49 protein-coding genes (1 of these 49 only partly in view) are annotated in these 53131 nt (G+C 69.2%); 23 read left to right on the plus strand and 26 right to left on the minus strand.

Going from position 1 to position 53131, the window contains the following annotated elements; translation table 11 throughout:
- The 6 genes from CQ042_RS02210 to CQ042_RS02235 form a co-directional block, all read left to right on the plus strand.
- On the plus strand, positions 1-263 hold the final stretch of the coding sequence (locus tag CQ042_RS02210; RefSeq protein WP_105668574.1) for an alpha/beta fold hydrolase. The gene continues 664 nt to the left of window position 1, outside the view; 263 of the gene's 927 nt are visible here — the last part of the coding sequence; the start codon falls outside the window, past its left edge; the stop codon is at positions 261-263.
- 92 nt (positions 264-355) lie between these two features.
- On the plus strand, positions 356-1876 hold the full coding sequence (locus CQ042_RS02215) for an ABC transporter substrate-binding protein (RefSeq protein WP_105668575.1): 1521 nt from the start codon (positions 356-358) through the stop codon (positions 1874-1876).
- Positions 1877-1893: 17 nt separating this feature from the next.
- On the plus strand, positions 1894-2844 hold the full coding sequence (locus CQ042_RS02220; RefSeq protein WP_105668576.1) for an ABC transporter permease: 951 nt from the start codon (positions 1894-1896) through the stop codon (positions 2842-2844).
- Entirely contained in the window at positions 2841-3710 is an 870-nt protein-coding gene (locus CQ042_RS02225) for an ABC transporter permease (protein WP_105668577.1), read from the plus strand. The genes CQ042_RS02220 and CQ042_RS02225 overlap by 4 nt, the downstream gene beginning before the upstream one ends.
- Positions 3707-4498: an ABC transporter ATP-binding protein gene (locus CQ042_RS02230; RefSeq protein WP_105668578.1), complete on the plus strand. Its 792-nt coding sequence runs from the start codon at positions 3707-3709 to the stop codon at positions 4496-4498. Before CQ042_RS02225 ends, CQ042_RS02230 begins: the two co-directional genes overlap by 4 nt.
- Positions 4495-5292, plus strand: a complete 798-nt coding sequence (locus CQ042_RS02235) for an ABC transporter ATP-binding protein (RefSeq protein WP_181157406.1) — start codon at positions 4495-4497, stop codon at positions 5290-5292. The genes CQ042_RS02230 and CQ042_RS02235 overlap by 4 nt, the downstream gene beginning before the upstream one ends.
- A gap of 61 nt (positions 5293-5353) precedes the next feature.
- Here the strand turns inward: CQ042_RS02235 and CQ042_RS02240 are convergent, their stop codons facing one another.
- Genes CQ042_RS02240 through CQ042_RS02250 form a run of 3 tightly spaced genes read right to left on the minus strand, consistent with a single transcriptional unit; the run spans position 5354 to position 7471 of the window.
- Positions 5354-5968 (minus strand): GNAT family N-acetyltransferase, encoded by a 615-nt coding sequence (locus CQ042_RS02240; RefSeq protein WP_105668579.1) that lies wholly within the window; start codon positions 5966-5968, stop codon positions 5354-5356.
- A gap of 4 nt (positions 5969-5972) precedes the next feature.
- On the minus strand, positions 5973-6686 hold the full coding sequence (locus CQ042_RS02245) for a uracil-DNA glycosylase (protein WP_105668580.1): 714 nt from the start codon (positions 6684-6686) through the stop codon (positions 5973-5975).
- A 2-nt stretch (positions 6687-6688) separates the two neighbouring features.
- Positions 6689-7471: an SDR family oxidoreductase gene (locus CQ042_RS02250; RefSeq protein ID WP_181157407.1), complete on the minus strand. Its 783-nt coding sequence runs from the start codon at positions 7469-7471 to the stop codon at positions 6689-6691.
- 195 nt (positions 7472-7666) lie between these two features.
- Between CQ042_RS02250 and CQ042_RS02255 the strand changes: the two genes are divergently transcribed.
- The 3 genes from CQ042_RS02255 to CQ042_RS02265 all read left to right on the plus strand — a co-directional run bounded on the left by CQ042_RS02255 (position 7667) and on the right by CQ042_RS02265 (position 11391).
- Positions 7667-8989 (plus strand): bifunctional o-acetylhomoserine/o-acetylserine sulfhydrylase, encoded by a 1323-nt coding sequence (locus CQ042_RS02255; protein WP_105668581.1) that lies wholly within the window; start codon positions 7667-7669, stop codon positions 8987-8989.
- A 126-nt stretch (positions 8990-9115) separates the two neighbouring features.
- Positions 9116-10060 (plus strand): endonuclease/exonuclease/phosphatase family protein, encoded by a 945-nt coding sequence (locus CQ042_RS02260; RefSeq protein ID WP_181157408.1) that lies wholly within the window; start codon positions 9116-9118, stop codon positions 10058-10060.
- Positions 10061-10185: 125 nt separating this feature from the next.
- The gene (locus tag CQ042_RS02265; RefSeq protein ID WP_105668583.1) at positions 10186-11391 is read left to right on the plus strand and encodes a homoserine O-acetyltransferase; all 1206 of its coding nucleotides are present in this window, start codon (positions 10186-10188) and stop codon (positions 11389-11391) included.
- 9 nt (positions 11392-11400) lie between these two features.
- Here CQ042_RS02265 and CQ042_RS02270 read toward each other — a convergent pair whose 3' ends face one another.
- The 6 genes from CQ042_RS02270 to CQ042_RS02295 are packed head-to-tail and all read right to left on the minus strand — an operon-like array spanning position 11401 to position 16129.
- Positions 11401-12012: an NUDIX domain-containing protein gene (locus CQ042_RS02270; RefSeq protein ID WP_105668584.1), complete on the minus strand. Its 612-nt coding sequence runs from the start codon at positions 12010-12012 to the stop codon at positions 11401-11403.
- Between the two features lie 9 nt (positions 12013-12021).
- A complete protein-coding gene (locus CQ042_RS02275) occupies positions 12022-13251 on the minus strand; it encodes an MFS transporter (RefSeq protein WP_105668585.1) in 1230 nt (409 codons plus the stop codon).
- A 9-nt stretch (positions 13252-13260) separates the two neighbouring features.
- Positions 13261-13737 carry a GNAT family N-acetyltransferase gene (locus tag CQ042_RS02280; protein ID WP_258131946.1) on the minus strand — a complete coding sequence of 159 codons (477 nt, stop codon included), beginning with the start codon at positions 13735-13737 and terminating at the stop codon, positions 13261-13263.
- Positions 13730-14059, minus strand: a complete 330-nt coding sequence (locus CQ042_RS02285) for a thiamine-binding protein (protein ID WP_105668586.1) — start codon at positions 14057-14059, stop codon at positions 13730-13732. Before CQ042_RS02285 ends, CQ042_RS02280 begins: the two co-directional genes overlap by 8 nt.
- 4 nt (positions 14060-14063) lie before the next feature.
- Positions 14064-15299 carry a hypothetical protein gene (locus CQ042_RS02290; protein ID WP_258131947.1) on the minus strand — a complete coding sequence of 412 codons (1236 nt, stop codon included), beginning with the start codon at positions 15297-15299 and terminating at the stop codon, positions 14064-14066.
- Positions 15296-16129, minus strand: coding sequence for an NAD(P)H-hydrate dehydratase (locus CQ042_RS02295; RefSeq protein WP_105668587.1), 834 nt, complete (start codon positions 16127-16129; stop codon positions 15296-15298). Before CQ042_RS02295 ends, CQ042_RS02290 begins: the two co-directional genes overlap by 4 nt.
- Before the next feature lie 56 nt (positions 16130-16185).
- On the opposite strand from CQ042_RS02295, the gene CQ042_RS02300 reads away from it, so the two are divergent.
- On the plus strand, positions 16186-17253 hold the full coding sequence (locus CQ042_RS02300; protein ID WP_105668588.1) for an NADH:flavin oxidoreductase/NADH oxidase: 1068 nt from the start codon (positions 16186-16188) through the stop codon (positions 17251-17253).
- Between the two features lie 68 nt (positions 17254-17321).
- Here CQ042_RS02300 and CQ042_RS02305 read toward each other — a convergent pair whose 3' ends face one another.
- The 3 genes from CQ042_RS02305 to CQ042_RS02315 all read right to left on the minus strand — a co-directional run bounded on the left by CQ042_RS02305 (position 17322) and on the right by CQ042_RS02315 (position 21275).
- Positions 17322-18383, minus strand: coding sequence for a hemolysin family protein (locus CQ042_RS02305; RefSeq protein ID WP_105668589.1), 1062 nt, complete (start codon positions 18381-18383; stop codon positions 17322-17324).
- A complete protein-coding gene (locus CQ042_RS02310) occupies positions 18380-19696 on the minus strand; it encodes a hemolysin family protein (RefSeq protein ID WP_105668590.1) in 1317 nt (438 codons plus the stop codon). The genes CQ042_RS02305 and CQ042_RS02310 overlap by 4 nt, the downstream gene beginning before the upstream one ends.
- 112 nt (positions 19697-19808) lie before the next feature.
- Positions 19809-21275, minus strand: a complete 1467-nt coding sequence (locus tag CQ042_RS02315) for a GuaB1 family IMP dehydrogenase-related protein (RefSeq protein ID WP_105668591.1) — start codon at positions 21273-21275, stop codon at positions 19809-19811.
- Positions 21276-21435: 160 nt separating this feature from the next.
- On the opposite strand from CQ042_RS02315, the gene CQ042_RS02320 reads away from it, so the two are divergent.
- Entirely contained in the window at positions 21436-25122 is a 3687-nt protein-coding gene (locus CQ042_RS02320; RefSeq protein ID WP_105668592.1) for a multifunctional oxoglutarate decarboxylase/oxoglutarate dehydrogenase thiamine pyrophosphate-binding subunit/dihydrolipoyllysine-residue succinyltransferase subunit, read from the plus strand.
- A gap of 54 nt (positions 25123-25176) precedes the next feature.
- Here the strand turns inward: CQ042_RS02320 and CQ042_RS02325 are convergent, their stop codons facing one another.
- The 3 genes from CQ042_RS02325 to CQ042_RS02335 are packed head-to-tail and all read right to left on the minus strand — an operon-like array spanning position 25177 to position 27419.
- The gene (locus CQ042_RS02325; protein WP_105668593.1) at positions 25177-26481 is read right to left on the minus strand and encodes a GNAT family N-acetyltransferase; all 1305 of its coding nucleotides are present in this window, start codon (positions 26479-26481) and stop codon (positions 25177-25179) included.
- Positions 26482-26514: 33 nt separating this feature from the next.
- Positions 26515-26760 carry a zf-HC2 domain-containing protein gene (locus CQ042_RS02330; RefSeq protein WP_046749475.1) on the minus strand — a complete coding sequence of 82 codons (246 nt, stop codon included), beginning with the start codon at positions 26758-26760 and terminating at the stop codon, positions 26515-26517.
- Positions 26757-27419 carry a sigma-70 family RNA polymerase sigma factor gene (locus CQ042_RS02335; protein WP_105668594.1) on the minus strand — a complete coding sequence of 221 codons (663 nt, stop codon included), beginning with the start codon at positions 27417-27419 and terminating at the stop codon, positions 26757-26759. Before CQ042_RS02335 ends, CQ042_RS02330 begins: the two co-directional genes overlap by 4 nt.
- A 70-nt stretch (positions 27420-27489) precedes the next feature.
- Between CQ042_RS02335 and aroA the strand changes: the two genes are divergently transcribed.
- From aroA to bcp, 3 genes are read left to right on the plus strand one after another with little or no spacing between them, the layout of a single operon-like run.
- Positions 27490-28806 carry a 3-phosphoshikimate 1-carboxyvinyltransferase gene (aroA, locus tag CQ042_RS02340; RefSeq protein WP_105668595.1) on the plus strand — a complete coding sequence of 439 codons (1317 nt, stop codon included), beginning with the start codon at positions 27490-27492 and terminating at the stop codon, positions 28804-28806.
- A 2-nt stretch (positions 28807-28808) separates the two neighbouring features.
- Positions 28809-29879, plus strand: coding sequence for a ribosome small subunit-dependent GTPase A (rsgA, locus tag CQ042_RS02345; RefSeq protein ID WP_105668596.1), 1071 nt, complete (start codon positions 28809-28811; stop codon positions 29877-29879).
- Positions 29880-29888: 9 nt separating this feature from the next.
- Complete coding sequence (gene bcp / locus CQ042_RS02350; RefSeq protein WP_105668597.1) at positions 29889-30362, plus strand: thioredoxin-dependent thiol peroxidase; 474 nt, start codon at positions 29889-29891, stop codon at positions 30360-30362.
- A 38-nt stretch (positions 30363-30400) separates the two neighbouring features.
- Here the strand turns inward: bcp and CQ042_RS02355 are convergent, their stop codons facing one another.
- Positions 30401-30787 carry a hypothetical protein gene (locus CQ042_RS02355; RefSeq protein WP_105668598.1) on the minus strand — a complete coding sequence of 129 codons (387 nt, stop codon included), beginning with the start codon at positions 30785-30787 and terminating at the stop codon, positions 30401-30403.
- A gap of 230 nt (positions 30788-31017) precedes the next feature.
- Here CQ042_RS02355 and CQ042_RS02360 point away from each other — a divergent pair, with 230 nt between their 5' ends.
- Positions 31018-31266, plus strand: a complete 249-nt coding sequence (locus tag CQ042_RS02360) for a WhiB family transcriptional regulator (protein WP_017203224.1) — start codon at positions 31018-31020, stop codon at positions 31264-31266.
- 63 nt (positions 31267-31329) lie between these two features.
- Here the strand turns inward: CQ042_RS02360 and CQ042_RS02365 are convergent, their stop codons facing one another.
- Both CQ042_RS02365 and CQ042_RS02370 read right to left on the minus strand, forming a co-directional pair.
- Positions 31330-32814: a sensor histidine kinase gene (locus tag CQ042_RS02365; protein ID WP_105668599.1), complete on the minus strand. Its 1485-nt coding sequence runs from the start codon at positions 32812-32814 to the stop codon at positions 31330-31332.
- Positions 32815-32838: 24 nt separating this feature from the next.
- Complete coding sequence (locus CQ042_RS02370; protein WP_105668600.1) at positions 32839-33225, minus strand: Rv3235 family protein; 387 nt, start codon at positions 33223-33225, stop codon at positions 32839-32841.
- A 128-nt stretch (positions 33226-33353) separates the two neighbouring features.
- Between CQ042_RS02370 and CQ042_RS02375 the strand changes: the two genes are divergently transcribed.
- Entirely contained in the window at positions 33354-33965 is a 612-nt protein-coding gene (locus tag CQ042_RS02375) for a hypothetical protein (protein ID WP_105668601.1), read from the plus strand.
- Here the strand turns inward: CQ042_RS02375 and CQ042_RS02380 are convergent.
- Positions 33953-34231, minus strand: a complete 279-nt coding sequence (locus tag CQ042_RS02380; RefSeq protein ID WP_105668602.1) for a helix-turn-helix domain-containing protein — start codon at positions 34229-34231, stop codon at positions 33953-33955. The genes CQ042_RS02375 and CQ042_RS02380 overlap by 13 nt on opposite strands.
- Before the next feature lie 97 nt (positions 34232-34328).
- Between CQ042_RS02380 and CQ042_RS02385 the strand changes: the two genes are divergently transcribed.
- On the plus strand, positions 34329-34949 hold the full coding sequence (locus CQ042_RS02385; RefSeq protein ID WP_105668603.1) for an SAF domain-containing protein: 621 nt from the start codon (positions 34329-34331) through the stop codon (positions 34947-34949).
- On the plus strand, positions 34946-36193 hold the full coding sequence (locus CQ042_RS02390) for a P-loop NTPase (RefSeq protein WP_105668604.1): 1248 nt from the start codon (positions 34946-34948) through the stop codon (positions 36191-36193). Before CQ042_RS02385 ends, CQ042_RS02390 begins: the two co-directional genes overlap by 4 nt.
- On the opposite strand, the gene CQ042_RS02395 is transcribed toward CQ042_RS02390, so the two are convergent.
- Positions 36114-37343, minus strand: coding sequence for a pyridoxal phosphate-dependent aminotransferase (locus CQ042_RS02395; protein ID WP_105668605.1), 1230 nt, complete (start codon positions 37341-37343; stop codon positions 36114-36116). The genes CQ042_RS02390 and CQ042_RS02395 overlap by 80 nt on opposite strands.
- Before the next feature lie 67 nt (positions 37344-37410).
- A complete protein-coding gene (gene secA / locus CQ042_RS02400) occupies positions 37411-40221 on the minus strand; it encodes a preprotein translocase subunit SecA (RefSeq protein WP_105668656.1) in 2811 nt (936 codons plus the stop codon).
- Positions 40222-40410: 189 nt separating this feature from the next.
- Here secA and CQ042_RS02405 point away from each other — a divergent pair, with 189 nt between their 5' ends.
- From CQ042_RS02405 to CQ042_RS02420, 4 genes are all read left to right on the plus strand, one after another.
- Positions 40411-41031 (plus strand): PadR family transcriptional regulator, encoded by a 621-nt coding sequence (locus CQ042_RS02405; protein ID WP_105668606.1) that lies wholly within the window; start codon positions 40411-40413, stop codon positions 41029-41031.
- Positions 41028-41753, plus strand: a complete 726-nt coding sequence (locus CQ042_RS02410) for an ABC transporter ATP-binding protein (RefSeq protein ID WP_105668607.1) — start codon at positions 41028-41030, stop codon at positions 41751-41753. Before CQ042_RS02405 ends, CQ042_RS02410 begins: the two co-directional genes overlap by 4 nt.
- Positions 41750-44593 carry an FtsX-like permease family protein gene (locus CQ042_RS02415; protein ID WP_105668608.1) on the plus strand — a complete coding sequence of 948 codons (2844 nt, stop codon included), beginning with the start codon at positions 41750-41752 and terminating at the stop codon, positions 44591-44593. Before CQ042_RS02410 ends, CQ042_RS02415 begins: the two co-directional genes overlap by 4 nt.
- Before the next feature lie 76 nt (positions 44594-44669).
- Positions 44670-45998 (plus strand): hypothetical protein, encoded by a 1329-nt coding sequence (locus CQ042_RS02420; protein ID WP_105668609.1) that lies wholly within the window; start codon positions 44670-44672, stop codon positions 45996-45998.
- Positions 45999-46073: 75 nt separating this feature from the next.
- Here CQ042_RS02420 and hpf read toward each other — a convergent pair whose 3' ends face one another.
- The 5 genes from hpf to mtrA all read right to left on the minus strand — a co-directional run bounded on the left by hpf (position 46074) and on the right by mtrA (position 51688).
- Positions 46074-46730, minus strand: coding sequence for a ribosome hibernation-promoting factor, HPF/YfiA family (hpf, locus tag CQ042_RS02425; protein ID WP_105668610.1), 657 nt, complete (start codon positions 46728-46730; stop codon positions 46074-46076).
- Positions 46731-46862: 132 nt separating this feature from the next.
- Positions 46863-47510: a ComF family protein gene (locus CQ042_RS02430; protein ID WP_105668657.1), complete on the minus strand. Its 648-nt coding sequence runs from the start codon at positions 47508-47510 to the stop codon at positions 46863-46865.
- 92 nt (positions 47511-47602) lie between these two features.
- Complete coding sequence (locus CQ042_RS02435; protein ID WP_258131958.1) at positions 47603-49321, minus strand: LpqB family beta-propeller domain-containing protein; 1719 nt, start codon at positions 49319-49321, stop codon at positions 47603-47605.
- The gene (gene mtrB / locus CQ042_RS02440) at positions 49318-51000 is read right to left on the minus strand and encodes an MtrAB system histidine kinase MtrB (protein WP_105668611.1); all 1683 of its coding nucleotides are present in this window, start codon (positions 50998-51000) and stop codon (positions 49318-49320) included. Before mtrB ends, CQ042_RS02435 begins: the two co-directional genes overlap by 4 nt.
- Positions 51001-51007: 7 nt before the next feature.
- Positions 51008-51688, minus strand: coding sequence for an MtrAB system response regulator MtrA (mtrA, locus tag CQ042_RS02445; protein ID WP_017831103.1), 681 nt, complete (start codon positions 51686-51688; stop codon positions 51008-51010).
- A 96-nt stretch (positions 51689-51784) separates the two neighbouring features.
- On the opposite strand from mtrA, the gene CQ042_RS02450 reads away from it, so the two are divergent.
- Positions 51785-53131: hypothetical protein (locus CQ042_RS02450; protein WP_258131959.1), on the plus strand; the 1347-nt coding region annotated here is incomplete at its 3' end.

A 53131-nucleotide genomic window follows, 5' to 3' on the forward strand; every position in this document is an offset into this window, starting at 1 on the left:
TCGCTGCGCACGACGCCGGATCCGCAGCCGCTCCGTCCGCGCTCCACGAGACGGGCTGGGACGACCTCGCGGCAGTCCGCTCCCCGATCACGCTCGTCCGCGCCGCGCGAGGGTTCGTCAGCGAGGCGGATGCCGCTGAGTTCCAGCGGCGCGTGCCCGCAGCGGACGTGATCGTCCTGGATGCGACCCACAACGTGCAGGAGACGGCGCCGGGCGCTCTGTCCACCCTCATCGGATCGGCGGCGCCCGCTCGCGGAATATGACGTTCCGTTCCACATCCGACCCTCACCCGTTCCCGCATCCCTAGGCTCGATCCAACGGCACACAGCACCTGCCGCACCGAGAGGAAACGCCCATGTTCCGACGCACCCGACGTCTCGCGCTGATATCCGCGCTCGCGGCCACCGCCGTGATCCTGAGCGCCTGCTCCGGCACTCCCGCGCAGGAGCCCACGAGCTCTCCTGGCACCCCCGACCCGGACGCGACGCTCCACGTCGGCCTCGTGCTCGAGCCGACCAACCTCGACATCCGGCACACGAGCGGTGCGGCACTCGAGCAGATCCTCATCGACAACATCTATGAGGGTCTCGTCACCCGCACCCAGGACAACGAGATCGAGGGGCGTCTCGCCTCCGACTATGAAGTCTCCTCCGACGGGCTCACCTACACCTTCACCGTGAACGACGGCGTCGTGTTCCACGACGGCACGCCGCTCACCTCCGCCGACGTCGTCTCGTCGTACGAGACCGTGCGCACCGACGCGACCGTGCAGGGCAACGCCGATTTCGCCGCTGTGACGTCGATCACGGCGCCGGATGCCACCACGGTCGAGATCGTGCTCTCGGAGCCCAACCAGAACTTCCTGTTCGCCCTGACCGGACCTGCGGGACTCGTGTTCAAGTCCGGCGACACGACCGACCTCAAGACCGCGGAGAACGGCACCGGTCCGTTCACACTCACGCGCTGGAACAAGGGCAGCACCATCACTTTCGCCCGCAACGACGCCTATTGGGGCGAGCAGGCCGGCGTCGCGCAGGTGGAGTTCCAGTACATCCCCGACTTCACGGCCGGTGTCAACGCCGCACTGGCCGGAGACGTCGATGTCCTCACCGCGGTCGATCCGAACCTCGCCCCTCAGCTCGAGGACTCCGGCGACTTCGCCCTCACGACGGGCCGGACGACCGACAAAGCGACCCTGGCCTTCAACAACAAGAAGGCACCCCTCGACGACGTCCGCGTGCGCGAGGCCCTGCGACTCGCCATCGACCATGATGCCCTCATCGAGGCCGTCGGCGCCGGCACTGCACTGTACGGCCCGATCCCCGAGCTCGACCCCGGGTACGAGGACCTCTCCGACGTGATCTCCTACGACCCGGAGAAGGCGAAGGAGCTGCTCGCCGAAGCCGGCCAGGAGGATCTGGAGCTGACGCTGACGATCCCCGCGTTCTACGGGACGACCGTGCCGAAGGTGCTGATCTCCGATTTCAAGAAGGTCGGCGTCGCGCTCGAGGTGAACTCGGTCGAGTTCCCGACCTGGCTCGAGGATGTCTACACCAACCACGACTACGACCTCAGCTTCGTGCTCCACGTCGAGCCGCGCGACTTCGGCAACTTCGCCGATCCCGAGTACTACTTCGGCTACGACAACGCCGAGGTCCAGGATCTCTACACGAAGGCACTGGCCGAGGTCGACCCGGACAAGTCCGCCGAGCTGCTCGCGCAGGCCGCGCGCATCGTCTCGGAGGACCACGCCGCCGACTGGCTGTACAACGGGGAGACCATCACCGCGGTGAGTCCGATCGTCGCGGGCTTCCCCGAGGACTCGATCAACTCCCGCATCAACCTCGCCGGCGTCACCGTCTCCGCTGAGAAGTAGCGAGCGGTCACCCCTTCGTGATCCGCTACGCGCTCGTCCGAGGGGCCCTGCTCATCGCGGGGCTCCTCGTGTCGAGCGTGCTCATCTTCCTGACGCTGCGTGTCTTCCCCGGTGATGTCGCTCAGCTCATCGCCGGCACGCAGGCCTCCCCCGCCGAAGTCGAGGCGCTGCGCGAATCCCTCGGACTGAATCGGCCGCTGTTCGCGCAGTACACCGACTGGATCGGCGGCATCTTCCGAGGGGATCTCGGGACATCGCTGCTCTCCGGGGCGTCCGTCAGCGAGGAGCTCTTCCTCAAGGCGCAGGTGACCGTCCCCCTGGGCGTCATGTCGCTCCTCATCGCGGTGCTCATCGCGGTGCCCTTCGGCATCCTCGCCGCGCTCCTGCGCAACCGCCGCGGCGGCACAGCGCTCAGCGTCGGCGCGCAGACACTGGCCGCGGTGCCCGTGGTGTGGGCCGGGATGATGCTGATCGTGGTGTTCTCGGTCTGGCTGGGGTGGCTTCCGCCGCAGGGCTTCCCGCGCACCGGGTGGTCGACCCCCGGCAGGGCGATCGAAGCGCTGCTGCTCCCCGCCCTCACGATCGGCATCGTCGAAGGCGCGATGCTGATGCGCTTCGTGCGCAGCGCGACTCTGCAGGCCGCGGGGCAGGACTTCGTCCGCACAGCCGCGGCGAAGGGGCTCACCCGCACGCGCGCGCTCATCCAGCACGGGATCCCCGCGGTCGGGCTGTCGATCATCACGGTGCTCGGGCTCCAGATCGCCGGGATCATCGTCGGATCGGTCGTGATCGAGCAGCTCTTCACCCTCCCGGGGATCGGGCGGATGCTCGTCGCGGACGTCGGCACGCGCGACCTCATCAAGGTGCAGAGCGAGCTTCTGGTGCTGACGGGATTCGTCCTGGTCGTCGGTTTCCTGGTCGACCTGCTGCACCGCGCCATCGACCCTCGCCAGCGGGAGGCCGCATGACTCCGCGCTGGCTCAGCCGACTCTGGGGCACGCCCACGGGGTGCTTCGGGATCATCGTCGTCCTCGTCATCGCCGCCACGGCGCTCGTCTCCCTCTTCTGGACGCCCTTCGACCCGCAGGCATCGGACATCGGCGAACGGTGGCTTCCGCCGAGCTGGCCGCACCTCCTCGGCACCGACGACACCGGCCGTGACATCCTGAGCCTGCTCATGGCGGGGGCACGCACGACCGTCTTCGTGAGCGTCGGCGCCGGAATCGTGGCCACCCTGGTCGGCATCGCTCTCGCAGCCCTCGGCGCTCTCACCACACGCGGGGTGCGCGAGACCGTCGCGGTGCTGGTCGACATCCTGATCGCCTTCCCCGTGCTGCTGATCGCCATGATGATCTCGTCGGTGTGGGGAGGCTCACTGTGGGTGGTGATCTGGGCCGTGGGCATCGGCTTCGGCGTGAACATCGCCCGTGTCACGCGCCCCGAGCTCCGCCGGGTGCAGCAGAGCGACTTCGTGCTGGCGGCACGCGCCTCCGGCCTCACCCCGATGCAGAGCCTCGTGCGCCATCTGCTCCCGAACGTCGCCCCGGTCTTCATCGTGCAGCTGTCCTGGTCGATGGCCGTCGCCGTGCTCGCCGAGGCCGGCCTGTCGTACCTGGGCTTCGGTGCCTCGGTGGTCGAGCCGAGCTGGGGCCTGCTGCTCGCCGACCTCCAGCGCTACATCGGTGTGCATCCGCTGTCGGTGATCTGGCCCGGCCTCGCGATCACGATCACGGTGCTCGCGTTGAATCTCCTCGGTGACGGCCTGCGCGAGGCGACGGATCCGACTCTGCGTCACCGTGCCGCCGAGCTCCACACACCGGGGGTGGTCGCATGAGTCTCTCCGTGCAGGATCTGGTGATCGAGATCGACGGACGGCGCGTCGTCGACGGCATCTCGTTCGAGGTACCGGACGGCGCGCGGCTCGGGCTGATCGGCGAGTCCGGCTCGGGCAAGTCGCTCACCGCCCTCGCCGTGCTGGGGCTGCTCCCCGACGGCGCGACCGCGAGCGGGAGCATCCGCTGGAACGGCACCGAGCTGATCGGGATGCCGGACCGCGAGCTGGCCCGACTCCGTGGCGATGACATCGGCATCGTGTTCCAGGAGCCGCGGACCGCCTTGAATCCGATCAGAACGGTCGGCAGGCAGATCGCGGAGTCGATCCGCATCCACGAGGGGCTCGGCCGCCGCGAGGCCAGGGAACGAGCGATCGCGGAGGCTGCCCGCGTACGACTGCCCGATCCGGAGTCGATCGTGGATCGATACCCCCACCAGCTCTCCGGCGGCCAGCGGCAGCGCGTCGCGATCGCGATGGCGCTCGCCTGCCGGCCGCGCCTGCTCATCGCCGACGAGCCGACGACGGCTCTCGACGTCACGATCCAAGCCGAGATCCTCTCGCTGCTTCTCGCGCTCGTCGCCGACGAGGGCATGTCCCTGGTGTTCATCACCCACGATCTCGCCGTCCTGGCTCAGGTCGCGACCGAGGGCGTCGTGCTCGAACGCGGGCGGGTCGTGGAGGCGGCCCCTGTCTCGGCCCTCCTCTCGGCACCGACCTCCCCGATCACCCAGGGCCTTCTGCGCGATGCGACGGCGACGCTGTGGCGCCCGGACGGCGGTGCCGCATGACCCTCATCGAGGCTCGCGGGCTCGCTCGAGACTTCTTCATGCCGAAGCGCTCGGCCTTCGAGCGCACCAGAACGCAGACAGCGCTCGCACCCACCGACCTCGACATCGTCGAGGGCTCGTCCGTGGGCGTCATCGGCGAGTCGGGTTCGGGGAAGTCCACGCTGGTGCGACTGCTGCTCGGGCTCGACCGACCGACATCCGGCACCGTGACCGTCGACGGCAGACGGGTGGATGCCGCGGCATCGGCGCGGTCGCTGCACTGGCTGCGACGGGAGACCGGCCTCGTCTTCCAGGACCCTTACGCCTCACTCGACCCCCGCATGACGGCAGGCCAGATCGTTCGGGAGCCGCTCTGGGCTCTCGACATCGACGGCGATCACCGTGCACGCGTCCGCGAGGTGCTCGCACAGGTCGGCTTGGAACCGGAGATGGGCGACCGTTACCCGCACGAGTTCTCGGGCGGACAACGGCAGCGGATCGCACTCGCACGGGCCATCGTGCATCGTCCGCGGATCCTGGTGGGCGATGAGCCGCTGTCGGCGCTGGATGTGACGGTGCGCGCGCAGATCCTGGACCTGCTCGTCGAGCTGCGACGGACGACCGACCTCACGCTCGTGCTCGTGTCGCACGACATCGGGGTGGTGCAGAATCTGTGTGACACCGTCGTCGTGATGAAGGACGGGCACATCGTCGAACGAGGAGCCACGAAGGACGTGCTCCTGCATCCGACGCAGGAGTACACGAAGGCGCTGCTGGCGGCGATCCCGGTGATCCCCGCGGCTCCCGGTCGATGAACGAACGCCCGGGTGTCGTCTCCGCCGTCGAACGCGCGCCGGTGGGGCGAGACGCGCTTCCTCAGCGCCCGGGGCCGAAGAGCCTCCGCCGTCGTCCTGTGGGACGCAGCACGCGGCGCATGTAGACGGTGCCGAGATCGCGGCCGAACTTGTGCCCGACCCGGCCCATCCGCCCGGCCTCGACGAAACCGAGTTTCTCGTGCAGTCGGATCGAGGCCTCCGCGCCCTGATCACTGATCACCGCCACCATCTCCCGGAGGCCGATCTGCTCGCACGCGTCGATGAGCGCCCGCAGCAGCGCCGCTCCGAGCCCTTTCCCGCCGGCACCGGGCCCGAGATAGATCGAGTCCTCGACCGTGTACTTGTAGGCGTTCTTCCCCGCCCAGGGCTGCGCGAGCGCATACCCGATCACCACGCCTCCCGGCGAGACCGCGACGAGGAACGGCAACTCCAACCGGGTGAGCAGGGCGTACTTGTCCCGCCAGTACGGGATGCTGCTGCGACGCTCGTCGAGCGTCACGGCGGAATTGCTCACGAAGTGGTTGTAGATCTCGCGCACGTGAGGAAGGTCGGCGGGCCTGGCGGCGCGGATCGCGTAGGAGAAGACCTCGGGCGCGATCTGGGGGCGCAGATGGCGCGGCAGGACGCGACGACGGTCCCCCGGCTCGAACTGCATGGGTTCAGCTTAGGGACGGAGCGGCTTCGCCTTCCACCCGCCAGTCCACCGGATCCGCTCCCTGCTCCTCGAGGAGCAGGTTCGCCCGCGAGAAGGGGCGGGAGCCGAAGAACCCGCGACGTGCCGACAACGGCGATGGATGCGCCGAGGCGATCACCGGCGTCATGCCCAGCATCGGCTGCAGGTTCGCCGCGTCCCGTCCCCAGAGGATCGCGACGAGAGGCTGCTCGCGGGCGGCGAGCGTACGGATCGCCAGCTCCGTCACCGTCTCCCATCCCCAGCCTCGGTGCGAGGCGGCCTCGCCGGGACGCACCGTGAGCACGCGGTTGAGCAGGAGCACCCCCTGATCGCTCCACGCGGTGAGGTCGCCGTGCGGGGCGGGTGGGATGCCGAGATCGCTCTCGCGCTCCTTGTAGATGTTCGACAGGCTCCGCGGCAGGGGTCGCACCTCGCGGTCGACCGCGAACGACAGCCCGATCGGGTGCCCCGGCGTCGGGTAGGGGTCCTGACCGGTGATCAGCACGCGCACGTCGGCCAGCGGCCTCTGGAACACCCTGAGCACGTTCTCACCGGCCGGGAGATAACCGTTCCCGACATCGTGCTCCGCGCGCAGCCGCTCACCCAGTGCGGTGATCGTGTCCTGGGCTGGAGCCAGCGCCTCCGCCCAGCCGGGATCGATCCGTCCGTCGTCGGCGAGCTCGAAGAGGGTCGGCGCCATCGTCAGTCGATGGACCGCACACGCAGCGGGCCGCGAGCGAGCAGGTGCTGCGCCGACTGCGCCACCGGGCGCATCGTGATCAGGTCGAGGTTCACATGCCCGGGCGACTCCAGAGCGTAAGCGATCACGTCGGCGACATCGTCGGCCTGCAGCGGCGCGTCGACCCCCGAGTACACGGCCTCGGCCGCGACAGCATCGCCACCCAGGCGATTGAGCGTGAACTCCTCGGTGTGCACCATCCCGGGCGCGACCTCGACGACACGGATCGGCTCGCCGTTGAGCTCCTGCCGGAGGACCTTGACCAGCATCCCCTCTGCGGCCTTCGCGGCGTTGTATCCCGCACCCCCGGCGTATGCCGTCTGCGCGGCCGTGGAGGTGACGAAGACGGTGTCGGCGTGGCCGTCCGCGGTCGCGGCGCGGCGCAGCAGCGGAAGCAGACCCGCGACGAGGCGCTGACTCGCCAGGACGTTCGCATCGAACATCCACTGCCAGTCCTCCACGGATGCATCCTCGATGCGATCGGTCCCCCTCGCGCCTCCGGCGACCTGCACCAGCGCGTGCACCGGCCCGGACCTCGCGAGTTCGTCCACCAGCGATGCGACGGCCGCAGCATCCGTCAGGTCGCAGGCGATGGCCGAGGCTCCGGTCTCCGCGGCGAGCGCGGACAGCCGGTCTTCGCGTCGCGCCACCCCGACGACATCCCATCCTCGAGCACGGAGCGCACGCACCGTCGCCGCGCCGATGCCCGAGCTCGCACCTGTCACCACTGCACGCCTGTTCACCATGCCTCCACCGTACGGCGTTCTCCTCGGATCGCGGACTCCCCCACGGGGCTGTCGCAGATCGCTCAGCCGCGTGATTCCGGGCTTCCGCTGTGTTACGTCACATTTCCCATCTGTTGTTGACAAGCACCGATATTCCGTACTCTCGCTGCAACGGCATCCGCCACCCGACCTTCCGACCACTCCTGGGGGAATCACATGTCCGCACCCGAGTCCTGGCGTTTCGAGACCAAGCAGATCCACTCGGGCGCCGCCCCCGACCCGGTCACGAAGGCACGTGCCACGCCGATCTACCAGACCACCTCGTACGTGTTCGACAGCGCGGACCACGCGGCGAATCTCTTCGCCCTGGCGGAGTTCGGCAACATCTACACCCGCATCCAGAACCCGACGCAGGACGTCCTGGAGCAGCGTCTCGCCGCGCTCGAAGGCGGCACCGGCGCCCTCGTGCTCGCCAGCGGTCAGGCGGCATCGACCTTCGCCGTGCTGAACATCGCCGAGGCCGGCGACCACTTCGTCGCCTCGAGCTCGATCTACGGCGGCACCTACAACCTCTTCAAGTACACCCTCGCGAAGCTCGGCATCGAGGTCACCTTCGTGGAGAACCAGGACGACCCCGAGGAGTGGCGTCGTGCCGTTCGTCCGAACACGAAGCTGTTCTTCGCGGAGACCATCGGCAACCCGCAGATCAACATCCTCGACATCCGCACGGTCGCCGATGTCGCTCACGCCGCCGGTGTCCCGCTGATCGTCGACAACACGATCGCGACCCCCTACCTGATCCGCCCGTTCGAGTTCGGCGCCGACATCGTCGTGCACTCGGTGACGAAGTTCCTCGGCGGCCACGGCACCACGATCGGCGGCGTCATCATCGACGGCGGGAAGTTCGAGTGGTCGAAGAACGTCGACACCTTCCCCGGCCTCACGGTTCCGGACCCGTCCTACCACGGCGCCAGCTACACGGCCGCCGTCGGGGACCCGCTCGCCTACATCATCAAGGCCCGCGTGCAGCTGCTCCGCGACCTGGGATCGGCCATCGCCCCGCAGAGCGCCTGGAACCTCATCCAGGGCGTCGAGACCCTGTCGCTGCGCATCGAGCGCCATGTGCAGAACGCGCAGGAGATCGCCGAGTGGCTCGACAGCCGTGACGACGTCGCGACCGTCAACTACTCGGGTCTGCCCTCGTCGCCCTGGTACGCCAAGGCGAACGAGTACGCCCCCAAGGGCGTCGGCGCCGTGCTGTCGTTCGAGCTGAAGGGTGGTGTCGAGGCCGGTCGCGAGTTCGTGAACAGCCTGTCGCTGTTCAGCCACCTCGCCAACATCGGCGACGTGCGCTCGCTCGTGATCCACCCCGCGTCCACCACCCACGCGCAGCTGACGCCCGAGCAGCAGCTGACCGCCGGGGTGACTCCTGGCCTCGTGCGCCTCTCCGTCGGCATCGAGAACGTCGACGACCTCAAGGCAGACCTCGAGCAGGCTCTCGCCGCAGCCCGGGCCGTGTCGGAGGCCGCTCGCGCCTGACCCGCACACACCGACGACGATGCCCCGGAGCCGTGAGTTCCGGGGCATCGTCGCATGCAGGCGACGGCCCACCCGGCCGACCCACAGGCGGTTCCGTCGAGAATGGGATCCCGCCGTGAGGAGAGCATGATCGACGTCGAACACCGACCGCCGCACACCCGGCGTGCCCCCACCGCTGCCGCCCGATGGCTCGCCGTCGCCAGCATCGTGCTGCTGTTCGTCGTGGCAGGCGGCTGGATACCCGGGATCGTCGGGACAGCGGTCGCGGCTGCACTCCCCTGGCTCGGACTCGTCCTTCTCGCGCTGCTCGTCATCGCACTGTTCCTCACTCGCCGGATGATCATCCTGATCCTGGTCCCCGCCCTCTTGTGGATCCTCGCGATGGCACCGGCGTTTCCCGGCCTTCCCGGTCAGACAGGATCGGAGTCGGCATCCGCGTCCGAGCTGACGGTCGTGAGCCAGAACGTGCGGGCCCGATCCGGCGGGGCCGCCGCGTCCGCGGCCGAGCTCGCGCAGAGCGGTGCCGACGTGATCGCCCTCGTCGAGCTCGACGGAGACAGCCTTTCCGCGGCGCAGAACGCCCTCGCCACCGAATATCCGCACTCGTACACGGTGGGAACCGTCGGTGTCTGGAGCCGGTATCCGCTCACGGATGCCGAGCCGCTCACGCTGGGCCTCAGTTGGAAGCGGGCGCTCCGCGTCGAGGTACAGGTGCCGTCGGCGCCGGTCGCCGTGTACGTGCTGCACGCGGCATCGGTGCGGCCGGGACATCAGCAGGACCGCGACACGATGCTGAGCGGCATCGCGGAACAGGTCGCCGCCGATCCCGCAGAATCTCTCATCGCCGTCGGCGACTTCAACGCGCCGTCGACCGACCCGGCGCTGGCCGCCCTGCGCGCCGAGGCGGACTGGGCACGTCCGACCGACGGGACCCTCGGATTCACCTGGCCCGTCGCGTTCCCCCTCGTGCGCATCGACCAGGTGTTCGTCCGCGGACTCGATGTCGTCACGTCGAACACGATGCGGGCCGGGAACAGCGATCATCTCGCCACCCTGACCCGAGTGCGCTGACAGGAGCGCACCCGGATCCGGGTGCACGGAATCCGACTCTCTCGATCGGCGGGCTCCGCAGCGCCGAAAGGACATCAGGTCGTAACCTGCCACCGGCCGCTTCCCGACCAGGCGAGAATGGAGACATGGACTGGCAGACGACCTCCGAGGACACGGTGCCCTCAGCGCCCGTGACGGAGGCCGACGTCCGGCTGCTCCGTGCCCGCCCACCGGCCACCGGCGCGTGGCGCGACGGAGATCCCGTGGGCGGTCGCCGCTTCGCCGCCTCCGGCCCCTTCACCACCGAGAGCGGCGCGGAACTCCCCGGCATCCGCATCGCCTACGAGTCCTGGGGCGAGCTGAACACCGCGCGCGACAACGCCGTGCTGGTGCTGCACGCGCTCACCGGAGACAGCCACGTGCGCGGCGCCGCCGGCGCGGGCCACCCCACGGCGGGCTGGTGGGAGGACATCACGGGTCCCGGCGCCCCGCTCGACACCGACCGCTGGTTCGTCATCGCGCCGAACATGCTCGGCGGGTGCCAGGGCTCCACGGGGCCTGCGAGCGTCGCACCCGACGGGTACGAATGGGCGTCTCGTTTCCCGTACCTGACCATCCGCGATCAGGTCGCCGCGCAGGTGCGCCTGGCGGACGCGCTCGGCATCGGCACCTGGGCGGCGGTCATCGGCGGTTCCATGGGCGGCATGCACGCGCTCGAATGGGCCGCCACGCACCCCGAGCGGGTGGAACGGCTCGCCGTCCTCTCCTCTCCCCCCGTGACGACGGCCGACCAGATCGCGCTGAACACGGTGCAGCTCGAGACGATCCGGATGGATCCGCGCTTCCAAGGCGGCGAGTACTACGACCTGGGAGACGGCGACGGTCCTCACCGCGGCCTCGCGTTGGCGCGGCGTATGGCGCTGCTGAACTATCGCAGCCCGATCGAGCTCAACCAGCGGTTCCAACGGTCATGGCAGTCCGATGTGTCCCCGCTCGGACACGGTGGACGCTTCGCCGTGGAGTCGTACCTCGACTTCCACGGCAACAAGTTCACACGACGCTTTGACGCCAACAGCTACATCACACTCGTGGAGGCCATGAACTCGCACGACATCGGCCGCGGACGCGGCGGAGTCGAAGAGGCGCTGCACGCGGTGACGGCCACCACCCTCGTGCTCGGCATCGACAGCGACCGCCTGTTCCCGGTCGACGGGCAGCAGCGCATCGCCCGCAGCATCCCGAACGTGATCGATGAGGAGGCGGTGGTCGTCACCAGCGACTTCGGGCACGACGGCTTCCTGATCGAGACCGAGGCCGTCGGCTCGAATCTGCGGCGACTGCTCGAGAGCTGAGCGCACCACTCAGTCGGCGACGAACCGCCAGGGCAGCACCCCCGCCTCCAGCCGTCCGTGCGCCCAGGCGAACGCCTGGCCCGCGTCCGAACGCCGCACACGCGTCTGGAACAGCTGCGCCACGCCGCCGGATGCGAGCACGGCACCGGTGTCGGCGAACGCCGAGAGCTGATGCAGTGTGATCCACGTCGGAGGGTAGAGCGTCCACTCCCCCGCACCGTGCCTCGCCAGGGCCGCGGAAGGACTCAGCCAGGCGATCTCCGCCACTTCGTCCACCGCGGGCGAAGGCTCCTCCTTCGGTGCCTCCGCCAGGAAGAACCAGGTGCGGATGCGCGTGGGCGCCTCGATGGGCGGTCGCCATTCCGAGAGCACGGTGAGGTCGGCGACGGTGAGGCCGACCTCCTCGAAGGTCTCCCGGATCGCCGCGCGGCGCGCGTCCTCGACCTCGATGGCGCCGTCGCGGAGGTCCCCTGGTTCGACCTTGCCGCCGGGGAACACCCACGCTCCGGCGAACGACCCGCGATCGGGCCGCCGGATCAGCAGCACCTCGAAGCCGGGCTCGGCGTCGCGGAGGAGGACGACGGTGCCGGCGACAGGCAGGGACGACTCAGGGGCGCTCACCCCGTCACTCTACGATGCGATGAGCCCCACAGTGGCGGGGCGGCGTGCTTCCCAGCGGTAGGACAGCAGCGCGATCAGCAGGCCGGCCACCGCGAGTGCGGCCCCCGCCCACGCCGGAGCGGTGAAGCCCCAGCCGGCGGCGATCACCACCCCGCCGAGGAAGGCGCCCAGGCTGTTGCCGATGTTCAGAGCCGAGTGGTTCAGCGCCGCCGCGATCGACTGGTTGTCTCCGGCCACATCCATGAGTCGTGTCTGGATCGTCGGGCTCAGCACCGAGGAGACGAAGCCGACCACGAGCACCGTCAGTCCGAGGCTCACGATCCAGAACGACAGGAACGCGAGCACCGCGAAGACCACGGCCATCGCCGCGAGTCCGAACAGCAGCGTGCGGCGCAGATCGATGTCGGCGAGGTGGCCGCCGACGAGGTTTCCGACGGTCATGCCGACGCCCATCAGCACGAGCACGATCGGGACCGCCCAGTCCGGCGAACCGGCGACCTCGGTCACCACGGGCGCGATGTAGCTGTAGACGGCGAAGAAGCCGCCGAAGCCGATCGCCCCGACGCCGAGCGTGAGCCACACCTGCGGGATGCGGAAGACCCTGAGCTCCTGGCGCATCGTGCGTCCGGGGTCGCCCGGGTGCTCGGGGACGAACAGCGCGATGAACAGCGTCGCGAGGGCGAACACGACCGCCACGACCGCGAATGCCGCCCGCCAGCCCCATTCCTGCCCGAGGAAGGTGCCCAGAGGCACGCCGATCACGTTGGCGACGGTCAACCCCGTGAGGATGAACGCCACGCCCTTGGCGCGGTTGCCCGGACCCATCACGTCGGCGGCGACGAGCGCTCCGATGCCGAAGTAGGCGCCGTGCGGGAGACCTGCGAGGAAACGGGAGGCGGCGACGAGCTCGAACGTGGGCAGGACCACCGTGAGCGCGTTGAAAAGCGTCAGGGTGAGAGCGAGCACGATCATCACGCGATGCCGCGGATACCGCGCGACGAATCCCGCGATGGTCGGCGCACCGACCACCACACCGAGCGCATACAGCGAGATGAGCCAGCCGGCCTGGCTCAGCGCCTCCTCCCGACTGGTGGCCCAGAGCGAGGGCAGCAGGTCGGCGGCGATGTTCGGCAGCAGACCCATGACCACGAACTCGGTCATGCCAATACCGAAACTGCCGATGGCGAGAGAGAGGAGCGCCCTCTTCGCCGCACCCCTCGATTGCGTCGAGGGATTCACCGGATCAGCTTAGCGTCCGTCGGACTCCTCGATCGCCCGCCCGGTCCGATCGAGGCGCAGGAAGACGTCCACGTCGTCCTGGCTCTCGAGGACGAACCCGTGGCGGTCGTAGAGGCTGCGCGCCGCACTGCCCTGGAGCACGTTCAGGCGGTAGAGCACGTCGTCGTCCAGGACCGCGGCCAGGACGCGGGTCCCCACACCGCGCCCCTGATGCGACGGCGCGATGTAGAAGTGCTCCAGCCAGCGCGCGTCGTCCTCCGAACGGATGGCGACCGAGCCGACATCCGTACCGTCCACGACGATGATCCGGGTCTGCGCAGGCTCGAAGGCGTCGCGGAACCGCTGCCGGACGCGGATGGCGTCGTAGCGGCCCAGCCGCTCCAGGTCGGGTCGGAGCACGTCGGCGCGCAACTCCGCGATCCATTCGACATCGTCGGCTCGCGCCGGCCGGAGCGCGACCAGCGCGGGTGCAGCGGAATCAGTCACCGGACTCCTCGATCGCCGCCTCCAGCCGCTCGATCTTCGCGTCGAGCTCCCCGGAGTAGCCGGGACGGATATCGGCCTTGAGCACCAGCGACACCCGCGACCCGAACGGCATGACCGCCTCGGTCGCACGCTTGACGACGTCCATGACCGTGTCCCAGTCAGGGCCCTCGATCTCGGTGAACATGCTCGTGGTGCGGTGCGGCAGTCCCGACTCGCGCACCACGCGGACAGCTGCGGCCACGGCGTCGTGCACGGAGGCATCGGTGCGCTCGGGACCGTCTACGGGGGTGCCGCTCGGGGCGACGGAGAAGGCGATCAGCATGGGTTCACTCCCTGGGTTTCGGATGACGGGCAGGCACACGCACGAGCGCACGGATGCCGAGGACGAGCAGGACGAGGAGAAGCACGTTGCGCACCGTGAGCACGGCGACGGAGAGAGCGTCGGCACGCAGCAGGGCATCGTAGCCGAGCGGATAGACGAGGCAGGTGAGCAGGCAGAGCGCGAGGACGACGACCGCCGGTGTGCGTGCTCTGGCGCGGTCTAGAACGATCCACAGGATCACGGGGGCGATCAACCAGGTCTGGAACTGCGGCGATCCGACTTTGTTGGTGACGATCAGCAGCGTCACCAACGTCAGCGCGAGTGGCGGGAACAGCCGGGGGAAGGACGCCCCGCGCACCGCCTTGACCGCCCCGACCGCGGTGATCGCCAGCACGGAGATCGCCATCAACGGTGTGAGCGCCGCGGCGACGGCATCCACTCCCGGGGCGGTGATCTGGAACGTCAGGATCTCGAAGCTGTACTCGATCCGCGCCGCTCCGGCGACGGCCAACCACAGGAAGGGCGTCGCTGCCACCGCCTCGATCTGCAGTCCTCGCCCGGTCTGCTCCGTCAGGAACCCGAGGACCTCGGTGTCCGCTCCGAGCAACAGCAGCGTCGCGACGACCGCGGCGGTGACCGTCACGGCGGCGGCGAGCACCCGCCACCGTGCCCGCATCGCGAGCACCGCGGCGAGGACGAGCGCACCGGGCCAGATCTTGATCCACGCGCCGATCGTCAGGAGGGCGGCGCCGACCGCGGGCCGTGCGACGAGCCAGAGGCCGCCGATCACCGCGAGAGGCACCGTGACCGCGTCGATCCGGTACAGGGCGATCGGTCCGAGAAGAAGCAGGGCGGCGCACCAGAACCACGCGGCGACGCGGCGGGCGTGTGACGGCGAGCGCCCGACGAGCACCCCGAAGGCGACCGCGTCGAGGATGACCACCAGCACCGCCCAGCCCACCAGATACGCGTTCGAGACGCCGAGCAGCAGGACGAGCGGCGACGCGAACGCGGCGGCGACGAGCATCGGCACGAGGGCCAGCTGCGGATAGACCCAGGTCTCGGTGACGCCGACGATCGGCCCTCCGCCGAGCGCCGAGGAGGCCCAGGGCTCGTAGACCAGGACGACGTCACCCATGGGCTGACTCGGATACACCCAGCCCGCCCACGCCGTGAGCAGATGCACGAGGAGGAACGCGCACCACAGCACGACCACCCTCGTCGTCGACGCGCGCTTCACGCGAGGACGTCCGCGATCGCGGAGGGGAGGGCTTCGGCGACATCCATCGCGACGATCGGATGCCCCGGTCCCCCACCTCGCACACCGGCGGCGATCCGCGCCGCATGACCGTGCAGCCAGGCCCCTGCGGCAGCGGCCTCGGCGAGCGAGGTGCCGGGGTTCGACGCCAGCACCGCCCCGAGCACCCCGGCGAGGACGTCACCGGTTCCGGCGGTCGCCAGCCATCCGGTGCCCGCTTCGACGGCGATGACGGTGCCGTCCGGCGCTGCCACCAGCGTCCGCGCGCCCTTGAGCAGCACGGTGCCGCCGATCGCCTCGGCAGCCCGCCGAACGGACTCCCCCCGATCCTGATCGTCGCGCTGAACGCCCAGACGGTCCTGAAGACGGGCGAACTCCCGCGCGTGCGGAGTCACGACGAACGATGCGTGCGCGTCCGGAGCGAGATCGAGCGCTCCGGCGTCGATCACCACCGGCGCGGTGCCGGAGAGGATCTCGCGGAGAGCTGCGCTCTCGGCATCGCTGCGCTGCTCCGGATCCGTGCCGGAGCCGATCACCCAGGCGTCGATGCGCGAGTGCCCGGCGTCGGCCCCGACGACGGTCTCCGGTCGACGGGCGAGCACCGCGTCGCCGACCCGCTCCGCGCCGACGTACCGCACGAAGCCTGCTCCGGTGCGCCATGCGGCCTCGACACCGAGCACGGCCGCTCCGGGATAGGCGGGCGACCCCGTGCGCAGAGCGACGACCCCGCGGGCGTACTTGTCGTCCTCCGGCGTCGGCGCACGGAACAGACGAGCCGTGTCGCCGCGTGTCCATCCGCGTACCTCGAGCATGACTCCACGTTAGTGCGACGGCCCGCCGCGCACCCGCTCGGCGGTAGCGTCGTACGGTGAGTCTTCTCTTCTCCCCGCTGAGCATCCGTTCCGCCACGTTCCGCAACCGCCTCTGGGTCTCGCCGATGTGCATGTACAGCGCTGTCGACGGTGTCGTGCAGGACTGGCACCACACGCATCTCGCCCAGTTCGCCTCGGGGGGCGCCGGTCTCGTCATCGCGGAGGCGACCGCGGTCGTCCCGGAAGGTCGGATCTCGCCGCGCGACGTCGGCCTCTGGAACGACGAACAGCGCGACGCACTGGCTCCCATCGTCCAGGCGATCCACGATCGCGGGGCGCATGCCGGGATCCAGCTCGCCCACGCCGGCCGCAAGGCATCGACCTGGTGGCCCTGGGCGCCCGTGCGCGGCTCGGTGCCCGCGTCCGAGGGGGGCTGGCGCACATCGGCCCCGTCAGCGCTCGCGTTCGACGGCTTCGACGAGCCGGTCGCCCTCGACCTCGCGGGTATCGACCGTGTGGTCGCCGCCTTCGCGACGGCGGCGCGTCGTGCGCTCGATGCGGGCTTCGACGTCCTGGAGATCCACGGCGCACACGGATACCTGCTGCATCAGTTCCTCTCCCCGCTGTCCAACCTGCGCGACGACGAATACGGCGGCTCCCTGGAGAATCGAGCCCGTCTGCTGCTCCGCGTCGTCGACGCCGTCCGCGAGGCCGCGGGCGACGAGGTTCCGCTGTTCGTCCGGATCTCCGCGACGGATCACGCGGAGGGCGGCTTCACCCCGGAGGAGGCGACCATCGTGGGCGGCTGGGCGGAGCAGCGCGGCGCCGACCTGATCGACGTCTCCAGCGGCGGTCTCGTCGCGCATCAGCGGATCAGCGTCTTCCCCGGCTACCAGGTGCCCCTCGCCGAGACCGTGCGCCAAGGCGGTCGCATCCCGGTGTCCGCGGTGGGACTCATCACCGCATCCGCGCAGGCGGAGCAGGTGCTCGCCGACGGCGCGGCCGACGCGATCTTCGCCGGACGGGAGTGGTTGCGCGACCCGCATTTCGCACTTCGCGCCGCTCACGAGCTCGGAGCGGAGATCGCCTGGCCTCCGCAGTACGAGCGCGCGCGGTGGCGCTGACTCCCGGTCATGCATGAAGGCCGCCATCCCCTCGCGGGTACGGCGGCCTTCATGCGTCCAGATGCGGATCAGCGTCCGCGGAAACGACGGGTCGCGTCCTGCACCTCTCCGACCAGCTCCTCCAGGATGTCCTCGAGGAACAGCACCGCCGTCGTGTTCCCCTGCGCGTCGCGCACCTTGGCCAGGTGACGCCCCGCGCGACGCATGACGGCGAGGGCATCCTCCAGATCCGTGTCCTCCTGGACCGGCACCATGTGATGGATGCGCTTGGCGGGGATGGGTTCGATCATCTTGGTCTCCGCGTCCGGGCCCTCGGACGCACGAAGGATGTCCTTCAGATGCACGTATCCGATCGGCACGGACTCGGCGTCGACGATCACGTAGCGCGAGAATCCATAGCGGGCGACGGCCTTCTCGACGTCGTCCGGCGTCGTGGACTGCGGCAGCGTCACCAGATCGCTCAGGGGCACGGCGACGTCCCGTGCCTTCTTGTCGGTGAACTCGACCGCCGCGGCGACCGTTCCCGCGGCGTCCATGAGCACGCCCTCGCGGCGCGACTGACTGACGATGGTCGCGACCTCGTCGAGGGTGAACGTCGATGCCGCCTCGTTCTTCGGCTCGACGCGGAACAGGCGCAGGACGCCGTTGGCGGCCGCATTGAGCACCCAGATCACCGGCATGAACACCTTCGACACCCACACGAGCGGCGGGGCCAGGATCAGCACGGCACGATCGGGCACCGAGAACGCCAGGTTCTTCGGCACCATCTCACCGAACACCACGTGCAGGAACGACACGATCAGCAGCGCGATCGTGAACGAGACCGCGTCGACGACGCCGTCCGGCCAGCCGAGTGCGTGCAGCGGCACGGAGAGCAGATGGTGGATCGCGGGTTCGGAGACGTTCAGGATGAGCAGCGAACAGATCGTGATGCCCAGCTGCGACGTCGCGAGCATCAGCGTCGCGTGCTCCATCGCGTACAACGCCGTCTTGGCGGCGCGGGATCCCTGATCGGCACGTGGCTCGATCTGCGACCGTCGAGCCGAGATCACCGCGAACTCGGCGCCGACGAAGAAGGCGTTCGCGACCAGGAGCACGACCAGCCATGCGAGTCCTCCCCAATCGTTCATCGGGTGGCCTCCTCTTCGCCGTCGAGCGGACTCGGGACGTAGCGCACGCGATCGACGCGTCGGCCGTCCATCCGGACGACCTGCAGCGCGCCGCTGTCGAGCGGAACCTCATCACCGACGGAAGGCACCCGTTCGAGCACGCTCATGACGTAGCCGCCGACGGTGTCGTACACATCGCCTTCCGGCACCTCCACGCCGGCACGACGGCGCAGTTCATCGGGGCGCAGCTCACCGGGGAAGGTGATCCCCTCCCGGTTGCGGATGACTCCGGCCCTGGTCCGGTCGTGCTCGTCCGCGACCTCTCCGACCAGTTCCTCGACGAGGTCCTCCAGGGTCACGAGCCCGGCCGTGCCTCCATATTCGTCGACGACGACGGCGAGCTGGTAGCCGCGTGCGCGGAGCTCGGCGATCAGTCCGTCGACGTGCGCGGTCTCGGGAACCCGGAGAGGATCGGTGGACAGCGCGCCGACGGGCACTTCGGTGCGGCGATCCCGCGGCACCGAGATCGCCGCTTTCAGGTGCACGACGCCCATGATGTCGTCGAGGTCATCGCCGTACACGGGGAAGCGGCTGTGGCCGGTGCGTCGTGCGAGCTGGATCACGTCGTCCGCGGAATCGCCCGCGGCGATCGCATGCATGCTCGGGCGGGCCGTCATCACATCGGCGGCGGTGAGTCGGGAGAACATCAGGGTGCGATCGAGCAGCGATGCGGTATCGGCTTCCAGCAGACCCGCGTTCGCCGAGCGTCGGACCAGCGACGACAGCTCCTCCGCGCTGCGCGCTCCGGAGAGCTCCTCCTTGGGCTCGATCCCCATGCTGCGCAGCACGCCGTTGGCGCTGCCGTTGAGCACGACGACGGCGGGTTTGAACACCGTCGTGAACGCGATCTGGAAGGGGATCACGAGCTTCGCCGTGGCGAGAGGCAGGGCGAGCGCGAAGTTCTTGGGAACGAGCTCACCGAGGATCATCGAGAGCACGGTGGCGATCAGCATGGCCACGATCGTCGCGATCGGAGCGACGGCGGCCTCCGGGATGCTCCAGACGAGCAGGGTCGGACGAAGAAGGTTCGACAGCGCCGGCTCCATCGTGTAACCGGTGAGCAGCGTGGTCAGGGTGATGCCGAGCTGCGCAGCGGACAGATGCGTCGAGGTGTGCTTGAGGGCGCTGATCGTGAGCGAGAGCCGCGATTCACCGCGTGCCTGCCGGGCCTCGAGGTCGGCGCGGTCGAGGTTCACCAGCGCGAACTCGCTTGCGACGAAGAGGCCGGTGCCGACCGTGAGCAGGAGCCCCACGCCCAACATGATGTAGTCCATCAGCGGTTCCTCTCCTGTGAGAGAGGCGGACAGTGGGGCGATGTTCTGCAACTGGGAGGGTCGTCCATTATGCCGACGATTGTACCGAAGACGACCGGGTGCGCGCTCGCGATCACCAGCTGACCGGCAGCGCCTTCCCTTCTTCGTATCCTGCCGCCGACTGCAGCCCGACCAGAGCCCGATCATGGAACTCCGGCACGGACGAGGCGCCGGCGTACGTGAACGACGAGCGCACACCCGAGGTGATCATGTCCAGAAGGTCCTCGATGCCGGGGCGCAGCGGGTCGAGATAGATCTTCGACGAGGAGATGCCTTCGGCGAAGAGCTCCTTGCGAGCGCGCTCGTAGGCATCGAGACGCCCGAACCGCGCCTGGACGGCCTTGGTCGAAGCCATGCCCCAGGATTCCTTGAACAGGCGCCCCTCGGCATCGCGCTGCAGCTCTCCCGGGGCCTCGATCGTCCCGGCGAACCAGGACCCGACCATGACGGATGCGGCTCCGGCGGCGAGGGCCAGTGCCACGTCGCGCGGGTACCTCACGCCACCGTCGGCCCAGACGTGGGCGCCGAGCTCCCGTGCCGCCTGCGCAGTCTCGAGCACGGCGGAGAACTGCGGGCGACCGACCGCGGTCATCATGCGGGTGGTGCACATCGCGCCGGGGCCGACGCCGACCTTGAGGATCGATGCGCCGGCGTCGACCAGATCGGCCACCCCGTCGGCGGTGACGATGTTGCCCGCCACGACCGGCAGCCCCAGGTCGAGGTCGGCGATGGCGCGGAGCGCTCTCAGCATCCCGTCCTGGTGGCCGTGCGCCGTGTCGACGACAAGGACGTCGACTCCGGCCGCGGCCAGCGCCTTCGCCTTTGCGGCGACGTCGCCGTTGATGCCGACCGCCGCCGCGACGGCGAGCCGACCGTCGTCATCGACAGCGGGTCGGTACAGCGTCGACCGCAACGCACTGCGGGCGCTCAGCGTGCCGACCAGGTGTCCGTGGTGCACGACGGTCACCATCTCCACATCGGCGGCGGTGATGACGTCGAACGCGTGCCGCTCCGAGCCGATGTCGTCCGCGTCGATGGACGGTGTGCCGCGATGCACGAGGTCGCCGAGCTGCGCATCGGGAAGCGCGGTCGCGAGGCGCGTCGCCGGGAGGATGCCGAGGATGCGCTCGGCATCGATCGGCCCCTCCCCTCGCGCGTCCCCCCGCGCGACGACGATCCCGTGCCCTGTCGTCGGGGGAAGCAGGCGGAGGGCGTCGGCGACGGACGCCTCCGGCGGCAGCACGAGCGGGGTGTCCCACAGGACCGGCTGCGCCTTCACCTCTCGGATCGCGGCATCCAGATCCTGCAACGGGAGGTCCTGCGGCAGAACGCCGAGCGCACCTCGACGTGCGAGCACGGCCGCGATGCGGGGCCCCGTCACGGAGTTCATGTTCGCCGCCACCAGCGGCAGCGTCGCCGGAGTGCCGTCCTGCGGGGCGAGATCGACCTGGAGACGGCTGGTGACCGCCGATCGACGCGGTACCAGGAAGACGTCGGAGTAGGTCAGATCGACGGTCGGCTGCGCTCCAGAGAACTTCATGCTTCCACGGTACCCAGATCGCGACGCGGTGGGCGCTCGGCTTCGACGATTCCCCAGGCGAAACACGTTAGGCTTGTTGGTCGAGAGTGTGCGGGCCCGAACGCATCCTGCGTCGACGTCCGCACCAGAGAGCTTCAGCGATGAAAGAGGGCGATCGAGAGTGTCGAACCAGGTGACCGGCGTCAACGGCGACGGGGGGTTCGGAGCCAATTCCTGGCTCGTTGAAGAGCTCTACGAGCAGTTCAAGGTGAACCGCGACTCCGTCGACAAGGAGTGGTGGCCCATCCTGGAGAAGTACCACTCCGAGGCGGCGTCCGCTGCTCCCGCATCCGCCGCCGACGCCCCGGCGCAGCCGGCGCATCCCGTTACGGCGCCCATCCCCGTGATCGGCTCGCAGCCGGTGGCACGCACGACGGCGAAGCCGGCCGCTGCCGCGCCGATTCCGGCGCAGGCTCCGAAGCCGGCGCCGAAGCCCGAATCCAAGGAGACCCCGGATCCTGTCGAGGAGGACAAGGTCACTCCTCTGCGCGGCCTCCCGAAGACCCTCGCCGCCAACATGGACGAGTCGCTCACCGTCCCGACGGCGACCAGCGTGCGCACGGTGCCGGCGAAGCTGATGATCGACAACCGCATCGTCATCAACAACCACATGGCGCGCACCCGCGGCGGCAAGATCAGCTTCACCCACCTCATCGGCTGGGCGCTCATCCGCACGCTCGACGAGTTCCGCAGCCAGAACGTCTTCTACGCCGAGGTCGACGGCAAGCCCTCGGTGGTCGCACCGGCACACGTCAACCTGGGCATCGCGATCGACCTGCCCAAGCCCGACGGCACGCGTGCGCTCATGGTGCCCAGCATCAAGCGCGCCGACACCATGACGTTCACCGAGTACCTCTCCGCCTACGAGGACCTGGTCACCCGCGCCCGCGGCAACAAGCTGACCGCCGGTGACTTCCAGGGCACGACGGTGTCCCTCACGAACCCCGGCGGCATCGGCACGGTGCACTCCGTACCGCGTCTGATGAAGGGCCAGGGCTGCATCATCGGCGCCGGTGCCCTCGAGTACCCGGCCGAGTTCCAGGGCGCGAGCTCGAAGACACTCAACGAACTCGCCATCGGCAAGACGATCACGCTGACCAGCACCTACGACCACCGCGTCATCCAGGGTGCCGGCTCCGGCGAGTTCCTCAAGAAGGTGCACGAGCTGCTCATCGGCCAGCGCGGCTTCTACGACGACATCTTCGCGGCGCTGCGCATCCCGTACGCGCCGATCCGCTGGAACCCGGACATCGCCGTCGACCTCGCCGAGCGCGTCGACAAGCAGTCCCGCGTGCAGGAGCTCATCAACTCCTTCCGCGTGCGCGGTCACCTGATGGCCGACATCGACCCGCTGGAGTATGTGCAGCGCTCGCACCCCGACCTCGAGATCGAGAGCCACGGACTCACGTTCTGGGACCTCGACCGCGAGTTCGTCACCGGCGGCTTCGGCGGACGTCGCATCGCCAAGCTCCGCGACATCCTCGGTGTGCTCCGCGACTCGTACTGCCGCACGCTCGGCATCGAGTACATGCACATCCAGGATCCCGAGCAGCGACGCTGGTTCCAGGAGAAGGTCGAGGTCAAGTACCAGAAGCCCGGCCACGACGAGCAGCTGCGCGTCCTGCGCAAGCTCAACGAGGCGGAGGCCTTCGAGACCTTCCTGCAGACCAAGTTCGTCGGCCAGAAGCGCTTCTCGCTCGAAGGCGGCGAATCGCTGATCCCGCTGCTCGACGAGATCCTGCAGGGCGCGGCCACCGCCGGCCTCGAAGGCGCCGCGATCGGCATGGCCCACCGCGGCCGCCTGAACGTGCTGACCAACATCGCGGGCAAGACCTACGGACAGGTCTTCCGCGAGTTCGAGGGCACGCAGACCCCGGGCAACCAGCGCGGCTCCGGCGATGTGAAGTACCACCTCGGCACCGAGGGCACCTTCGTCGCCGACGACGAGTCCGAACTCCCGGTCTACCTCGCCGCCAACCCCTCGCACCTCGAGACGGTCGACGGCGTGCTGGAGGGCATCGTCCGCGCGAAGCAGGATCGCAAGCCGATCGGCACCTTCGCCTGGCTGCCGATCCTCGTGCACGGCGACGCGGCTTTCGCGGGCCAGGGTGTCGTCGTCGAGACGCTGCAGATGTCGCAGCTGCGCGGCTACCGCACCGGCGGCACGATCCACGTGGTCGTGAACAACCAGGTCGGATTCACCACGACCCCGAACGACGGTCGCACATCGATCTACTCGACCGATGTCGCCAAGACGATCCAGGCGCCCGTCTTCCACGTGAACGGCGACGACCCCGAGGCCGTCATCCACGTCGCGCAGCTCGCGTTCGAATACCGCGAGCGCTTCCACCGCGACGTCGTGATCGACCTGGTCTGCTACCGTCGACGCGGTCACAACGAGGGCGACGACCCTTCGATGACGCAGCCGCTGATGACCGACCTGATCCAGGCGAAGCGCTCGGTCCGCCGGCTGTACACCGAGTCGCTCGTCGGTCGCGGTGACATCACCGAGCAGGAGTACGACGAGGCGAAGGCCGACTTCCAGAACCGTCTGGAGATCGCGTTCGCTGAGACGCACGCGGCTGAGACCGGCGCCCTGCCGATCGCCCCGGAGCTGCCCCCCGTCGACGACCAGGTCGGCGCTCCGGAGATCACCGGCGTGCCCAACGAGGTCATCCAGCTGATCGGCGATGCGTTCGTGAACAAGCCTGAGGGCTTCACGGTGCACCCGAAGATCCAGCAGCTGCTGGAGAAGCGTCTCGACATGAGCCGCAATGGCGGCATCGACTGGGGCTTCGGCGAGCTGCTCGCGTTCGGCTCCCTGCTCGTGGAGGGCACCCCGGTGCGCCTCGCGGGGCAGGACGCCCGCCGTGGCACGTTCGTGCAGCGCCACGCGACCCTGCACGACCGCGCGAACGGCCAGGAGTGGCTGCCGCTGTCGAACCTGTCCGATGCGCAGGGACGCTTCTTCGTCTACGACTCCCTGCTCAGCGAGTACGCCGCCCTCGGCTTCGAGTACGGCTACTCGGTGGAGGCTCCGGAAGCCCTCGTGCTCTGGGAGGCCCAGTTCGGCGACTTCGTCAACGGCGCCCAGTCCGTCATCGACGAGTACATCTCGGCCGCCGAGCAGAAGTGGGGCCAGCAGTCCAGCGTGACCCTGCTCCTCCCCCACGGCTACGAGGGCCAGGGACCGGATCACTCCTCGGCGCGCATCGAGCGCTTCCTGCAGCTGTGCGCACAGGAGAACATGATCGTCTCGCGTCCGTCGACGCCCGCGTCGTACTTCCACCTGCTGCGCCGCCAGGCCTACGCCCGCCCGCGCAAGCCGCTGATCGTCTTCACCCCGAAGGCGATGCTGCGTCTGCGCGGCGCGACGAGCCCGGTCGAGGCGTTCACGCAGGGCCGTTTCGAACCGGTGATCGACGACGACCGCGGTCTCGATCGCTCCGCCGTCAAGCGCGTGCTCGTGCACTCGGGCAAGGTGCACTGGGATCTGCGTGCCGAGCTCGAGAAGAACCCGAACCCCGAGGTCGCCCTCGTCCGGCTCGAGCAGCTGTACCCGACGCCGATCGAAGAGCTCAAGGCCATCACCGACTCGTACCCGAACGCCGAGCTGGTGTGGGTGCAGGAGGAGCCGGAGAACCAGGGCGCCTGGCCGTTCCTGGCGCTCGCCTTCGCCGACGTGCCCGGAGACCGTTCGTTCCGCCCGGTCTCCCGTCCGGCATCGGCTTCGCCGGCCACCGGGTCGTCGAAGGTCCACGCCGCCGAGCAGGCAGCACTGATCCGTTCGGCCGTCACGCTCGGCTGAGCCATCGGACGAGAAGGGCGCCCCGACCTCGGTCGGGGCGCCCTTCTCGTGTGTTCAGTACCAGATGTCGAGCGAGGGCGACGGGAATGCGATCAGTGCCCGGTCGAGCGCCTCGACGGCGGAGGGCTCCGCGGTGATCCGCCCGGCGCCGTGCAGAGACGACGCGCGGACTCCGCCCGCGTACAGGGTGGACAGCGTCGCGACGTCGAGTGCGATGTCGACATCGACGTCTTCCTCCGCCACTTCGACCGTCGCGACACCGGACGTATCCACACGGAGCCGCCAGACGCCGTCCGCGAATCCCAATGAGTCCTCCACCCGGAGCACGGTGTCGAGCGGTGCGGAGTAGCGGCGTGCCGTCAAAGCGGCCGGGAGGTCGAGGATGCGCAGCCAGCCGTGATCGTGCACCTCCTGCTTCACGCCGCGGGAGTCGTGCACCAGCCACGGCAGCGGGTCGTCGAGCGGGCGCAGGTCCGCGACCACCTCGTCGACCAGATCATGCTGCAGCGCGAAGCGCCACAGGGCGGCACGCGCATCCGCGGTCTCGGCGGCGAGCATGCGCACGTCCATCCGGAAGCGGAACGTCCCTCCCGCCTCGGTGACCGTGTAGGCCATGACACCGCGCAGCACGCCATCCTCGTCGATGTAGCGCACCCCTCGGGCCTGGTCCCTATCTGTGGAGGGCGCGACGCCCGCGTACCCCTCCCAGCGGCCCTGCCAGCCCGGGATCCTCCCGGCGACTCCCCGACGGGTGCGCTCATGGACGGCCCCCAGATCGGCGGCCAGCGTCTCGCGGTCGACGTATTCGAGTCGGCCGGGCGAGGGCGGACCTGCCCAGCCCGCGTGCCGGGTGTCGACGGTCAGCCGGGCGACCGGGATCGCGGCTCCGAAACCGTAGCGGCCGTAGATCGTGGTCTCGGTGACCGTCAGCCCCGCGACGGGGACGCCGGCGGATGCCGCGGCGCGCAGTTCGCCCTCGAGCAGCGCCCTGGCGATGCCACGGCGGCGGTGCGTCGCAGAGACGGTGACGACACTGATCGCCCACATCCCGATCTCGCCACCGCCGGGAAGCGTGAGCGGGGTCACCCAGCCGTTGACGGTCGCCACCGGAAGAGCCGCGTCCGATGCGTTCTTCTCGTAGACCCCGACGTTGCGGCGGGCGGCGAACGTCTTCCGCGCCTGGGCGAGCTTCTCCGCACTCGGATCGGCGCCGAGGAAGCCGCGGTCGACGGCGCGCACGAACGGTGCGCCGCTCGCATCATCGGTCAGATCGACGACGCGATAGTCGAGATCGGCAACGGCCAGTCGTTCGCTCGAAGTGGTGTCGGCGGGAACGTCGCGCGCATCGATGAAGGTCATCGTTCCACACTACCGACGGCGGCGGAGGTGGGCTCAGTGCTGTGCGGCCTGCACCGCACGCAGACGCGCGAACACCTGGTCGCGCAGCTCCTCGGGGGCCGTCTCTTTGCAGGCGCGAGCGATCACGTCGGTGAGAGTGGTCGCGACGAGAGCCTCATCCCGGCAGGAGGGGCAGTTCTCCAGATGCTCGCGGATCTCGGTGTGCTCGGTCTTGCACACCTCGTTGCGGAGGTACTCCTCCAGATCCTGACGCGCTTTGTCGCAGCCGCAGTCACTCATTTCTTGCTCCTCGTCTCAGCCGCGGCGATGCCCCGCTCAGCGGCGTAATCTGCCAACAGCTCCCGCAGCATCCGCCTGCCACGATGCAGGCGGCTCATCACGGTGCCGATGGGGGTCTTCATGATGTCGGCGATCTCCTGATACGCGAAGCCCTCGACATCGGCGAGATACACCGCGAGCCGGAAGTCCTCCGGAACCGCCTGCAGCGCGTCTTTGACGACAGACGCGGGCATGCGGTCGATGGCCTCCGCCTCCGCGGAACGGCTGTGCGACGCCGTCGTGGACTCGGCTCCGCCCAGCTGCCAGTCCTCGAGTTCGTCGATCGTGCCCTGATAGGGCTCGCGCTGGCGCTTGCGGTAGATGTTGATGTACGTGTTCGTGAGGATGCGGTACAACCACGCCTTGAGGTTCGTCCCCTGCGAGAACGTCGACCAGGAGCCGTACGCCTTCACGAACGTCTCCTGCACGAGGTCGGCGGCGTCGGCGGGGTTGCGCGTCATGCGCATCGCGGCGGCGTAGAGCTGATCCATGAAAGGGATCGCCTGCTCCTCGAACTCCCGTCGGGGGTCGCCGACGATGTCTGCGGTTGCGGTGTCATCCATCACGGGCCAGTCTAGGCCGCTGAGGTCGATCACCTCGCGCTCCAACGTCGCCGGCATTCTCTCTCCTTCGTGTCAGGGGCCACGTCTTTCGCGACGAAGCTTCCTGCGTTTACTAAGGTGAGAACCGATGAGCGCGAACAGGTATTCCCCCACCCGTGTGCAGGGCGCCTATGCCGCGCCCACGACCGACGTGCCCGTCCACGCGGAGCTCACGATCCCCGGGTCCAAATCGTTGACGAATCGCGAGCTGATGATCGCCGCGATCGCCGACGGGCCGGGGCGCTTGATCGCCCCGCTGCACTCGGACGACTCCGCACGCATGGTCGATGCGCTGCGCGCGCTCGGCGTCGGTATCGAGGAGGTGGATGCCGGTCACGAGTTCGGCCCCGACCTCGTCGTCACCCCGGCGAAGCTCAGCGGCGGCACGACGATCGACTGCGGTCAGGCCGGCACAGTGATGCGCTTCATCGCTCCGCTGGCCGGGCTCGCCGCGCACGACGTGCATCTCACCGCACACGAGACGGCGCTGCACCGTCCGATGGGCGGGCTCATCAGCGCCCTGCGCGACCTCGGCGTCGACATCGACGACGAAGGCACCTGGTCGCTCCCGTTCACGATCCGCGGACACGGTCGCATCCGCGGCGGCCGGGTCGAGATCGATGCCTCGGCGTCGAGCCAGTTCGTCTCGGGACTCCTGCTCGCCGCACCGCGGTTCGACGTCGGCCTGCACCTCGTCCACACGGGCGAGCACCTGCCGAGTCTTCCGCACATCGACATGACGATCGAGGCGCTGAGCCGACGGGGTATCCGCATCGAGCGCCCGGCCGTGGGCGAGTGGCTCGTCGAGGCGGGCGTCCCTCGGGCGAAGGAGATCGCGATCGAACCCGATCTCTCCAATGCAGCGCCGTTCCTCGCGGCCGCGCTCGTCACGGGCGGCTCGGTGTCCGTCACCGGATGGCCCGCGCACTCCACCCAGCCCGGCGCACTGCTGCCGGACATCCTCCAGGCCACCGGCGCCCACGTCGGCCGGCATGGGGGCACGCTCACGGTGCGCGCCGGCTCCGGAATCCGCGGTCTCGATCTCGATCTCTCCGCAGCGAGCGAGCTCACCCCGACGCTGGTCGGCCTCGCCGCCTTCGCGGAGTCGCCCACGACGATCCGGGGAATCGGGCACATCCGCCTGCACGAGACCGATCGGATCGCCGCGCTGATCGGCAACCTCCGCGCGCTCGGAGGCGAGGCGGAGGAGCTGCCGGACGGGCTTCGGATCATCCCCCGTCCGTTGCACGGCGGCAGGTGGGCCGCGCATCACGACCACCGGATGGCCACCACCGGAGCGCTCATCGGCTTGCGTGTTCCCGGCGTCGAGATCGACGACATCGGCACGACCGCGAAGACCCTCCCGGAGTTCACGATGCTCTGGGAGCGGATGCTGCGAGGCTGACGGTGAGCTGGCTCGACGACAGCGACGACCTCGAGGACGAATTCGAGGACTACGACGAGAGCAGCATCCGGACGCGCCCCAACCCCAAGGCGAACCGCCCACGGACCAAACGACGCCCCGCGCACGAGGATGCACAGGTGGGGCGTGTGCTCGGCGTCGACCGCGGTCGCTACTCGGTCCTCCTCGACGAAGACACGCCCGAGGAGCGCATGATCACCACCACGAGGGCGCGGGAGCTGCGGCGCATGCCGATCGTGACCGGCGACCAGGCGCGCGTGGTCGGCGACACCTCAGGGGACGAGGGGACCCTCGCGCGCATCGTCGGCATCGTGGATCGTACGTCTCTCCTCCGACGCAGCGCCGACGACACCGACCAGGTGGAACGGGTCATCGTCGCGAACGCCGATCAGATGCTCGTCGTGGTGGCCGCCGCCGACCCCGAGCCCCGCGCCCGCCTCGTCGACCGCTATCTCGTGGCCGCTCTCGATGCCGGGATCCGCCCGCTCCTCGTCGTCACCAAGACCGACATCGCGGATCCGACCGAGTTCCTCACGCACTTCGACGGCCTCGACCTGCGCGTGTTCACCAGCGCACAGGAGGAGATGCCCGTCGACGAGATCGGCGCGGCACTCGTCGGCCACTCGACGGTCTTCGTCGGGCACTCCGGCGTCGGCAAGTCCACCCTGGTCAACGCCCTCGTCCCGACGGCGGATCGCGCCACAGGACACGTGAATCAGGTCACCGGCCGCGGACGTCACACGTCCTCATCGACCGTGTCGCTGCGCTATGAGGGCGCGCTCGGCACCGGCTGGGTGATCGACACCCCCGGTGTGCGCTCCTTCGGGCTCGGGCACGTCGATCCCGCGAACATCCTCGCGGCGTTCACCGAGCTCGCCGTGATCGCCGAGGACTGCCCGCGAGGCTGCACCCATCTGGCCGATGCCCCCGACTGCGCGCTCATCGAGGCGGCGGAGCGCGGCGACCTGGGGGAAACCGGCCGCGCACGACTCGACTCCCTGCAGCGCCTCCTGCAGACGTTCGCGGACAAGGCGGACCAAGCCCCCGGCCGTTAGGCTGGAGGGGTGACTCAGCGCCTCGAACCCGGTACCGCAGCCCCCGACTTCTCCCTCCTCGACCAGGACGGGAGCACGGTGCGTCTGGCGGATCTGCGCGGCCAGAAGACCGTGCTCTATTTCTACCCGGCGGCGATGACGCCCGGATGCACCACCGAGGCCTGCGACTTCCGTGACAGCATCTCGTCGCTGCAGGGCGCCGGCTACCGCGTCATCGGAATCTCGCGGGACGAACCCGCGACGCTGGCGAAGTTCCGCGAGCGCGACGCCCTCACATTCCCGCTCCTCAGCGACCCCGACCACTCGGTCCACTCCGCCTACGGCGCATGGGGCGAGAAGATGAACTACGGCAAGACCGTCGAGGGCGTGATCCGCTCGACGTTCGTCCTCGACGAAGACGGAACTATCGACATCGCGCTGTACAACGTCAAGGCGACGGGTCACGTCGCTCGGCTGCGCAAGCAGCTCGGCATCGACGCCTGACGCCCCACCCCGTGCCCACGGCCGGCAGGGCCCGGACCTCACTCCGCGAGGCGCTGCGGGCCCTCTCGGCGCGCACTCGAGATCAGCAGCAGGAATCCGAGCAGCCCCGGGAGCCCGACCCCGAGGGTGAACATCCAGGTGATGGGCTGCAGCGTGAGCGAAGCCAGGGCGAGCGCGACCGCCAGCACCTGGAACACCACTCCCCCGGAGCGCGCCCACGACTTGCCGGCGCGGGTGCCGAGCGCGAAGGCCGCGAGTGCCGCCGCGCCGATCAGCGTGAGCACGATGAGCGCGATCGCGGTCGGCAGGGAGGCGGCATCTCCGGCGCCGAGGCCTGCGAGCTCGATGATCCCGAAGACGAGCAGCGCCACTGCTTCGAGCGCGAGGACCGCTGCGGCCGCGAGGGCGATTCCGGGTGCGCGCACAGCATCTCCTAAGGAGCGAAAGAGAAGAAAACCCTTGATTTCACGGTTTTCATGTAACAGAATAGAGAAGGTCATGTGCTCCCACAGCGGCGTGGGGCGAGCATTCACGCTCGCATCACAATTCGCGGACATTCCGTCCGCATCTCAACAGGGTAGCGGAACCCGAACTACTACCCGAATCCGAGAGGTCGCATCGCGACATCTCTTGAAATCCACACCGAGGAGCCCCCATGGACTGGCGCGATAAGGCCGCCTGCCTGACTGTCGACCCCGAGCTATTCTTCCCCGTGGGGAACACCGGCCCGGCCGTCGATCAGATCGAGAAGGCGAAGACTGTATGCGCCACCTGCACGGTCACGGAGATCTGCCTGCAGTACGCCCTCGAGACCAGTCAGGACTCGGGCGTCTGGGGCGGTCTCTCCGAGGATGAGCGTCGCGCGCTCAAACGTCGCGCCGCTCGCGCACGCCGCGCCTCCTGAACTTCCGGAAGCGGCCTGAGATCGACTCTCAGGCCGCTTTCGACTGCCCCGGCTCGCCCGGTCTCACCGCTCGAGCCAGCGCAGAGGAATGTCGATGACCACCTCGGTGCCGTCGCCGTCGCTCCCGTGCCACTCGATCGTGCCGCCGAGCTCGCCCTGGATGAGCGTCCGGATGATCTGGGTGCCGAGCCCCTGGCCGATCCGCCCCTCCGGCAGACCGAGCCCGGTATCGCGGACGGTCACGCGGAGGTTCTCCTCCGTGCGCTTGGCATCGATCGTGACGACGCCCTCCTGCCCGGCGAGACCGTGCTCGACCGCATTCGTCACGACCTCCGTGAGCGCGAGCGCGAGAGGCGTCGCATACTCGCTCGGAAGCACTCCGAATCGTCCTGTCGACTGCGTCCGCGCCCGCGTGTTCGGCGCCGAAGCCACTTCGGCGACGAGTTTGAGCACGCGATGGAAGACCTCGTCGAAGTCGACCTTCTGCGTCAGCCCCTGAGCCAGCGTGTCGTGCACCACGGCGATCGCGTCGACCCGGCGCATGGCCTGCGTCAGCGCGTCGCGCGCTTCATCCGAATGCGTGCGACGAGCCTGGATGCGCAGGAGCGAGGCCACGGTCTGCAGGTTGTTCTTCACCCGGTGATGGATCTCGCGGATCGTCGCGTCCTTGGTGATGAGCTCCTGCTCCTGGTGGCGCAGCTCCGACACGTCTCGACAGAGCACGATCGCGCCGATGCGCGTCCCGTGGTCCTTCAGCGGAATCGCGCGCAGCGACACCGTGACGCCCCTGGCTTCGATGTCGGTGCGCCAGGGCGCGCGCCCGGTGACCACGACAGGGAGGGATTCATCGACCTGCCGCGAGGGCGGGACGAGTCGAGTCGTCACCTCGGCGAGGGACTCCCCCTCGAGCTCGTCGTCGAACCCCATCCGATTGAAGGCCGAGAGCGCGTTGGGGCTGGCGAAGGTCGTGATCCCGTCGACATCGATTCGGATGAGCCCGTCGGAGGCGCGCGGCGCTCCCCGACGCGGCGACGTGGGCGCCGTGAGATCGGGGAAGCTGCCGTCGGCGATCATGCGGAACAGATCGTTCGCGCACTCGTCGAAGGTGATCTGCTGACGAGAAGGCGTACGCACCTCACCGAGATTCGTGTGGCGGGTGACCACGCCGATCACGGTCGCCGGGGCATCGGCTCCGCGACGCACGCTCACGATCGGCACCGCGCGCACCCGCGTCGGCGTCTCCTCGAACCAGTCCGGCGAAGAGGAGTCGACGATCTCGGCCGAGTCGAAGGCACTCTGCACCTGGGTACGCCACTGCGGCCGCACCCGCTCGCCGACGATGTCGCGGTAGAAGAGGGTCGCCGCCCCACTCGGTCGTGCATGGGCGACCGCGATGAACGAGCCGTCGTCGGTCTGGATCCAGATCACGATGTCGGCGGAGGCGAGGTCGGCGAGGAGCTGTCCGTCGCCGGCGAGGCGGTGGAGCCATTCGACGTCGCTGTCGGTCAGGCGCCCCTGGGCATGGGCAAGATCACTGAGGGTTGACACCTCACCAGCCTACGGTCAGATGCGTCAGAGAATCGCCAGGGACGTGGCGCGCCAGCGACGATCGATCCCGTCCAGGCGGACCGCCACGGCGCGCGTACGTCCGGGGCCCGCCACCACGACGACGGCCTCGATCACCCCGTCGAGCGGCTCGGTCACTCGCAGCGCCCGGATCTCGAACGTCGGGCGCGCGGGAGCGACGCCCCGTGCGCTGCGCGCTCTCGCGGACAGGTTCGCCCGCGTGACCAGGCTCCGGAACGCCTCTTCACTGAACCACCTGGCGAGCTGATCGACTTCCCTGACGCCGGCGAGCACCTCGAGGACGCCGTGGGTGAGACTGCGCAGCAGGGGCACAGGGTCCGGAAGCTCGATGGTCGGTGTCGGCTGGGGTGCGAAGTACTCGTGGGGCGTCATGTCGAACTCTCGATCGGGAGGTCTGCGAGCCAGCAGTACAGCACCGCAACCGCTCTGGGCGAGCCGTGAGCGTGCAGGAATGTGGATAACTCGTACGTCGCCCGACGCGGTCGCCTACGCTCTGTCGGATGCACTGGGACCGTCTGTTCGAAGACCTCGAAGGCCAGCTGGCGTCGGAATGGGAAGCGGAGCGCGCCGTGCTCGACGCCGAGTCCGAACGACTCCGCATCGCACGGCTGGACCTGCGTTCGCGGCTCCGGATGCTCTGCAGCGCCCGTGCCGATGCCACGATCGACGTCGCGAACGCGCGGCGGCTCCCCGTCACGCTCCGGATGCTCGGGGCCGACTGGCTCGCCGTCTCCTCGCGCGGCACGGGCGAAGGACGCCCCGTTCCCTCGTCACTGCTGCTCCCGCTGCATGCGATCGGCGGCGTCACGACCGATCACGGCATGATCCTGGCGAGCCTCGACGAGCCGGCGAGCACGGAGCTGCCGCTCCGCGAGCGGATGACGCTCGGTTTCGTACTACGCGACCTCGCCAGGCGCCGCATCCCGGTGCGGATCAGCACACATCTGGGCGATGACATCCACGGCACGATCGACCGCGCCGCGGCGGATCACCTCGATCTCGCGGTGCACGATCCGGGGGAAGCACGCCTCGCCGGAGCGGTGCACGGTTTCCGCATCATCCCGTTCTCCTCACTGATCGCGGTGCGGACGCCCGGGGATCAGACGCCGTGAGCCGACGATGTCCCCCACACCTCGGGGAAGCTCGCCGTCTGGGACTGCCGCCACAGCGCGATCCGTCGCGAGTTCTCGGACTCCTCTGCGAGATATCCGTCCAAGCTGGACTCCTCCACTCGCCACCGCGGCGGTGATCCCAGCTGTGCGCCGCGGAGCCTTCCATCGTGGACGAGCGCGATCACCTCGTCCACGCCGATGCTGAGCAGCTCGGCCACCTGCGCGGGCGCGAGAAACCGCGGTGCGCGTGCCGAAGGGGATGCCATGACCCCATTCTCCCCCACCCGTCCGCGCGGCTCCGACCCCTTCGCCCCCTGTGGATAACTCCCCCGCCACGGTGCGGATTTCTGTGACCATATCGCCATGGCTTCCCTCACCCGTCCTCGGCGCGCGTTCTGGGTCGACGTCCGTTTCCTCGTCGGCATCGCCCTGGTCACGCTCTCCATCACCGGTGTCTGGTTCCTCGTCTGGGCGTCCGACGACGCCGCCCCGGTGCTCCAGGCCAACCGGACGATCACACAGGGAGAGGTTCTGAGTTCAGACGACTTCCGGGTGGTCGACGTGGGGTTGGGGGCATTGGCCGACGACTACCTCGGCCCGGAAGACCTCCGGACGGATCAGGTGGCCGCACGAACACTCGTGAAGGACGAGATCGTCCCGACGTCGGCACTGACGGAGGCCGACCACGTCCGCACCACGACCGTCGTGATCCAGAGCAGCACGGGCATTCCTGAAGGGGTGCAGGCGGGCACCGTCGTCGAGGTGTGGCATGCGCCTCCGCGCGACGAGGGACGGGCCCACGACACGCCCCGCATCCTCGTCGCGGACGCGGTCGTCCATGACGTGATCGAGCCGCAGGGCGTCCTCGCCGACACGGGAACCCAGCTCGAGATCGTGATCGACAGGGCCGATGTGGCCGAGGTCCTCGCAGCGATGACCGGAGGCTCGGCCCTCTCGGTCGTGCCCGTCGGGACCGGCTCGTGACCGCCGTGGTCGTGGCGATCCCGCAGCCACGCGCCGGGGAGCTCGCCGTGGAGCTGGAGCTCGAGGGAATCCGCGTCGTCGCGATCACGGCCCCGACCACCTCCGCCATCGAGATCCCTGCGGGGACCGAGGCCCTCGTCGTTCCCGCCACGCGTGGTGTGCTCACCGCCGAGTTGATCTCGAGCTGCGATCGCGCGGGTGTGCGCGTGCTCGCCCTCGGAGGCGTGGACAGCCGGCTTCTGGGGCGTCTCGGGGTGGCGGCTCCCCTGCGACCCGATGCGGCGGGCTGGGAGGTCGCCGCGGCTCTGGCCGCCGACACCGGCGCCGCACCCCGGCCGCGAGCCTCAGCCCCGCATCGGGTCACCGCGGTCTGGGGGCCGCACGGCGCCCCTGGTCGCTCGACCCTCGCGATCCAGCTCGCCGTCGAGCTCGCCCGCACGGGCCGCAGCACCGCCCTCGTCGATGCCGACACGGTCGCGCCTTCGCTCGCGCTTCTCCTGGGGCTCAGTGACGACTCGCCAGGTGTCGCCGCCGCGTGCCGCCGGGCGGAGCGCGGCGCGCTCGACCCGGCGGAACTGACCAGACTGGCGACGACGCTGTCCACCAACGGTGGAGACATCGAGATCCTGCCGGGCATCAACCGTCCGAGCCGTTGGCCGGAGCTGGATTCTTCCCGACTGCGAGCGACGTTGGGGGTATGCCGGGAGTGGATCGAGGAGACCGTCGTCGATGTGGCTGCGGCCTTCGACGCAGATGACGAGGTGACCTACGACCTGGCCGGCCCTCGACGCCACGCCGCGACGTCGGCGTCCCTGAGCGAAGCCGATACGATCATCGCTGTCGCCGCGGCCGACCCGCTGGGCGTCAGCCGGTTCCTGCGCGATCACGCCGAGCTGCGCCGCCTCACCGCTCCCACACCGGTCGTCGTGGTCGTCAATCAGGTCAGGCCGGGTCCGCTCGGGATCGATGCCCGCGGACAGGTGCGGCGCACGTTCGAGCGATTCGCCGGCGTCACCGACGTCACGTTCCTCCCGTACGAGCGCCGCGCGGCGGATGCGGCCATGCTCCATGCCCGGCCGATGACCGAGGTCGCACCGAGATCGTCCTTCGTCGCCGGAGTGCGGCGGCTGGCCACCGCACTCACAGCGAGCGAGACGGGGACCGCTACGACTGCCGGTAGCTCGAGAGGAAGTTCCCCAGCCGTTCGACGGCTTCGCTCAGCACTCGGGGCTCGGGAAGGGTGACCAGTCGGAGGTGGTCCGGAGTCGCCCAGTTGAAGCCGGTGCCCTGGACCAGGAGGATGTGTTCGGCGACCAGCAGATCGTAGACCAGTCGGGCGTCGTCTCTGATCTCGTGCACGTTCGGGTCCAATCGGGGGAAGGCGTACAGCGCTCCCTCCGGCTTGACGCAGGAGACCCCGGGAATCGACTCGAGCCCTTCCCAGGCGATGTCGCGCTGCTCATGCAGACGTCCGGTCGGAGCGATCAGCGCATCGATCGACTGCACACCCGAGAGCGCCGCCTGCACGGCATGCTGCGCGGGAACGTTCGGGCAGAGCCGTGTCGAGGCCAGCAGCGTGATCCCCTCGAGGAAACCCTTGGCGTGGTCCTGTGGGCCGGTGATGACCATCCAGCCCGATCGGTACCCGGCCACCCGGTAGGTCTTCGACAGTCCGTTGAAGGTCAGGCACAGCAGGTCGGGGGCGAGCGTCGCCGTCGGGATGTGCACGGCTCCGTCGAACAGGATCCGGTCGTAGATCTCGTCGGAGAGCAGCAGCAGCTGGTGCTCTCGCGCGATCTGCACCAGGCCTTCGAGGATCTGGCGCGAATATACCACTCCGGTGGGGTTGTTCGGGTTGATGATGACCAGGGCCTTCGTGCGCGGCGTGATCTTCGAGCGGATGTCCTCGAGATCGGGCTGCCACTGGTCGTCCTCGTCGCAGAGGTAGTGCACCGGGGTCCCACCCGCGAGACTCGTCATCGCGGTCCACAGCGGATAGTCCGGAGCCGGGATGAGCACCTCGTCGCCTTCGTCCAGGAGCGCCTGCATCGTCATCGTGATGAGCTCCGAGACGCCGTTCCCGAGGTAGACGTCGTCAGGGTCGAACCGAGGGAAGCCCTCGATCTGCTCGTATCGGCTCGCGACGGCACGACGGGCGGAGATGATCCCCTTGCTGTCGCTGTACCCGTGCGCGTTCGGCAGCGCGGCGAGCATGTCGTGCACGATCTGGTGCGGAGCATCGAAACCGAAGATCGCCGGATTCCCGGTGTTCAGCTTGAGGATCTTGTGCCCCTCGGCCTCCAACCGCGCCGCCTCGACGAGGGCGTTTCCGCGAATCTCGTACAGGACGTTCTTGAGCTTCGACGACTGGTCGAAGTTGCGCGTTGGTGTCATCGGCCAAGCCTACAGCGACGAAAGGAGGGCCAATCCACGTGGACTGGCCCTCCTTTCGTCGCAGACGCTACTTCTTCTTCTTGCCCTGAGCTCGACGCTGCTCGCGGTTGCCGGCGGCGGGCGCTCCGCCCTCCGTCCGCTGCCCGAAGGCCCCTCTCGGCGCCTCCTCGGCCTCGGCCTGCGGCGCCTGGGACGCCTGCGCACGCGCGGCGGCCTGGCGGACGCGGTCCGTCGCGGCCTGCTGGACCTGGCCCCGGTCGTTGCGGACCTCGACCTCGCCGGCGTCGTTCGCGGCGGAGTACTCGAGCCGCTGCTCTCCCCCACCGGTGGCGAGTCCCTTGGCCTCGACCTCGGCGGTCTGCGAGTCGCCTGCCCGGCGCACCTCGACCTCGAGGTTGTAGAGGTACCCGACCGACTCCTCCTTGATCTGTCCCATCATCGACTGGAACATCGCGTAGCCCTCGCGCTGGTACTCGATCAGCGGGTCTCGCTGAGCCATCGCACGCAGGCCGATGCCGTCCTTGAGGTAGTCCATCTCGTAGAGGTGATCGCGCCAGCGACGGTCGAGCACCTGCAGCACCACGCGACGCTCGAGCTCGCGGGTGGCCGCCTCGCCGAGCGACTCCTCACGCGCCTCGTAGGCGATTCGCGCGTCCGAGAGCAGTTCTCGCGTGAGCCCGTCTGCGTCGATGCCGCCCTTGCGATCGGCAGCCTCGGCCACGACCTCGTCGATCGTGACACCGACGGGGTAGAGCGTCTTGAGCTCGGTCCAGAGCGCGTCGAAGTCCCAGCTCTCGTTGTGGCCCTCGCCGGTGTGGTCTCGCACCACGCCGCTGATCGCGTCCTCGATGAAGTGCTGCACCCGGTCGGCGATGTCGTCGCCCTGGAGGATGTGGCGACGGTCGGCGTAGATGGCCTCGCGCTGACGGTTCAGGACGTCGTCGTACTTGAGGACGTTCTTGCGCATCTCGGCGTTGCGCGATTCGACCTGCGACTGCGCGCTGCGGATCGCGCGCGAGACCAGGCCCGACTCGATCGGCACATCGTCGGGGAAGTTCGTGCGCGACAGGATCGCCTCGGCAGCGCCCGACTGGAACAGACGCATCAGGTCATCGGTGAGGCTCAGGTAGAAGCGGCTCTCACCGGGGTCGCCCTGACGACCGGAGCGACCGCGGAGCTGATTGTCGATTCGGCGGGACTCGTGACGCTCGGTGCCGAGCACGTAGAGACCGCCGGCCTCGATGACCTTCTCGGCCTCCTCGGCGACGACGCTCTTCATCGCCTCGTAGGTCTCGTCCCAGGCGATCTCGTACTCCTCGGGCGTCTCGACGGGATCGAGTCCCTTGCCCTTGAGCTCCTGGACCGCGAGGAACTCGGCGTTTCCACCGAGCATGATGTCGGTTCCTCGTCCGGCCATGTTCGTGGCGACGGTGACGGCGCCCAGACGGCCGGCGCGCGCGACGATCTCGGCCTCGCGCGCGTGGTTCTTCGCGTTGAGGACCTCGTGCTTGACGCCCTTCTTCGCGAGCAGTCGCGACAGGTACTCGCTCTTCTCGACGCTCACGGTTCCGACCAGCACGGGCTGACCTTCGGCGTGACGCTCGGCGATGTCCTCGACGACCTGCGCGAACTTCGCCGTCTCGTTCTTGTAGACCAGGTCGGACTGGTCCTTACGGATCATCGGCCGGTTCGTCGGGATCGGGATGACGCCGAGCTTGTACGTCGACATGAACTCGGCTGCCTCGGTCTCGGCCGTACCGGTCATGCCGGCGAGCTTGTCGTAGAGACGGAAGTAGTTCTGCAGGGTCACGGTCGCGAGGGTCTGGTTCTCGGCCTTGACCGGCACACCCTCCTTGGCCTCGATCGCCTGGTGGATGCCCTCGTTGTAGCGGCGACCGACCAGGATGCGACCGGTGTGCTCGTCGACGATCATGACCTCGTCGTTCATCACGACGTAGTCGGTGTCCTTCTTGAACAGCGCGAGTGCCTTGATCGAGTTGTTGAGGAACGAGATCAGCGGGGTGTTGGCCGACTCGTAGAGGTTGTCGATGCCGAGGTAGTCCTCGACCTTCTCGATACCGGGCTCGAGCACACCGACGGTGCGCTTCTTCTCGTCGACCTCGTAGTCCTCGCCGACCTCGAGGGTGCGGGCGATCTTCGCGAACTCGGCGAACCAGCGGTTGGCCTCCCCCGACGACGGTCCGGAGATGATGAGCGGGGTACGGGCCTCGTCGATGAGGATCGAGTCGACCTCGTCGACGATCGCGAAGAAGTGCTCGCGCTGGACGAGGTCTTCCTTGCGCCACGCCATGTTGTCGCGCAGGTAGTCGAAGCCGAACTCGTTGTTCGTGCCGTAGGTGATGTCGGCGGCGTACTGCTCACGACGAACCGCGGGTGTCTGCCCCGAGACGATGATGCCCGTGGTCATGCCGAGTGCGCGGAACACACGGCCCATGAGCTCGGCCTGGTAGCTCGCGAGGAAGTCGTTGACCGTGATGACGTGCACGCCCTTGCCGGCGATCGCGTTCAGGTAGGCGGGCAGGGTCGCGACGAGGGTCTTGCCCTCACCGGTCTTCATCTCGGCAATGTTGCCGAGGTGGAGGGCGGCACCACCCATGATCTGCACGTCGTACGCGCGCATGCCGAGCGTGCGCTTGGCCGCCTCACGCACCGCCGCGAACGCCTCCGGCATCAGCTGGTCGAGCGTCTCGCCGTTCTCGAAGCGCGCACGCAGCTCGACGGTCTCGTTGCGCAGCTCGTCGTCGGTGAGCTTGGAGATGTCCTCTTCCAGCGCCCCCACTGCCTTGACGACCTGATTCAGGCGGCGGATGACCCGCCCCTCGCCCGCACGCAGCAGCTTCTCAAGAGGATTGGCCACGGATGTCATCTCCCTGTCAGTGGGTAAATCGCCGGCCGCCGGTGAACCCGACGCCAGGCATACTTTGCCATGTTACCGGCCTGTGACCTGCACGTCGCCTGCATGCTCCGTCCGTGCGCCGACACGAATGGTTGCCGAGTATGCATATACTCGGTATTGCTTTCATCACGTCGAACCCGGGAGTCCACCATGTCGGTACGCCAGAGCCTGCTCGCGATCCTCGACCAGGGGCCCTGCTACGGGTACCAGCTCCGGCATGAGTTCGATCGCCGCACCGGGTCGACCTGGCCGTTGAACGTGGGGCAGATCTACAACACTCTCGAGCGACTCGAACGCGACGGCATGGTCGAGCGCGGCGAGGTCGACGAGCACGGCCACGTGTACTGGCAGATCACGACCGCCGGCTCCGCGGACGTCGCCCAGTGGCTCTCCTCACCCGTCGTGCGCACGCAGGCGACGCGCGATGAGCTGGCGATCAAACTCTCCGTGGCCGCGACGCTCCCCGGCGTCGATGTGGCCGCCGTGATCCAGGCCCAGCGCACCGCGTCGCTGCGACAGTTGCAGTCGCTGCAGCGCGCGAAGTACGCGGGTGGCGATGCCGACGGCCCCGAGGAGCTCGCCTGGTCGCTGGTGGTCGATTCGATGATCTTCGCCGCGGAGGCCGAGGTGCGCTGGCTCGATCACACCGAACAGCGTCTGGCCCTGCACCCGCAGCACGCGATGACGCTCGAGCTGGCGACCGAACGTCCCAAGCGCGGGCGACCGGCGAAGGCCGGAGCCGGTGTCGGCGGCGTCGAGCCCGCGCTGTGACCGGCGAGACCCTCCTCCGCCTCGTCGGAGTGACCCAGCAGTACGGTCACGGCGCCACCGCGGTGTCCGCTCTCTCCGGAGTCGATCTGGAGGTCGGTCGCGGCGAACTCGTCGCCGTGATGGGCGCCTCGGGTTCCGGCAAGTCGACGCTCCTGGCGATAGCAGGGGGCCTCGCGAAGCCGACCACGGGCGAGGTCGTGATCGAAGGCGAGTATCTCAGCGAGCAGACTCCGGCTCAGGTCGCACGGCTGCGACGGAGGTCGCTGGGGTTCGTCTTCCAGGACTTCAACCTGATCCCGACCCTCACCGCGATCGAGAACGTCACGCTTCCTCTCGAACTCGACGGATTCCGCACCTCGGTTGCCCGCCGCGCAGGGAAGGACGCTCTCGATTCCGTGGGCCTCGGTGACAGGTCAGATTCCTACCCCGACGACCTCTCCGGCGGACAGCAGCAGCGCGTCGCGATCGCCAGGGCCGTCGTGGGCGGCCGACGGCTCATCCTCGCCGACGAGCCGACCGGCGCGCTGGATTCCGTGACGGGCGAACTGGTGCTCCGGATGCTGCGTAGCCGAGTGGATGCCGGGGCCGGCGGAATCCTCGTCACGCACGAGGCGCGGCACGCCGCCTTCGCCGACCGGATCGTGTTCCTGCGCGACGGAAGGATCATCGACGAGACCCGGCACGATGGTGCGGAAGCGCTGCTGAACGGGACGGCGCGATGACGACCACCGTCGACGCGCCGACATCCCGGCGTCGGACGACTCCCCCTCCCCCTCGACGCGAAGGCGCGCGCGCCCGGTGGCTCGTCGCCGGCCGCCTCGCCCGTCGGCAGCTGCGACGCACGCTGCTGTCGAGCGTGCTCATCGGTGTGCTGATCATGCTGCCGATCGCGGCCATGACCGCGTACACGATCGTCGCCACCAGCACGATCGGGACGGCGGCTGAGCGGGTGAGAGTCGAGCTCGGCCGCACCGAGGCATGGATCGCCGTGAGAGGGCTGCCGGACAGCGGCTTCTGGCAGGCGCCCGCCGAACCGGAGTGGAACGGCTACCCCTCGTCGGCGACAGCCGCCCCCGAGGGCACCCCGATCGACGACCCCACGGGACTCCTCCCCGCGGGAACCGAGACGATCCGCGTCGTCGGCGCCGACGTGCGCGTGCGCACCGCCGACGGAATCGCCGGTATGGCCGCGTTGAGCGGTGACCTCTGGGACCCACGTTTCGAGGGCCGCTACGAGCGCATCGAGGGCCGCACCCCGACCGGCAGCCGCGAGGTGATGGCGACTCCCGCGACACTCGACCGCCTCGGCGTCGGCATCGGCGACGAGATCGTCCTTTCGGACGACGGCTCCACCTACACGGTCGTCGGGACCCTGGCCGCCGCCGATCTGAGCGACCGCGCACCGGCGCTCTTCCTCCCGGCGAGCGCCGACCTCGAGGGAGATGTCCGCTGGTACCTCCCCGAACGATCCCTGAGCTGGCCGGAGATCGAGGCGCTCAACGAATCAGGCGTCGTGGCGTTCTCGCGCCCCGTGGTGCTCGACCCGCCCGTCGTCGACAGCGCGCAGATCCAGGGCTCGTACGACCGGAACTCCGGCGCGATGATGACCGTCGTCATGGTCCTCGCCGCCGCGGGGATCTTCGCCGCGTACGTCGTCGTGATGCTGGCCGGGGCCGCGTTCGCCGTGGCCGCCCGCCGTCAGCAGCACACCCTCGCGATCGCGGCATCCGTCGGCGCATCCTCCGGCGACCTGCGTCGTGTCATCCTCCTGCAGGGGACCTCGCTCGGTCTCGCCGGTGGACTCGTCGGCGTCGCGCTCGGAGTCGGCGCTGCGGCGCTCACGATGGCGCTCGTCAGCGACGGATCCGCGACGCAGTTCTGGGGGTTCCACGTCCCCTGGCCGCTCCTCGGCGCGATCCTGCTCTTCTCGACCCTCGTCGGCACGATCTCCGCCGCGATGCCGGCCCGCACCATCGCGCGCTCCGACACGCTCGGCGCCCTCCGCGGTGCCCGCCGCCCGCAGACGCCGCGCGCCTCTCGCCCGGTCTGGGGCTCACTCCTCCTGCTCTTCGGGATCGCGCTGACGATCGGCAGTGCTTTCGCGGTCCTCGCCGTCAACATCAACTCCTTGAGCATCCCCGGAGACTCGCCGCTGCGCGTGATCGCCCCGATGGGCATCGTGATCGGGCCGATCATCTTCCAGCTGGGGATCCCGCTCTCCGGGCGGTGGCTGCTCGGCATCACATCGACGGCACTCGCCCGCTGCGGGCTCGCCGCGAGACTCGCAGCCCGGGACGCGGCGGCGAACGCCTCTCGCACGGTTCCCGCCTTCGCCGCGATCGCGGCGACGGTCTTCATCGCCGTGTTCGCGATCGGGCAGATCTCGATGCAGAACGCGCAGACGGCTCGGCAGTGGTCCTATCAGGCTCCCGTGGGCACCCTCGCCCTCGATCTCCATGCGCCGGACTTCACGGCAGGGCTCGACCGGGACCAGGCGACCGAGGCCGTCGACGGCGCCCTGGAACTCGCCGACGTCGCCGGTGCGACGAGCACCGCCGTGATCTCGAAGCAGGAGGAGATCTGGACGTATGAGAGCACCGATGACATCCCGGAGGACCTGACGAGGGTGATCGCCGTGCTCCCCGAGGAGCACCTCCAGAACCCGGAGCTCGAACCCTCGTTCCTCGGGAACGGGCGGAATCCGTCGAACCCGATCACGGTGATCGCGGCGGACGAGATCGGAGCCGCGCTCGGGATCGAGCTGACGCCGAGCCAACTCGCCGCCTACCGGACCGGCACCGCGCTCGTCCTGGATCCGCGCTTCATCACCGCCGGCACGATCTCGCTCGGCGAGTGGAACGCGAGGGACGTGTCCGAAGGCAAGATGCCGGACAACATCTGGACGCACTGGCCTCAGGCCCCTCCGCGCGTCGAGCCGAACCGGCAGGAAGACCTCGACGTGATCGCGATCGACCTCCCCCATCAGCCGCTCTCCGTCGTCCTGTCCCCGGAGACCGCGGACGAGCTCGGGATCGTCGCTCAGCCGTCCCTCGTGATCGCCGCGTTCGACGCACCGGCATCGACCGAGGTGCGCGACCGCGTGCAGGCGCAGACCGGCGCGTTCAGCGGAGCGGACTGGGCGGTGTCGGCGAGGTTCGAGGACGGCCCACCCGACGACGCGTTCTGGATGGTGCCCATCCTGGGCGCCGTCACCGTGCTCGTCCTCGGCGCCAGCGGCGTGGCCCTGAGCCTGGCACGGTTCGAGCGACGACCAGACGACGCGACGCTGTCCGCCGTCGGCGCCACCGCGGCGCTCCGCCGTCGGATCGGCTTCTGGCAGGGACTGATCATCGCGGGCTTCGGCACCATCGCCGGTGCGGCCGCCGGAGTCCTCCCGCCGATCGGGTTCGCGATCCAGTCCTGGGGCGCGCTGCAGATGGACGACATCCCCTGGCTCGCACTGGGAGCGCTGGTCGTGGCGCTTCCGCTCGCGATCGCGCTCGTGAGCTGGTCGGTGCCGCCCAGGCGCGCAGAGCTCACCCGCCGGACCGCGATCGCGTGACGCGCCCTGAGCGAACACCGCCCGCCTGAAGCGGATGCTCAGCCATCGCTGGCGCCGGGGAAACTAGGATCGGTTCATGGCTGGATTTTGGGGCAGACGCAAACGCGAACAGGAAGAACTCGCCGCACAGGACGCCGATCTGGCTCGTCGCGCCGAGCAGGCTCTGGTCGGAGCGGACGAGCGGATCCGCACGACCGCCGATGAACTCTCCTTCGCCGAGGCGGAACTCGGCGAGTCGCTCACCGCAGATCTGCGCAAGGCGCTCGCGGCGGTGCGCACCCATCTGCGCGAAGCCTTCCAGCTCCACCAGCTGAACCACGACGAGATCCCCGACACCGATGAGGAGCTGCGTACGCGCAACGCGCGCATCCTGCAGCTGTGCGATTGGGCGCAGGATCTTCTCGATGAGAAGACCTCCGTGCTCGCGGAGTCCGTCGCCAAAGTGCGTCGAGCACCCGAGATCATCGCCCAGGTGCGTGCCGAGGCCGCCGCGCTCAGCGCCCGCATCCCGCAGACCAACGACGCCGTCGCCCGCCTCTCGGCCCGCTACGCCGAATCGGCGATGCACCAGATCACCGCCAGCGCCGCCGAGGCAGAGCAGCTGATCAGCTTCGCGACGCACAGCGCCGACGTGTCGGAGCGCCGCCGCGCCGCCAAGCAGAACGAAGAGGCGAACGTCGCGCTGGAGACGGCGACCGAGGCCACCCGCCGCGCCTCCGCACTGCTCGACGCGGTCGAGGACTTCGAGATCGAAGCGCTTCGCGCCGAGTCCACCCTCGCCGAGGTCGTGGCGGACTCGCGCGGCGACCTCATCGCCGCACGAAACGCCCCGAACACTCCCGCCGTCGCGCAGGCCGTCGCCGCGCTCCAGACGGCGCTGGCCGCACTCACACCCTCCGGGAAGCCGAACGACCCGTTCGCAGAGCTCTCCCAGTTGCGTGACGCCAACTCGGCCCTCGATGAGGCGATCGCCCAGGCGCGCCACCGCGCGGAGAATCCCCTTCCGAGCATCGCCCAGGTGCAGCACGCGATCGACGACGCCGACCGCCAACTGGGCGTCGCCCGTGGCCTCATCTCCGGACACCGCGGCTGGATCGGTGCCGACGCCCGCACCCGCCTCGCCGAAGCGGAGCGACTGCGCGTGGATCTGTCCGACCTGCTGCCCGCCGAAGACACCCGTGAGGCGGCACTCGTCCAGGCCCGTCGGGTCGCCCATCTGGCGTCCGAGGCGCTGCAACTCGCCCAGCGCGACATCGACTCCTCCCGTCCCCAAGACCAGGACTGGGGCGGCGGCGGCTGGGGCGGTGGCGGCGGCGGACGACGCGGTGGCGGCGGCGGAGACCTCGCATCCGGCATCCTGGGCGGCCTCGTGATCGGCAGTCTGCTCGACGGCATCTTCGACTGACCTCATGCCCTTGCGGCATCCGGACAGCAGAACGGCCCGATCCCTTCCCGGGATCGGGCCGTTCCGCGAATCGGATCAGGAGGCGAGTGCCTCCGACGGCGGGGCCTGAGTGCTCAACGCGATCACGCCGTAGTCCCAGCCCTTGCGCCGGTAGACGACGCTCGGGTGGTCGGTGCGGACGTCGACGAAGAGGAAGAAGTCGTGTCCGACCAGCTCCATCCGGTCGACGGCCTCTTCGACGGTCATCCATTCGGCATCGAAGCTCTTGGTGCGGATGACGACGGGCGAGTAGTCGTCCTCCTCCGTCTGCTGCACCGGCACGCTGCCGGTCGCGACGGCATGGAGCACCTCCGCCGACGCCGGCTGGACATCGATCCCCTCCAGCGCTCCGCTGCCCTTCTCGAAGTGGGCGCCGCGCGGGTGCTGCCGACCGTCGACGCGCTTCTCCTTGGCTCGGCGCAGCTGTTCGGACATCTTGTCGACGGCCAGGTCGAGTGCCACGAACTTGTCGCCGTCCGTCGCCTCTGCGCGGACGACCGGACCCTTTCCGACCAGCGTCAACTCGACGGTCTCATCGGGCACGCGACCGTTGCGATACACGCGATGGGTGACTTTCACATCCAGTCGCTGCGCGCGAGACGCGAGCATCTGGACCTTGGCGATCTTCTCTTCGACAACGGTTCGGAAGCGATCGGTGATACCCACTCCGACGCCAACGATGCTTGTTTCCATTGCTGCCTCCTTGTCCCGGTCCTCCCGGCCAAGGGCGGACCGTGGTCGCCTTGTGTCCCCCCACCGTAGTCCGCCCGCCAGCGGATGTCACGGGGTGATGCCCCTGTGTCGCCGGTGCGTTCTCGATGAGGTTCATCCGAATCCGCCACGACGCGGCGTGGCGGCGAGCGCGACCGCTGCCACGACGCGGAAACCCCCGGCGTGGAGGGCGCGGGCCGCCTCGTCGAGCGTCGCCCCGGTCGTGACGACATCGTCGACGATCACCGCCTCAGCCCCCTCCCCTCGCCGGCGGGCACGCATGGTGCGGTGCACATTCGCCGCGCGATCATGGGCTCCGAGCCCGCGCTGGTCGATCGTGTCGGCGGCGACGCTGAGCACGCGCTGCGGCTCGACATGCGCGCGGCGGATCAGGAGGTCGGGCACGCGGTAGCCGCGCCGCCGGAAGGCCTTCGCCGTCGTGGGGACCGGGACGACCCAGGTCGTCGGAGTCGTCTCCAGTGCGAGCGCTTCGGCCAGAGCGGCTCCGAGCGGGCGGGCCAGGAACGTCTCCCCCTCGCCTTTGAGCCTGCGGATGCACCGGGCGGCCACGCCGTCGAACGGAAAGGCTGCGCGCACTCGCAGGCCTCGGGGCGTCATACTGTCCTGCAGCTCCGGACGAAGAGCCTCCCGGCACTTCCCGCACAGCAGGATCCCCGGTTCGCCGCATCCCCCGCACGTGGCCGCGAGGAGGAGTGCGGCGACCTCGACACCGATCCGGGACAGGTCAGTCGCGATGCGCATCCGACGATTCTGCGGGGCGGCGCCGTCAGGCAGCGCGCTCGCCACGCGTTCCGGTGGCCGAGGCCCTTCGGCGGCAGCTCGTGCAGGGAGGGTCACTCCCCCACGCGGGTGGCCAGCACCGAGACACCGGAGGCGACCACGCGCCACGCCGAGCCCGCGTGGGCGTACAGCTCCCCGTTCGCGCCCAGGATGCGCACACCGACGGCGGTGCGCGCTCCCGCGGCCGAGACCGCGTCGGTGGGAGCAGCCTCCGCCGTACCCGGCCCGCCGACCATCTGCGTGATGAGTCTCGGACTGCTCGGATCGACCAGGACGCCCAGCCGATCGGCTCCCAGCCACACCAGACCGATGGCAGGCTCCGCGACCTGGATCAGCTGCTTGATGTCGCCGAGTTCGATCGGGACACCCGACGAGTCGCGCACGACGCCGGCCACGACCACCCAGACCTGCTTGCCGACGGTGAGGACGGCGGCCACCCTCGCACCGTCTGCGGAGACCCGCAGATCGGAGATCGCCGAGGCCGTTGGCCAGGCGTTCGCCACCGGATGCTCGACGACGTCGCTCCCCCACGCCTGCACGGCGGTGGGATCCCCTTCGGGGACGGACCACGTGTACCCGTAGGGATCCAGCGACGGCTCGATGAGCCCCTGGCGCGCGTCCAGCTCCACGGGGCTCCCGTCACCGACCAGGTAGACGTGCTGATCGCCCAGCTGCAGAGCGGCCCGGGAGTCGTCGGCGGCGACGTCGATCGAGAGGACGGGGTCGGAGATCGCGGCGATGTCGGCGCTGATCCCGTCGATCGGAGAGATCTCATCCCCCACGATGCGCCCGAAGGCGCCGTTCTGCAGAACCAGCGTGCCGATGTCGGTCGAAGGCTCGACGACGTCGACCACCCCCGCGTCGAGGGTGCGCCCGTCGACATTGAACCGCACCTGTGTGACGGCGACCCCTGCGGCCCGCAGCGTCGCCTGCAGCTGCGTGCGCATCCGGGAGAGGGTCGTCTCGTCGAGCCCGACGGCGGGGCGCGTGAGCGCGACCTCCGCGACCTGGCCGACGATGGGGACCGCGTCCTGCGCCAGCTGCACATCCGCCGGGAAGGCGTTCTGGACGGCGGGGTCCAGCCACTCGCTGGGGGTGCCGCCGATGAGCGCCTGGGTCACGGTCGTCGCGGGACTCTGCCGCCGCGGGAACCACCTCATGTCGGGGACGAGCCGCGACCAGTTGATGTCGAAGTACTGCAGGGGGTACCCCTCGAAGACCTTGCTGAACCGCGGCTCGTCGATCACGATCCCGTCCAGGGCCTCCGTGATGCGCCATTCGCCGTCGTCCATGCGCTGCAGTGTGAAGGGCACGTTCGATGCGCCGAGGGCCTCCGAATACGCTCCGGCCTCATCGACGCTCGCCAGCAGGTCGAGGAGCACCTGCACCTCGGCGGAGTCCGCCTCCTCCGCCTGATCCTCGGGGACGGTCGAAGTGATCGTCCGGGTCTCCGGGCCGACGTCGACCGATACCCCGGCGGCGGGGCGCCAGGTGCGCTGCAGGCCCGGCGCGAGGAACTCCCGTGCCGTCGCCCAGTTGTCCGATGTCGTGATGCCCGCTTCCAGGAACCCCTCGACGATCTCCTCAGGACCTGCGCCCTTGATCGGGCCCGAGGCGACGGGGAGGATGTCGACGCCCTGGGAGGATTCGCCGAGCTTGAGCCCTGCGGACACGTCACCGCTGGTCGGGAGCCCCGCGCACGCCGGAAGGAGCAGGGCCACGAGCGCGAGAGCGGCGCCGCGCAGCGTCCTCTTCGCCCGCCCCCCGTTCATGTTCCGGCCCCCTCGTCGAACAGATCGGGACGTGCCTCCGCCAGCGAGATCGGCTGCGTGGCGTCGCCGAGCTCCGCGAGGGGCTCCTGCGGCTCGACGGGGATCGGACTCGGCCCGTCGAGCACCCCCTCGTGCCGCGGGACGGTGAGGACGAAGTTCGTCCCGACCCCGAGCTCGGACCACACGGCGAGCGTGCCGCCATGCAGCGTGGCATCCCCGAGCGCGATCGACAGCCCGAGTCCGGTTCCGCCGATCGTCCGCTGGCGCGAGGGATCGGCGCGCCAGAACCGGTCGAAGACCCGCTCGGCGTCGCCCGGTTCCATGCCGAGGCCGAAGTCGCGCACGCCCGCCGCGACCGCGTGCTGATTGCTGTCGACGGTGACGACGACCGGACGTCCTTCCCCATGCTCGATGGCGTTGCCGATCAGATTGCGGAGGACGCGACGCACGCGACGAGGGTCCATGTCGACGGGCGAGTATCCGCCGGGTGCCACGAGCCGCAATTCGGTGCCGTGGCTGTCGGCGAGCGGTCGCATCTGCTCGATGATGTCCTCGGCCAGATGGGCGAGACTCGTCGCCTCCAGCTCGAGCTGCACCGAACCCGCGTCGTACCGGCTGATCTCGAGCAGGTCGGACAGCAGCGTCTCGAACCGCTGCACCTGGGTGTGCAGCAGCTCGGCCGTGCGCGCCGTCGTCGGGTCGAACTCGTCACGCTGGTCGTTGAGCATGTCGGCCGCGAGGCGAATGGTCGTCAGGGGTGTCCGCAACTCGTGTGACACATCCGACACGAAGCGCTGCTGCACCATCGAGAGCTCCCCGAGTTCCTTGATCTGCGCCTCGATGCTGTCCGCCATCGCGTTGAAAGAACGCCCCAGGACGGCGAGTTCGTCCTCGCCGTGCACCTCGAGCCGCACACCCAGGTCTCCGGCCGCGAGTCGAGCACTCGTCTCCGCCGCCTCGATGATCGGCGTCGATACCGCCCGCAGCACGATCCAGGAGATCGCGGCGACGATCGCGACGAGACCGATGCCGGCGATCCAGAGGGTGCGCTGCACGAACACGAGGGTCTGATCGGCGTCGCCGAGATCGTAGGCGAAATAGATCTCGAACGGACCCGCCTCCGGGACCTGGAGCTGCTGGCCCACGACGATGCCCGGCACCTCACCCCCGTCGGCCACGGGGAGCGCGACGGACTGCCAGGCCTGGAGGTAGTCGAGCTCGACGACGCGCGCCCGGAGTTCCGGGCTCAGCAGGTTCGCCGTCAATCCGGCCTCGAAACCGTTCAGGCGGACGCCGTCCGAATCGGTGTCGATCATGTACCCCGCGAGCTGATCCGTGCTGGACGTGCGCGCGAGCACCTCCGGGATGCCTGCCCACAGCGCGGCGAGGGCGGCCGGATCGTCACCGACCTCGGCGACGTCGAGGATGCCCTGTGCCTGGTCGACGGCGCGGCGTGCATCTTCGAGGGCGACGTTCTTGCGTGAGACGAAGAGGTCGTTCTGGATGACGAGGGCCATCGTCACGCAGGTGATGAAGATCGCGAGCGACGTCGCGAGCAGGGTGATCGAGAGCGTGCGGAACCGCAGCGACCGTCGCCAGAGGATGCCGAGCATCGTCGGCCAGCCGCGCCAGTCGCGCAGGACGGCGACCGTCGTGGTGGTCGCTGTCGTCGCGGCCATCGTGCTCCTAGCCGACGCTCCCGGCGCGGTAGCCGACGCCACGCACCGTCATCACGATCTTCGGGTTGTCCGGATCGAGTTCGACCTTGGCGCGCAGCCGCTGCACATGCACGTTCACCAGCCGCGTGTCCGCCTTGTAGTGGTAGCCCCACACCTGCTCGAGGAGCATCTCGCGGGAGAAGACCTGCTGGGGCTTCGAGGCGAGGGCGACCAGCAGCTGGAATTCCAGCGGCGTGAGAGCGATGGGCGCCGTGCCACGACGCACCTCGTGCGCGTCGACGTCGACCGTGAGGTCGCCGACCCGCAGCTGCTCGCTCGTGGCCTGAGGCGTCGGGCGGAGGCGCGTGCGGATCCGGGCGACGAGCTCCTTCGGGTTGAAGGGCTTCACCATGTAGTCGTCCGCACCCACCTCGAGCCCGCGGACCACGTCTGCGGTGTCGCTGCGTGCGGTGAGCATGATGATCGGAACACCGGATTCGGCACGGATGCGCGTGCAGATCTCGATCCCGTCCATGCCGGGGAGCATGAGGTCGAGCAGCACCAGATCAGGTCGCTGGGTGCGCCACTCGTCGACGGCTCGCGCACCGTCCGCGCAGAAGACCGGCTCGAAGCCTTCCGTGCGCAGCACGATCCCGATCATCTCGGCGAGCGCGGTGTCGTCGTCGACCACGAGAATGCGTGAGGTCATAACTGTTACCTTATGGCACCGAGTCCCGCCGACCCCAGGTCCGCGCACCACCTACGGGATATGACACGATGGGAGCGCACGACGGAGGGAGTGCCTGTGACCGGCCAGACGTGGACGCCTGCCCCGAAGAAGGGCATCATCCCCCTTCATCCGCTGACCTTCGGGATGCTGCTGGGCAAGGCCTTCGCGGCGCTCCGACACAATCCGAAGGTGCTCTTCGGCTTCGCCGTGGTGATCCAGCTCGGCGTCGTGATCGTGACGGCCGTGGTCATGGGCGTCGTCCTCTTCACCACGTTCTCGCGGCTGGCGACGCTCTCGCCGTCGTCTCCCGACTTCGAAGCGGTCTTCGCAGGGACGATCGCGATCAACCTGATCGCCGGCATCGCCGTGGGGCTCGCGTCGATCGCGTTCACCGCGATGATGCAGGGTGTCGTCGCGGCCGAGATCGGCTATGCGGCGATCGGCGTGAAGGCCTCGCTCCGGATGCTGTGGCGCCGGATGGCCCCGGCGTTCTGGCGTCTCGCCGGTTTCGCCTCGCTCTCCGTGGTGGCGCTCTTCGGCATCTTCGTGATCGGCGCGGTGATCGTCGCGATGTTCGTCGCCGGGGGTGCGGCCGCGAACGTCGACGTCATCGGCGTGGTCGTGCTCGTGGTGATCCTCTTCGCGCTGGCGTGCATTCCGCTGAGCGTGTGGCTCACGACGAAGCTGCTGCTCGTCCCGTCGATCCTCGTGCTCGAACGCGCCCGCTTCCGCGACGCCTTCGTCCGCTCCTGGCGACTCACCCGCGGCCGCTTCTGGGTCGCGTTCGGGGTGACCTTCCTCATCAGCGTCATCATGGGCCTCGCGATGCAGGTCGTGAGCTTCCCCGCGACGATGCTCAGCACCTTCCTCGGGTCGATCGTCGCGCCCACCGGTGCCGTGGAGCCGAGCGCGGTCATCGGATTCGTTCTGACGGTCGTGGCGCCGCAGGTGCTCACGCTGGTGATCCAGGCGATCGCCCTGGTCGTGCGGGGCACCGGCGCGGCTCTCATCTACCTCGACTGCCGGATGCGGTATGAGGGGCTGGACCAGACCCTCATCGCCTATGTGGAGCGCCGCGACCTGGGCTGGACCGAGGATCAGCTGGACGACCCGTTCCGCGTCGACCCCGATCGAGCCGTGACGTCTGCGCCTCCTCCCCGCCAGGTGCCGGACCACGTGATGATGACGCAGGCGTATGCGATCCCGGGCTACCCGGCCCCGCCGTACCCGGCCCCGTCGTATCCTGCCCCGGCATACTCGCCCCAGGGGCAGCCCGCGCAGCCGTATCCCGGACAGCCGTACCCCGCGCCGCCGTATCCCGGACAGCCGTACAGCGCACCGGCCCCGACTGCGCAGACCACAGGGCAGCCGCCGGTCGCCTTCCCCCCAGCGCCCCAGCCCGCGCCGACGTCGGCCGGCGCG

It is taken from the genome of Microbacterium sp. MYb62 (assembly GCF_002979475.1).
Lineage (GTDB): Bacteria > Actinomycetota > Actinomycetes > Actinomycetales > Microbacteriaceae > Microbacterium.

Excerpts from the sequence above, each read along its gene's own strand:
- CQ042_RS02215 (WP_105668575.1), top strand. The coding sequence starts at position 356 with ATGTTCCGACGCACCCGACGTCTCGCGCTGATATCCGCGCTCGCGGCC.
- CQ042_RS02225 (WP_105668577.1), top strand. The coding sequence starts at position 2,841 with ATGACTCCGCGCTGGCTCAGCCGACTCTGGGGCACGCCCACGGGGTGC.
- CQ042_RS02230 (WP_105668578.1), top strand. The coding sequence starts at position 3,707 with ATGAGTCTCTCCGTGCAGGATCTGGTGATCGAGATCGACGGACGGCGC.
- CQ042_RS02235 (WP_181157406.1), top strand. The coding sequence starts at position 4,495 with ATGACCCTCATCGAGGCTCGCGGGCTCGCTCGAGACTTCTTCATGCCG.
- CQ042_RS02240 (WP_105668579.1), bottom strand. The coding sequence starts at position 5,968 with ATGCAGTTCGAGCCGGGGGACCGTCGTCGCGTCCTGCCGCGCCATCTG.
- CQ042_RS02245 (WP_105668580.1), bottom strand. The coding sequence starts at position 6,686 with ATGGCGCCGACCCTCTTCGAGCTCGCCGACGACGGACGGATCGATCCC.
- CQ042_RS02250 (WP_181157407.1), bottom strand. The coding sequence starts at position 7,471 with ATGGTGAACAGGCGTGCAGTGGTGACAGGTGCGAGCTCGGGCATCGGC.
- CQ042_RS02255 (WP_105668581.1), top strand. The coding sequence starts at position 7,667 with ATGTCCGCACCCGAGTCCTGGCGTTTCGAGACCAAGCAGATCCACTCG.
- CQ042_RS02260 (WP_181157408.1), top strand. The coding sequence starts at position 9,116 with ATGATCGACGTCGAACACCGACCGCCGCACACCCGGCGTGCCCCCACC.
- CQ042_RS02265 (WP_105668583.1), top strand. The coding sequence starts at position 10,186 with ATGGACTGGCAGACGACCTCCGAGGACACGGTGCCCTCAGCGCCCGTG.
- CQ042_RS02285 (WP_105668586.1), bottom strand. The coding sequence starts at position 14,059 with ATGCTGATCGCCTTCTCCGTCGCCCCGAGCGGCACCCCCGTAGACGGT.
- CQ042_RS02295 (WP_105668587.1), bottom strand. The coding sequence starts at position 16,129 with ATGCTCGAGGTACGCGGATGGACACGCGGCGACACGGCTCGTCTGTTC.
- CQ042_RS02305 (WP_105668589.1), bottom strand. The coding sequence starts at position 18,383 with ATGAACGATTGGGGAGGACTCGCATGGCTGGTCGTGCTCCTGGTCGCG.
- CQ042_RS02310 (WP_105668590.1), bottom strand. The coding sequence starts at position 19,696 with ATGGACTACATCATGTTGGGCGTGGGGCTCCTGCTCACGGTCGGCACC.
- CQ042_RS02315 (WP_105668591.1), bottom strand. The coding sequence starts at position 21,275 with ATGAAGTTCTCTGGAGCGCAGCCGACCGTCGATCTGACCTACTCCGAC.
- CQ042_RS02325 (WP_105668593.1), bottom strand. The coding sequence starts at position 26,481 with ATGACCTTCATCGATGCGCGCGACGTTCCCGCCGACACCACTTCGAGC.
- CQ042_RS02330 (WP_046749475.1), bottom strand. The coding sequence starts at position 26,760 with ATGAGTGACTGCGGCTGCGACAAAGCGCGTCAGGATCTGGAGGAGTAC.
- CQ042_RS02335 (WP_105668594.1), bottom strand. The coding sequence starts at position 27,419 with ATGCCGGCGACGTTGGAGCGCGAGGTGATCGACCTCAGCGGCCTAGAC.
- aroA (WP_105668595.1), top strand. The coding sequence starts at position 27,490 with ATGAGCGCGAACAGGTATTCCCCCACCCGTGTGCAGGGCGCCTATGCC.
- CQ042_RS02360 (WP_017203224.1), top strand. The coding sequence starts at position 31,018 with ATGGACTGGCGCGATAAGGCCGCCTGCCTGACTGTCGACCCCGAGCTA.
- CQ042_RS02370 (WP_105668600.1), bottom strand. The coding sequence starts at position 33,225 with ATGACGCCCCACGAGTACTTCGCACCCCAGCCGACACCGACCATCGAG.
- CQ042_RS02375 (WP_105668601.1), top strand. The coding sequence starts at position 33,354 with ATGCACTGGGACCGTCTGTTCGAAGACCTCGAAGGCCAGCTGGCGTCG.
- CQ042_RS02380 (WP_105668602.1), bottom strand. The coding sequence starts at position 34,231 with ATGGCATCCCCTTCGGCACGCGCACCGCGGTTTCTCGCGCCCGCGCAG.
- CQ042_RS02385 (WP_105668603.1), top strand. The coding sequence starts at position 34,329 with ATGGCTTCCCTCACCCGTCCTCGGCGCGCGTTCTGGGTCGACGTCCGT.
- CQ042_RS02395 (WP_105668605.1), bottom strand. The coding sequence starts at position 37,343 with ATGACACCAACGCGCAACTTCGACCAGTCGTCGAAGCTCAAGAACGTC.
- CQ042_RS02405 (WP_105668606.1), top strand. The coding sequence starts at position 40,411 with ATGTCGGTACGCCAGAGCCTGCTCGCGATCCTCGACCAGGGGCCCTGC.
- CQ042_RS02415 (WP_105668608.1), top strand. The coding sequence starts at position 41,750 with ATGACGACCACCGTCGACGCGCCGACATCCCGGCGTCGGACGACTCCC.
- CQ042_RS02420 (WP_105668609.1), top strand. The coding sequence starts at position 44,670 with ATGGCTGGATTTTGGGGCAGACGCAAACGCGAACAGGAAGAACTCGCC.
- hpf (WP_105668610.1), bottom strand. The coding sequence starts at position 46,730 with ATGGAAACAAGCATCGTTGGCGTCGGAGTGGGTATCACCGATCGCTTC.
- CQ042_RS02430 (WP_105668657.1), bottom strand. The coding sequence starts at position 47,510 with ATGCGCATCGCGACTGACCTGTCCCGGATCGGTGTCGAGGTCGCCGCA.
- CQ042_RS02435 (WP_258131958.1), bottom strand. The coding sequence starts at position 49,321 with ATGAACGGGGGGCGGGCGAAGAGGACGCTGCGCGGCGCCGCTCTCGCG.
- mtrB (WP_105668611.1), bottom strand. The coding sequence starts at position 51,000 with ATGGCCGCGACGACAGCGACCACCACGACGGTCGCCGTCCTGCGCGAC.
- mtrA (WP_017831103.1), bottom strand. The coding sequence starts at position 51,688 with ATGACCTCACGCATTCTCGTGGTCGACGACGACACCGCGCTCGCCGAG.